Raw genomic sequence first — 57,071 nt, forward strand, 5'->3', positions numbered from 1 at the left:
CCTTCACGAAGACCCAGGGCAGCAGCAGGACGATTAGCCATAATCAATCTTCCCAAACACCCAAGCGTCTAGGTATTAACGACACGCGACACTAGGTGTACGGTGCATGAAACCGGAAACCTAGTCACGGAAGAGCAGTAGCGCTTCTCCCTGCCCGCCGCCCCCACAAAGCGCCACGGCGGCTTTGCCCGAGCCGCGACGGCCGAGTTCGTGGGCCGCCGACACCACAACCCGGGCCCCGGATGCCCCGATGGGGTGACCTAAAGCAATGGCGCCCCCATGGATGTTGACCTTATCCATGTCCAGCCCCAGTTCTTTTGCCGATTCAAGCGCCACAGAAGCGAACGCTTCATTGATTTCAACGAAATCCAGATCCGTGGTGGCCCACCCGGCGGTTTCCAATGCCTTGGTGATGGCCCTCGCGGGCTTGTCCGGAAGCGAAGTGTCAGGGCCAGCCACCTGCCCGGGGGATCCCACCACGGCAAGTACCTTCAAGTCATGGTCTTGGGCATAGGCGCGGGTGGTGAGGACCACTGCGGCCGCCCCGTCGTTGAGCGGGGAGGCGTTGCCGGCCGTGACAGTGCCGGTGAGAGAGAACGCCGTCCTAAGTTTGCCGAGCGCTTCAACAGTGGTGTCTGGGCGAACGCCCTCATCGGTCTGAACCAGTTCGGCTTCTCCGCGGCGCCGCGGCACTTTGAGCTGTACGATTTCAGCGTCGAACACACCCGTTGCCTGGGCAGTTGCAGCCCGGTGGTGTGAGGCGGCGGCAACTGCGTCCTGGTCCTGGCGGGCGATGCCCAGCCCATCATTGGCGTGGTCGGTTGCCAAGCCCATGGCCTGTTTATCGAAAGCGTCGGTCAGACCATCGTGAGCTGCGGAATCGATCAGTGGCGCATCGCCGTAAAGGTGCCCGGAACGTGAACCCTTCAAAAGATGGGGAGCGTTGCTCATGGACTCTTGCCCGCCCGCAACCGCCACGTCGACCTCCCCCAGGCGCAACATACGGCTGGCCTCGATGATGGCGCTGAGGCCGGAGAGACACACCTTATTCACGGTGCTCGCATGGGCACCCAAAGGAATTCCTGCAGCAACAGCGGCCTGCCGCGCCGGGTTTTGCCCGGCACCGGCTTGGAGCACGTGGCCCATGATGACCGCCTGGACTGCTTCCGCTGGTACTCCTGAGCCGCCCAAGGCTCCGGCGATGGCAGCACCACCCAGCTCAACTGCGGACAGGGGCGCCAGTTGTCCCATCAACCTGCCCTGTGGGGTGCGCGCGGCACCCACAATCACAACATCGGCGGCGTTCATGAGTTCTCCTTGGTAGGGCGACTTGCTCCGGGACCTACCCGGAGGTTTGGGTGGAAGCTGGTCCCGGCTTCCCTGTCCAGCAAGGGCGTCAGGCCGCCGGTATGGAAAGGGTAGTTGGCGCCGAGGATCATGCAGAGGTCGATTTCCTCAGGACCGGTCACTACGCCCTCGGTCAGCATGGCTGTTACCTCAGCTGCCAGCGCGGCCATGACCTGGTAGCGAACGCCGACGGCGTCGGTTGCCCGGGGTGCTGGCAGGAGGGCAGCAGCGTCAGGTGAGATGGTGCCGTCCTCCGCTAGGTAGCCGTGCAGCCCGGCGGCCACCAGTTCCTTCAGGCTGGAACTGAGAACGAAGCGCTCCGGGTAGGTTTCCTGCATCTTTTCGCAGATGTGCAGTTGGACGGCCGGGCCGATGAACTGCAGCAGCCGTAGGGGCGTCATGGGCAATCCCACAGAATCCAATGCGTGATCGACGGTCAGTGGATCCGCGCCTTGGTCGATAAGCCCCAGCACCTCGCTGAAGAGCCTGGTCAGGATCCGGTTGACGACGAATCCTGCGGTGTCGGTCACCAGGACGGCGATCTTGCGGAGTCGCTTGGCAAGTTCAAAAGCCGTGGCAAGTGTGGCTTCATTGGTGTGCGGCGTGCTGATGATTTCCACGAGCGGCAGGATCGATACCGGGTTGAAGAAGTGGAAACCCACCAAGCGCTCCCGGTGGGCAAGGCCGGACCCCATGGCCTCGATGGAGAGGGAGGATGTGTTGGTGAGCAGCAAGGCACCTGGCCGTACGAGTTGTTCCAGCTCCGTGAAGACCGCTTGTTTCGCCATCAATTCTTCAAAGACGGCCTCAATGACGATGTCGCAGCCGGCCAGATGCTTCTTATCGACGCTACCGGTAACTAGTGCTTGAATTTCCGATGATGTGGCTTCATCCATTTGCTCCCGCTGGACAAGCTTGGCCAGTTGCCCCTCGATCCATTGCAAGGCGCCAGTAACACGATCCTGTGACAGGTCAGTGATCCGCACGGGTACCCGCAGTTGGCGAGCGAATACCAGGGCGAGCTGACTCGCCATCAAGCCTGCGCCGACCACACCGACGGACCGGATCGCAGCGGGTTCCGCCACCGGACGTCCGGCTGGGGATTTACCCAGCGACTGCGTCACGCGGAACGCGTAGATGCTGGCGCGCGCCTCATCCGTAAGCAACAACTCGCCAAAGGCCCGGATTTGCACCTCCGGTGTCGCGGACCCTGCGGCGATGAGTTCCAAGGCCCGGTACGGGGCCGGGGCGGCGCCGTGAAACCGGCCGTCCAGTTGCTTCCTCACATGTGCCAAAGCGGCCGTGTCCGCCGGGAACTTCAGGGCATCCTGTGCCGCGGCATCCTTGGGTTGCGGAATACCGTCGGAAAGAATTGCCGCCGCGAAGTCCAGAGCGGCGGGGAGAAAGTCATCGCCAGGAAGCACGGAGTCCACGAGGCCGAGCTCGGCGGCTGCCGGTGCTGTGAGGCTTTTCCCGGCGAGCGAGTCGGTGACCACCAGTCGAGCTGTGACTCCAGGTCCTAACAGGGCCGCCGTCCGGGGAATTCCGCCCCACCCGGGAAGGAGGCCGAGCCGGACCTCGGGGAAACCGAGTGCTCGCACCGACCGCGAGGCTACGCGGTAGTCGGCGTGCAAGGCGAGCTCGAGGCCTCCCCCCAAGGCTGCACCGTTAATGAAGGCAAAAGAGGGCACCGGGAGCGCCTCGAAGAGCCGGAAGACGTCAAGGCCCCTGCGAGCCACAGCCTCGGCATCCTGGGAGCTCCGGGCAGCTGTCATCTGCTTCAGGTCGGCGCCGGCACAAAATACCTGCCCGGTCCCGGTTATTGCCACGGCATCTACTGCCGAGAGGTCCAGGGCCAGCAGCGCCGCTTCAAGGTTGTTTAGCGACGCCGGGCCAAGACTTGCTGGCCTTCCGGACGGGTTTTCCAGCGTCAGGACAGCGATGGTGTGATCGCCCCGCTGGGCGAAAGCGGTGCGGGTTTCAGTGATGGATTCCTGTGTTGCAGCTCTGGTTTCCCGGTTTTCTTCCCGGGTTGCGGACATTTCAGACACGACGCTCCCTTGCGCGATTTACGATTACGCAAGTTCTACGTGGTACTAAGTTTCAGGTCAAGTGAAACTGCATCTCATGAGATGATTGTCACTTTTTCGCTATTGAACCGCGAGAGTTCTACCGCCTTCTGGATTTTTCTGGCCAAAGCGTCGCCCGTGAGCCCTTGGGGGATGACTGCCACAACCAGCTCCTGGGACGTGTGGTCGCCCAGGACCCCGTGGAGCCGTCGAAGCTCGTCCAGAGCCCCGCGAAGTTCAATTTCGGTTGGTTGGGGCGAGTCCTTCATGAGCCGCCTCAGGAAGTAGTTGTTGGTAGCTACCACCGCAGAGGTGAAGCGGATGCCTTCCAAAGGGCTCATGCCTGGCACGGAACTCCGAAGGTATTGGTTGAAAAGCTGCTCGTAGCGGAAGACCGTGACGAGCTCCTTGTCCCGGAGCGCCGGTACCGCGTTGACCACTTGGTAACGCTGTCGGGCGAGGGATCCTTGGGCCGCATAATGCTCGAAGACCATTACGGCGGCTTCGCACACGGCCAGCCAAGGGTCCTCATCTGCGGCAGCGAGGAACTCTCCTGCCCTCTCCACCAAGTCATCGTGATCGGCAAAGACGACGTCCTCTTTGGACCGGAATTGCCGGAAGAAAGTGCTGCGCGAGATCCCGGAGGCCCGGGCGATGTCAGGCACGCTAGTGGCCTCAAACCCGCGGGCCAGGAACAACTGCACGGCTACTTCGGCGACCTTGGATTTTTCCACCGTCCCAAGGTACCCCGACGGACCACTGCACCAGCCCTTGGGCTGGCCCCCGTAGAATGCCTGCATGAGTAGCATGCAACAGATTGACCACGGCCAATCGCTGACAGTTCAGGTCACCAACATGCTGCGAGCAGCGATCACTTCGGGCGAAATGAATCCTCATGAGCACTTCTCCGCGATCGGTCTGGCCGAGAAACTCGGGGTCTCCCGGACGCCGGTCCGCGAAGCCCTTCAACTGCTCGAAAAAGAGGGCATTGTACGGATCGAGAAGAACCGCGGCGTTCGAGTGCTGCAGATGTCCCTCGACGAGATCGTGCAGATCTTCCAAATCCGCATCATCCTTGAACCGCCGGCAGCAGCCCGCGCCGCGGAAGTTGCCACCGATAACGACCTGGCCCACTTTCTCGTGCTCCACGAGCGGATCCTTGAAGCAGCCGCCCGCGATGACGGCCCGGGGACCCTCCAAGCAGACAAGGACTTCCACCTGTTCCTGATGGAGCTTGCGGGCAACCCCCGGCTGTCCGCGCTGGACAGCGAACTGCGAAACATGGTGTTGGCACACGGCTTGGTCACAATCCCTTCGGCCAGAAGCAGCCAGGATCTGGCCAATGATCGCAAGGACATCCTGGCCGCGTTGGAGGGTCGTGATCCACGGGCGGCTTCGGAAGCCGTCCGTGACCATGTCACGCGCACAGCACGGCTTCTGATCACGGGAGTATGCGCCCAAACTCCCGGCCTCTCGGCGGATGAGTACCTCGCCAAGCTGGAGCACCTCACCAGATTCTCCGGCTGATCGTCGTCCACACTATTTACACCTGATCCAAACTCACCTACAGTTGCATGCAACATACATTAGTAGCATGCAACATACAGACCGAAAGGATGCGACGTGGCATCCCCCAGACCTTCATGCAGCCAGCCATTGGCAGGAATCCGGGTAGCCGATTTCTCCCGGGTCCTGGCAGGCCCCTTGTGCACGATGATGCTGGCCGACTTTGGGGCCGAGGTCATTAAGATCGAAAGCCCGGCCGGTGACGACACCCGCGCTTGGGTACCTCCGGTGGACGGTTACGGCCAAGGTACATACTTCTCCAGCGCCAACCGCAACAAGAAATCTGTGGTCATTGATCTCAAGACCTCAGACGGCTTGGCCTACGCCCGGGAATTGGTTTCCGACTGCGACGTCGTGGTGGAAAACTTCAGACCGGGCATTATGGCCAGGTTCGGCCTCGACTACCAGACTCTGGCAGTCGAGAAGCCGGAGCTGGTGTATTGCTCCATTTCCGGCTTTGGACCAGGCGCAGGCGCTGAACTTCCCGGCTACGATCTCTTGGTCCAAGCGCTCGGCGGTCTGATGAGCATCACGGGGTCGCCCGAGGCCGAACCAAGCAAGGCCGGGGTCGCCTTGGTGGACGTTCTTACCGGACAGAACGCCTTGGCCGGCATCCTGATGGCACTGCGTGTTCGAGACACCACCGGCACCGGTCAGGAAGTCCAGGTGAACCTGCTTTCCTCGCTCCTGGCCGCCCTGGTCAACCAAGGAACAGCGACTCTCGCAACCGGCGACTCCCCCACCCGGATGGGCAATGCGCATCCAAGCATCGCCCCCTACGAAACATTCCGTACGGGCGGTGGACTGCTTGCCGTAGCCGTCGGCAACAACCGCCAGTTCGGTGCCCTCTGCGGCGTCCTGGGGCTGCCCGGACTGGACGAAGACCCGCGCTTCAGCACCAATGAATCCCGGGTGGCCTCACGCGCAGATTTGAAAGGCCTCCTCGAAAAGGCTTTGGAAGCCGACACCGCCGAAAACTGGCAGGAAAAGCTCCTCGGAGCCGGCGTGCCTGCCGGTAAGGTCAACAACGTGGGCGAGGCATTTGAGCTCGGCCACGCCCTGGGCCTGGAGCCTTCCGTCATTGTCGCGGACCCCACCACGGGCCGCATTTCCAGCCAGTTGGCCAATCCCATTCGCTTGTCAGCATCCCCGGCTGCGTACCGTATGGCTCCGCCCACCCTGGGTGAGCACCAAGGCAGCAACTTCACTTCCCATTCCCTAGACGCCGTGAAAGGTCTCCCATGTTCAGCATCAGCGATCTGATTGACTTCGATTCCCTGCTTACCCCGGACGAACAGCAGCTGCGAGATGCGGTCCGGTCCTTCGTGGACGCCGAGATCAAGCCCAACATCGCCAAATGGTACGAATCGGCCACCTTCCCCCTGGAAATCGTGCCGGAGCTTGGCCGGATGGGGCTTCTTGGGATGCACCTGAAAGGCTACGGCTGCGCCGGCGGTTCCGCAGTTGACTACGGTCTGGCCGGGGCCGAACTCGAGGCAGGCGACTCCGGCCTGCGGACCTTCGTTTCAGTGCAGGGATCACTGGCCATGAGCGCGATCTACAAGCACGGCTCCGAAGAACAGAAGCAGGAATGGCTGCCCGCCATGGCCAAGGGCGAGGCTATCGGCTGCTTTGGACTGACCGAACCCACCGCCGGATCGGATCCGGGCGCCATGAAGACGTTCGCCCGTAGAGACGGGAACGCTTGGATCCTCAACGGCTCCAAGCGTTGGATCGGTTTGGCATCGGTAGCCAAGGTCGCTGTCATCTGGGCCCAGACGGAAGAGGGCGTTCGGGGCTTTGTTGTTCCCACCTCCACCCCTGGCTTTACCGCAACGCCGATCGAACCGAAGCTTTCCATGCGCGCCTCCATTCAGTGCGACATTGACCTGGTCGACGTTCGCCTGCCGGAATCCGCAGTGCTGCCGGAAGCCGTGGGTTTGAAGGGTCCATTCACCTGCCTTAATGAAGCACGCTATGGCATCATCTGGGGTGCCATGGGTGCAGCGCGTGATGCCTTCGAAGCAGCACTGGCCTACTCCCAGGAGCGCATGCAGTTCGAAAAGCCCCTTGCCGGCTACCAGCTTACGCAGCAGAAGCTGGTAGACATGGCCCTTGAAATCAACAAGGGCTTCCTGCTCGCGCTGCACCTCGGCCGGAAGAAGGACGCCGGAACGCTGCAGATCGATCAGATTTCCGTGGGCAAACTCAACAACTGCCGCGAAGCCATCAAGATCGCCCGGGAGGCCCGAACCATCCTGGGCGGCAACGGCATTACCTTGGACTACTCGCCGCTCAGGCACGCCAACAACCTCGAGTCGGTCCGGACCTACGAGGGCACCGATGAGGTCCACACACTCATTCTCGGCAACAAGATCACCGGCATCCCCGCCTTCCGCTGACCAGGCGAGACAGGTTACCTCTCACGAGGGCGGTTGCGTGAATATTTGCGCAAGACGAGCAGCGGATAACCCGTTTCCTCTGAAGCTGTGCAAAGGCGTGGCCTGAGTCCCGCGCCTAGCATTGATGGAGCCAGCTTAACGGAATATCGGTTATCGGCGTTCCGAATTGGTCGGGGGAGCGGCCCGAAAATGGCGACTTTTCACCGTCGGACGGGGGTCTGCCGGCGGTTGGCCTGCGTCCGTAGACTGGTGGCCACAGCTACGACGAGGAACAAGGAACAAAAGGTACGCCCAGCGCCCGTAAGACGAAGTAGGCCAGGACGCCGCAAACCGCGTAGGCCAGGAAGAGAGAAGGCCCGGCGGCGGCGAGTCGCCCGCCGGCTCCCAGGAACAGCCCTGTTCCGATGGCACCAGCGATGCCGGTCATTTGGATCTGCCGCGGTTTCAGGCTGTGTTGGTAGCCGGATTGTTCCTGGTAGAAATCCTGTCTGGTGTCTGGTTCTGTTGTCAGTTCACTGCTCATGGTGGGGCTCCTGTTGGGGTTCCAGTGGGGCATCTTTGGCCGGTTTTGGGTGTGCGGATTGCCGGCTGCCGCTGGAGCGGCAGCCGTTCATGGGTGAGCGGTTCGTGGCGCGCTGCGGGGCTATGCCGATGCTGTCTGGGTGGTGAGGATGTTTCGGGCGCGGCGGAGGATGGCTTCGTCGACCATGTTGCCGGCGGTGTCGCGGTAGGCGCCGTGGTTTTCGGTGGCGGCGGCGAGGATGGTGGTGGCCCAGTGGATTTCGTCGGGGGTGGGTGTGTAGACCTCGTGGGTGATGGTTATTTGGGTGGGGTGGATGCAGTCGCGGCCGGTGTAGCCCATGCGTTTGAGGTGTTCGGTGGAGGCGCGGAAGGTGTTGTGGTTGGTGATTTCGGCGCTGACCGGGGCGGCCGGGGGCACGAGTCCGGCGTGCCTGCTGGCGATGACCAGGAGGGAACGGGCGTAGAGGAGTTCTGTTTCTTCGGGTCCTGGGCTGAGTCCGAGGTCGGCGGCGAGGTCCATTTCTCCGATGTGGAGTTGGAAAACCCCCGGGGCGGCGGCGATTTGGTGGATATTTACCAGGGCTGTGGCGGACTCGATCATGGGTGCCAGTGGTTTTGGGTGGTCCAGGTCTTGGAGGAGGTCGTGGGTGTCGGTGACGTCGGCGGGCGTGTCTGCCTTGGGCAGGAAGAATCCGGCCAGGTGGGGGTGGCCGGCCAGGGATCGTAGTTCTTGTTCCCTTCGTGGTCCGGTGTTCACCCGCACCCAGATGGGTGCGGGTGTTTCGGTGAGGGAATCGAGCCAGGAGGTGACGGTGTTCAGTGCCTGGTCTTTGTTGTCTTCGGTGACGGCGTCTTCGAGGTCGGCGATGATCGCTCCGGCGCCGCGGTTGAAGGCTTTGGTGAGGCGTTCGGGCCGGTCGCCGGGGACGTAGAGGTAGCTGGTGGGAGGGATCACAGGCGCTGCTCCCCCGCGGTTTTGCGGTGGGCGTCCAGGCGTAGGGCACGGTTCATTTCGTTGGTGACGATCATGAGGCCTTCGTCGAAGCCCATGCCGGGTTTGGCGAGCATTTGGGTTACGCCGGTGGCGATGCCGATGTGGGTGGTGGTGCGGGCGGAGCGGTCGGTTTCGGCGCAGGTTCCGCCGAGAACGGGGCCGATGCCGTGGGCGTGGCAGTCCAGGATCGCGTCTACGGTGTGGTGGATGGAGCCCAGGTCCGGGGTTTTGATCTGGATCAGATCGGTGGCTGCGGCGACGGCGAATTGGTGGATGTCTTCGGCGGTGTTGGCCCATTCGTCGGCGATGAGCTGGACCCGGGAACCGCGGTTCCGCAATTCAGCCTTGAGGGCTCCCATGAGTTGGATTTGTTCGTCACGGTTGGTGGCGTGGATGGAGTGTTCGATGCGCAGCTGGTGCGGGTCTGCGGCGCGTTCGAGCATCTGGAGGATGTCTGCGGTGCCGGTGATCGAGCCGCCTGCTTCCTGGCCGATCATGCCGTAGACGTCCAGGTGGATGACTGGGCGGTAACCGGGGTCGGTGCTGAGCCGCCGCACGCGGTTCTTGATCCAGGTCACGTACGCTTCGAGGGCGCGTCCTTCTGTTCCGAGGAGGTCGGGGGTGTTGATCAGGCCGTGGGGTATGACGGGGACGTGTTTGAGGATCATTTTGTCGACGTTGTCGTACCGGTCTTCGCCGGTTTGGCCGTAGACCGGTACCGATGCCAGGGCTCCGGGCAGGTCCCATTCGTCTTTGATGACGCGGGCCATGAGGTGGTGTCCGGCGGTGTGGGCGGCGGCGTCCAGGAGGGCCTGGGAGATGCCGTAGGCTGCGGCCCGGCCGAGGCCTTCGATGCTGTTGATTGCTGCTTCGGCCTTTTCGGCGGCGGTGCGGAACGAGGCGACTTCGAGCCCGTGCAGCAGGGGTGCGAGGCGGGTTTCGATGGCTTCGGCGAGGTCTGCGGCGTGGAAGCGGGGTTCGCGGCCGCCGACGCCGGAGTACTGGACGCTGGCGCAGTCGCCGGTGGCGATGTAGCCATCGTCGAGGACGAGTTGGATGGAGACGGACTCGGCCGGTTCGCGGACGGCGTTGTAGCCGGGGGTGAGGGTGGTTCCGTCGTAGGCGGCGCCGTCGCGGCGGGCGCCGGCTTTGATGGCTGCTTGGTCGTCGAAGAAGAAGCCGCCGAATCCTGGCGATGCGATGACGTCGACGATGGTGCGCGGGGTGTGTGGTGTGGTCATGGCCGTCGTGCCTCCGGGGTGAGGACCGCTGTGGCGGTCATGGTTTGTGTGCCGTTGCTGAAGGCTGCGAGTTCGGCGACGCCGGGCTCGGTGCTGCTGCGGTAGCGCAGCTGGAGCGGGGCGTTGTCGAAGGCCGGGGCGGTGGAGCGGAACGTGAAACTGGTGGGTCGGTGGTTGGGCAGCACCAGGGACAGGGCGTCTGCGAGCAGGACCGCTTGCAGGGGTCCGTGGACCACGAGGCCCGGGTAGCCTTCGGTGTTGACTGCGTAGTCGCGGTCGTAGTGGATGCGGTGGGCGTTGTAGGTAAGAGCCGAGAACCGGAACAACAAAGCCGGGTCGATGTCCACCGTCCGGCCCCATTCCCATCCGGTATCCGGATCGGTGACACCGGCACTGCGTGGCCCTGCCCCGCCGGTCCTGGACGGGGCGGGGACCGGGTTCTTGTAGACGATGTCGTTGCGGTCATCGAGTTCACCGGTAGGGCCGGTGATGGTGTGTTCGACGGTCACGAACATAAGCTCTCCTGACCGGCCGGACTTGTGCTGAACATCCGTCACGCTCGACTTGCGGGTCAGCGGATCACCGACCCGTGGCGGCTTCGTGACCGTGACGTGCCCGCCAGCGTACATCCGCTGCCTGCCACCAGTCGGCGGCAGGAACGCGCCCGTGACCGGATGACCATCCGGGCCAAGATCAGACTGACGGGCCTGAGGCAGGAAAGCCAACCAATGCCACAACAACGGCAACGGATCCCCCCGCCTCGGCGCACGCCCGCCAGTATCAAGCAAATCATGCAACGCAGTGGCCGCCGCGACCGACACCACATCCCGACGCTCAACAGCACTCGCCACCCACCCACCAGTCACGGGATCACCGCCGGTTCAGGGGCTTTGCCGAAAGCCCCGCACGCGCGGGCTGCTTCGATGGCTTCGGCGTCCAATCCAGCCAGCTCGGCGATGACGGTCTCTGTGTGCTCACCACGTTGCGGCGCCCGGGTCGGGTGCACGGTTTCGTTGCCGACCTTCACCGGGGAGGCGATGGTCTTGACCGTGCCGTAGACGGGATGTTCTGCCTCGACGATCATGCCGCGGGCTTTGATCTGTGGGTCGTTGAAGGCCTGGGCTACCGTGTTCACTTCCCCGGTCGGGACCGCGGCTGCGGTCAGGGCGCCGACCCAGTGGGCGACTGTCTTGGTGATGAAGATGCCTTCGAGGATTTCCAGGAGTTCGGCGGAGTTTTTCTGCCGGTCGGCCAGGCGCCGGTAACGGGGGTTTTCTGCCAGGTCGGGTCGTCCGATGACCTGGGTGATGCGCTGCCAGAACTTCTCTTTGGCTGCGGCAATCACAAACCACCCGTCGGAGGCTTCGAAGGCCTGGAAGGGCACCACGGACGGGTGGGCTGAGTGGCGGGTCCGGCGTGGTTCGAAGCCTGCGTTTAGGTGCCACACTCCTGGGTAGGTGAGCATGCCGATGGCGGTGTCGTAGAGGCTGACATCGCAGTCCATGCCGATGCCGTCCCGCTTGGCGGCGTGGAGACCGGCCATGAGGGCCAGCGCGGCGACGTAGCCGGTGGAGAAATCGACGATCGACAGGCCCGACTTCGTGGGTGGGCCTTCCGGTTCTCCGGTGATGTCCATCCAGCCGGTCAGGCCTTGGATGACATAGTCGTAGCCCGGCTCCGCCCGTCGCGGGCCGGTCATGCCGTAGCCGCTCAGTGAGCAGCAGACGATGGCTGGGTTCAGCTCTTTGAGATCGTCGTAGGTGATGCCGATTTTCGCTGGCACGTCACCGCGCATGTTGGAGTAAACAGCGTCTGAGACGGTGACGAGTTTATTGAAGATCTCCCGGCCGGCGGGAGAGTTCAAATCAAGGGAGATGGACTTCTTGCCCCGGTTGAACGTTTCGAAGAACAATGAGTCCTCGCCCTCGGCGTAGGGCGGGACGTAGCGTCCGACGTCGCCTCCGAAGCTGGGGTCTTCAATTTTGATGATTTCCGCGCCAAGGTCGGCAAGGTGTGAGGTTCCGAACGGGCCGGCCCCGAATTGTTCCAGGGAAAGGATGCGGATTCCTGCCAGGGGAAGAGTCACGGGTATTTCTCCTTTGATGTCGTGACGTTTAGGCGTGGGCGGTTTCGCTGACCAGGCGCAGTTGGGTGAAAGCGAGGATGCCTTCGAGGCCGCCTTCGTAGCCATAGCCGCTGTTGCCCAACCCGCCCAGGGGGACGTCCGGCAAGGACGGTGCCGTCTGGTTGACGCCGATGTTGGACGCGTTCAGTTTCGCGACCACGGTGTTGCGCACCGAGATGGTGTCCGTGAACAGGTACGCGGCAAACGAGTACGGTGCAGCGTTGGCCTGGGTGATGGCATCGTCCAGGTCAGAGAAGGGAACCACGGCGCACAGCGGACCGAACGGTTCTTCTGTCATGATGTCCGCTTCGGCAGGAACGTCGGAGAGCACGGTGGGCTGGAAATAGAAGCCTGGCCGGTCGAGGGTTTCGCCGCCGGCTTCGACGGTTGCTCCCTTGTCCCGGGCGTCCTGAACCAGGTGCGCCAGAGCGTCGATGCGTCCCTGGTGGGCCACGGCCCCCATGGTGGTGCCTTCTTCGTTGCCGTGTCCGAGTGTGTACGACTCGGCCTTCTTCACGAGCGCCTCGACGAAGTCCCGGTACAGGCTCTCGTGGACGAAGTAGCGGCTCGGTGCCACACACGACTGCCCGGCGGAGCCAAACTTCGCTGGTGCGGTCGTGGCGATCACGTGCTCAATGTCGGCATCTTCCCACACGATCACCGGGGCGTGCCCGCCCAGTTCCATGACCGGGCGGATCAGGTTCGGCGCAGCGAGTTCAGCGAGCCTCTTGCCGACAGCGGTGGAGCCGGTGAAGGTCAGGGCCTTGACTTCCGGGGCTGCCAGGATCTGTTCGGACACGGCCGCGGAATCCCCGAAGACCAGATTGACGACGCCCGCGGGAAGGCCTGCGTCGATGAGGACGTCCATGATGAGACGGGCGGTCGCGGGACAGAAATCGGATGCCTTCAGTACCACGGTGCAACCGGCGGCCAGGGCTGCGCCGAGCTTGCGGGTGATCAGCACCGCGGGGAAGTTCCATGCGGTGATCGCTGCCACGACACCCAATGGCGTCGGGGTGGAGCGGCGGGTGCTGCCCGGGGCGATTCCCGGGAAGATCGTTCCCTGGACGCGTCCGGCGTGCTCGCCGTTCCATGCCAGGGTCTGGATCGAGCGAAGGATTTCGCCCCGGGCGTCGGCCTGGGTCTTCCCGGTTTCCAAAAGGATGGTGGCCGCGGCCTCATCGAGCCGATGCTCAAGCAGACGGGCGGCCGTCTTCAGGATTTCTCCGCGGCTGCTGGCCAGCATGGTGCTCCAAGCGGGAAACGCTTTCGACGCGGCGGCGATGGCTGCCTGGACCTGGTCGAAATCGGCCATCGAAACAGCGCCAACGGTTGAGCCGTCACCGGGGTCGACATTGGGACGGTTGCCGGCGTTGCCGCGAACCCATGCGCCGTCGATGAACAGGTCAGCGTTCATGTTCGGTGTGACGGGATTAGCGGACATAGCTGGCTCCGTTAACGTCGATGGTGGTTCCGGTGGCGTGCTTGGCCAAGCCCGTGGCCAGGAAAGCGATGACGTTGGCGATGTCCTGCGGCTGGGCCACTTCACCCAGGCCGGTCTGCTCGGCTGCTGCCTGAACGCCGACGCTTTCAGCGAAGACCTTGTTAAGGGAGGTGTCAACGTAGCCGGGTGCGATAGCGAAGGCGGTAACGCCCTGGCGGCCGTTCTGGCGGGCGATGGTACGGGTCATCGCCACAACACCGGCCTTGGCGGCGGCGTAGTGCCAGTAGTCCGGGTCCTCGCCGCGGAACGCGGCCCGTGAGGCAAGGTTGATGATGATTCCGCCCTTTTCCTGGTCCGTGTAGGTCTTCACGGCTTCCTTGCAGAGGATGGCCGGCGCCTTCAGGTTCACGGCCAGGGACAGGTCCCACACGGAAATCCAGTCCTCAAGGTGCGCCTCGATCGGGGCCGGTGGATAGATACCAGCGTTGTTGACCAGAACATCGATCCGGCCGTGCACAGCCAGCGCGTCCGCCCATAGGCGTTCGGTTTCCTTGGCATCTGCCAGGTTGGCAGTGAGCGTTGTTGCGGCGTAGCCGAGTTCGGCGGCGAGAGCGGCTACTGCATCGGCGTTGACGTCGTGGAGGATGACCTCGCCGCCGCCCGCGACGACCGTCCGGGCAACAGCGGAGCCAATACCGCCGGCGGCTCCGGTAATAAGAACAATGCGACCGTCGAGCTGGGTCATGAATCCGACCTTTCTTGTTTGAGGATCAAAACCAAGGACTGTTGGAGGTTTTAATCGATATTACGAAGTTAAGTGTACGTGAATACTGTCATATGACAAGACTGGAGATGTATGAGCTTACATTTGATTCGGCGAGTGGTGTCTGGTTTCTAGGGCTGCTTGGGGGCGGTGGGTTCGCCCCACTCTTGCTGACGCGCCCGTTGCTATGCCTGCAGGAGGAGCTGGGTGAGAACGCTGGTTCCTTTTGATAGCGATTCGAGTGGGACTCTTTCGTTCTCGTTGTGGAACATTCCGGCAAAGTCGAAGGAAGGAGGCAGCTGCAGCGGGACGAAGCCGTATCCTGCTATGCCCAACTTGGCGAAGGCCTTGTTGTCGGTCCCGCCGGGCATGAGATAGGGGATCACGGTCGCGCCCGGGTCGTGGTCGAGGATCGCGCGGGACATTGTCTCCATCAACCGGCCCGTGTTCGGCGCCTCGATGCCGTCCAGTCGCTTGAGGACCTCCACGCGAATATTGGTCCCCACGATCGATTGAATGGCTTTGATAACCCGGTCTTCTCCTCCGGGCAACGTTCTGACGTCGACGAGCGCTTCGGCATAGGCGGGGATGACATTGTGCTTCGCGCCGCCACGGATCACAGTGGTGTTGGCCGTGGTCTTCAGCGAGCCATGAATGAAGCCGGATGCTCCACTGGCCAAGACGATGGATTCCGCATCCCCGGGTGAGGCCTGGGTTCCCAGGAGCGAAGCCAGGGCACTGACCAGGGCTTCGGTGGTCCGCGTAAGCTCGATCGGCCACTCGTGGTTTCCCAGCCGGGCGATCGCTTCAGCAAGCTGCAGCACGGCGGTGTCTTTGATCACCCGTGAACCATGGCCGGGTTCTCCCGTGGCGGTGAGTCGGAGCCAGATCAGGCTCTTTTCGGCTGTTTGGACGAGGTAGGCGCGGCGGCCACGGATGTCGATGGAGTATCCGCCGACTTCGCTGATTGCCTCCGTAGCACCGGCGAAGAGTCCAGGATGATTGTCCACGAGATGGTGGGCTCCGATCCGCCCGCCGTCTTCTTCGTCCGCAAGAAAGGCCAGAACCAGGTCCCGATCGGGCGTGCGTCCGGTGGAGAGCATGGCCTCGAGGGAAGCGAGGATCATTGCGTTCATGTTCTTCATGTCCACGGCCCCGCGGCCCCAAAGCACACCATCGTGTATTTCGCCGCCGAAGGGATCGACATGCCACCCATCCGTTTCGGCGGGAACGACATCCAGGTGCCCGTGCGCGAGCAAGGCCCCGCGTCCCGGGTTCCTGCCCCTGACCCTTGCGACCACGCTGGTCCGGCCGGGTTCGGGTTCATAGCACGTCGTTTCCACTCCCAGTCGCTGCAGGAAGGCCTCGACGTATCCGGCGGCCTGGTCCTCACCCCTGGAGCGTCCATCACCATAGTTGCTGGTATCGAAACGGATGAGGTCTCGTGCGATGGTTCCCGTGAGATCCAATGGGTCCTTCTCGGCTGCGGTCACTGCCATTGTGTCCTCGTTTTCTGCTGGGGCTGGTTGCCGGTTACTGGTCGATGTAGAGGTGCCCGCGCTTCACGGCAAGCCGGTAGACGATGACACTGAGCAGGGACAGGACGGCGACGTAAACCGGGAAGACCCAGAAAAGATCGTTTTGGCGGAGGAAAACGACAAGGTAGGAAGCCGTACCGCCAAAAATGGCTGCGGCCAGGGCGTAACCCAGGGCGACGCCAGTGGTGCGGGCACTCTTGGGCATCAGCGTCGTTGCGATGTAGTTGTACAAACCCATGTTCAGGCCAACAGCGAGACCCCCGACGATCATCACCATCGCGTACGTCCCCAACCCCGGTTCCGTGTACAACAGCACGGAGAAAACTGACGGAATCAGTAAGAGCCGGACGATGACGAAGACCCGAGGGGACCCAAAGCGATCCGAAAGCCGACCCACCAACGGGCCTGCAACAATCCACAGCAAGCCCATCGCGACGAGGACCCCGAAAACGCCTGTCGGGTTCTCTTTATAGACGGAGTTCGCAACAGCCGGAAGACCCGTGATCCAGGCATAATTGGCGACGGTGATCGCGCCAATAACCAGGACAACGGCCGCCAGCGCCAGCCGCACCTGCCACAGCGCCTTCCATACACCACCAGTGGTTGCCTTGATCTCGTGAAGCTGGTCCTGCTTGTGGTCAACAGCCGCGAAAAGGGTCTCGGGCAAGCTGCTGCGCAAGAACACGACGACCACACCCAGGACACCACCAATAAGGAACGGGATCCGCCATCCCCATTCGGCCATGGTTCCGGACGGAACCATGGCGCTGACAGCGAAAGCGACAACGCCGGAACCCACGATGCCAACCTGGAGGAAAGTCCCGTTGACCAAGCCCAGGTAGCGGCCCCTCGCGTTCTCTGGGGCCAATTCAATGGCCACTGCATTGGCCACGCCGGCTTCAGCGCCGGTGGCCATACCCTGGACCAGTCGAAGTATCAGGAGGACGACTCCGGCCGACACTCCCAGGGTCTCGAAGGTGGGCAGAATTCCGATAATCAGCGACGTCGCGGACATGGCACCGACGGCCAAAAGCATCACCCTTTTATGGCTGACGCGGTCGGCGACCGGTCCCAGAACCACGGCACCAAGTGGGCGGGCGATGAAGCCCGCACCAAAAACCGCCAAGGCCGAGAGCGTGGACGTAACCGGGTTCTCAGAAGGGAAAAAGTGAGGAGCAAGGAACGCGGCCATCAGGCCGTAGATGTTCCAGTCGTACCACTCCAGCGCCACACCACCACCCAGGCCTGCCGTAATGCGCTTCGAAGGAATGGCACGAGGTCCCACCACCACAACCGACGACTGTTGAGCACTACTCATCTATGTATCTCCTGCTGTTTGGGCGCGCCGGACTCCGGCGCGCGAGGATGTAAGTGAAGTCAGACCCATGTGATGGACGTCATGGGTGTAAAGTGAGGTTAATCATAGCCTTTCAAATGAAAGATGCAAGAAGCAGCACGCTTACACAGGATAGATTTGTATGCTTTCCGCTTTATTCCGTTGCCGATTCCAAGCGCCACGGCAATGCCAATGAGCTTGGGGTGGTCAAGGGAACGTACAGTGGAGACTGACCAGGCGGCGCCGCCGCTGACCCGAAAGGTGGAGCACCGTGGACCAGAGCACAATCAACCGCGAAGGCGCATCTCTCGCGGGCGTACGACGGGTGACCGCGCCTACCGTCACGCCAACACCCCTGGACGAGCTCGACCTGGCCCTGCTCAAGGAACTGGTCACAGACGCCAGGGCTTCCCAGCGAACGCTGGCCGCCACCCTTGGCGTTTCCGCACCCACGATCGGCGAACGCATGGCACGCCTCGAACGGACAGGCGTCATCAGGGGCTACTCCGCCCAAGTGAACTGGAGCGCAGTCGGGTTCACGGAAATAGTGTTTCTATCCGTCACAGCCTCAGAGGGCAGCGACGTCGCCGAAATCATGGCCCAGCTTTGGGAAATCCCCGAGGTGCAGGACGTAAACTTGGTCACCGGCAATCTGGACTTGCTGGTCCGGCTCCGCGTCCGGGATAACAACCACCTCAAGGCCCTGCTAATGGATAAAATCTGGCAGATCGCCGGCACCCAAGGGACATCGACAATGATGACCGTCGCTGAAATGCCCCCCAAAGCCTTCGCCCAAGACCTGATTACCCAGATGCAAAACCTTCAGCGGCCCTAACCGGAACTCTCCGCACGCCCATGAGACCATCCCGACGTGCGCGACAGTCCTCCACCGATCGATACACGTTGACAGGGTTCCCCAAACCACCTCGCATTCTCTGGCTTCTTCGTGGAATCCCGCCCACTTCTGATTGCGAGAGCACAATTTGTGTCTAATCACCGGCGCCCTGCCCATCGTTTCCTTCAGTCAACAGCGGTAAAGATCGTTGGCTGCAAAGAACAGCTATCTCTCCACCCGGTAAAGGCTCACAACCAAGCGTGCAGGGCTTCCACTCGCAACAAATGTCCCCTCGCCTTCAACGGATCTGAAAGCTAGAAGTACACCCCAACCTGACGTCGAAGCCGGTTGACGTGGGAGGACTTGGCGCGAGGGTGAGGGTCCAACAGTTCTTCGGCACCCCGCTGCAGTGACGATATGCGCCGACCCCGCTGGGGCGGCATCTCAGGGCGTGCAGTTTTTGGGGCCGTTTCGGCCGTTCGGGGTCTTCCTCGCCGGGTTTTTCTTGTCCTGGGACTGTCAGGTTGGGATCTAGGAGCGTTGGGATCCGCTGTCAGGGAAATGGAACTTTGCTCTATTCTGACACCAGCGCACGAGGGCCGCAGCGGCCCCCGGATCGTCAGGGCCCGAGGACCCAATGGCCGGAGCGTAGTCGTGAAGTGACTGCGAGCCTTCACGGGCCTACCTGCTTCGCTGTGCCGGGCATAACGAATCGACCTGCACGCCGCGGCCATCAACGAAGCCGAACGTCCCCATGAGGACATGTTCGGGGAGTCCGGGATCAGGATCGACAAGGAATCAGATTGGATGCGGGGCAACAGCAATACGGGAATCCATGGGCCGGGTTGATCGGAGCGCTCCGGGCTTCTGCGAACGGGCTCACCGGGAGGTAGTGAGCTTGGTCCTTCAACGTTCCGTTGATGACAAAGGTATCTCCTGAGTAATCACTGACCCGGGCGACCGGCGCCGCTGGACCCGGGGCCTGCCGCCGAGACGCTGCGGGAAAGCTGGACTCAAATGGCCGGTGCGTTTGCGGGTAAGCCTGTGGGCGTCCCCTGCTCTCGTTTGTAGTGTTGAGCGAATTTTGAGGCACCTTTCCAAACTCTTAAGGACTTCCTAACGGGTTTCGTGGTGGGATCTTGAGGGTGGTTTTCCAGACTGGGTTGCAGTTAGCCAATCGATCAGTGGAGAGCCGTCATGACCGTCGTTTCGGATCATCAGCACGAAACCCCGTACCTGTCCGTCCTGCGCCCAACTGCCCAGGAGCAGAACACCTCCCGGGCACCTATAGCGTGCGTCATTCCCGCCTATAACGAGGAAGAGACGATCGCGGAAGTCTTGACCTCGCTGCTGAACCAGACCCGGTTGCCGGATGTCATTCATGTGGTTATCAACAATTCCGATGACGAGACGTTCTTCATTGCCAGGGAGTTCGCCGGCCCACATGAGCGCACCTACCGGGACCTGACTCAGCTGACCGAGGTCTTCGTTCACGACATCGGCGTGAACAAGGACAAGAAAGTCGGGGCGCTGAACTACGGGTTCGCCCAGGTCTGCGACGACTTCGACTACTTCCTCGGAGTTGACGGTGACACGGTAGCTGACCCTTACGCCGTGGAGCATCTGGAGAAGGAGATCCTCAGTGACCCACGCATCGGCGGGATCTCAGCGATCTACACCGTCGCCGAGATGGAAAAGAAGCAGAGCCTCACCGCAGCGTTTCTCACCGCCGGCCAGCGCGCGCAATTCGCCGCCTTCAACATGGACAACCTGCTCCGCGGACGGAACATGGCGGTCCTGGGCGGGCAGTTCTCCCTCTTGTCCATGGAGGCCCTGAAAAACGTCATGGTCGAGAACCGGCAGGCCACACCCTGGGTCAAAGACTCGGAAGTGGAAGACTCTTTGTTGTCCTTGCAGATTAAGAATCTCGGGTACGCCACCAAAATCTCCGCCCGTGCCCGCGCCGCTGTCGGTGGCATGACCACCCTCCGCTCCTTGGATGGTCAGCAGGTGAAGTGGAACTACGGGGCCATCGACCTGATGTGGCCCGGACAGCGAAGCAACACCCCGGGCCAGCCCCTGCACCCGAACCTTCGGCTGAGGTGGAGCGAGAACATCTCCATGGTCGTCAACATCCTCACCCGCATCTCCTTCCTGATGCTCCTGGCCGCCTCGCTGAGCATCCACGCCTACGTGTTCTACCCGGTCTGGCTGATCCCGCCAGTCGTCGCGATCATCCTGAATCTTCGCATCGCGTTGTCCATTAAAGGCAAGACCGGCCACGACATTGCTTTCGCCCTGCTGGGCTTCCCCGCCGAGGCGTACCTGTGGCTGCGGATGGGTCACTTCGTCAGAGCCTGGTCCAAGTTCTTCGCCCGGAACGAAACGGACAACTGGGCCGCCCAGGCTCGCGCCGAACGAGGGGCCGGCTCAGCGCACCTCATGCCCGCCATCGTGCTGGCCGTCATCGCAGCGGGGCTCGTGTTCGCCTGGCTGAACATGCCCGTGAACGTCCAGTCAGCCATCCTCTCGGTGGGCTGGCCCGTCCTCTACATCACCACCATGGTCCAGACCGCCTTCATGCTCCGCAAAGCACTCCGCGGGCACCGCGGCTTCCACGCCTAACCCGGGCCAGTCACCCCGCCAGCTCTTCGAAGGAGAACCATGGACACCACCGGCAGCCCCCGGCACCGCACTCCCAAACACGCCACCCTTGCCTCCAAAGCGCTCATGGTCCTGTTCATAGGGATCGTCCTGACTGTATCTGGATGCTCCATCCCGGGCCTGCCCGGACCGACCGGCGCCCCGGCCGCCGAGCAAGTTGAACCGGCCGCAGCAGTCACACCCGCCCCCGAACCACAGCCCACCACACCCGCCACACCGACAATTACCGGTGAGATGGCCAGCGGCGCGCTCACCCACAAACTCGGCGCGGCCGGCAACCAACTCGTCATCGACTACTGGACGGACGAGAACCCACGCACCTGGACCGCTGAAAGGTCCCCGGTCATCCGGCTCAGCGCCACAGTCACAGGGTCAACAGAGAAGACCACCATCAAGGTCACCCGCTTCAACGCCCGCATCGACTCCACAAGCACGACCCTTGCCAACGACACCGGAGACTTCGCCGTCGACGCACCCCATTCCTACACATCCAGCATCGTCATACCCGGGGACGCCTCCGCGGTCAGCACGCGGGTCCTCTTCACCTTCGACCTGCTCACCGAAACATCCCCCCACAGCGGTACGTATACCCGCCAGACGGTGGTCGATACCCTCACCCTCCAATTCGCCGTACCGGTCTCCCCCACACCGGCACCCACCTCAGCGACGAACCAGGCATCCCCATGAACAATCCCTTCGCCGTCGTCATCGAGGACGACCCGGACCTCGGCCAACTGATCGGGACCGTGCTCGAAACCATGGGCTACACCGTTCACATCGCCACAACCGGTCCGGCCGGAGTCCAAGCCGTGACCGAGCACCGGCCCTCCATGATCACCACCGATCTGGGGCTACCCCATCTCGGTGGCGCAGCCGTCACCGCGGCAATCCGCGAAACCACCGACGCCCCGATCCTGGTTATCAGCGCCAGCAACGACCCCGGACAGGTCGAAGATGCCTTGACGGCAGGAGCAAGCGGTTACCTCCTCAAGCCATTCAACTTATGCACCCTCAGAACCCGCATCGATGCCCTTCACCATGGGGCGGCACCTGCCCCGCAACAATTGCGCTCGTGAGCGGTGCGCCTCTTATGTGCAGGTGGAAGCTGAAAAGGAATCCTTAGACAGGTTGTCCCGCGAAGCTGATAGCGGACACGAACGCGAAGAACCGGCACTGGTGAGGTCGGTTGAGGACGTGCTTAAAGCCGGCGGGTGCTTTTGGGAACAGGACCCATAAGGCTGCTACCGCCGTGGGGCGAGGCGGTAGCCGACGCCGCGGACAGTCTCGATCCACCGCGGCGTCGCGGCCGAGTCGCCAAGCTTACGGCGAAGGTTGGTCACGTGGACGTGGAGCGCGCGACCGTCGGAGTCACTCCAATACCCGGCATCAGCACCGGGCTGGTCATGGAGAATATCCGTGAGTTCCTCTTTGGTGAGAACATTTCCGGCAGCCTTCAACAAGGCATGCAGCAAATCAAACTCCGAACGAGTCAAACCCACCTCGTTACCGTCCAACGAGACACTATGGCCTTCAACATTCATCCGCACATTGTTATGTTCCAGGATCTCCGGGGGCGGCGTCGACGCCCCGTCGTCGGCAACGAGCCGCGGCTGGACGAAGGATGCGGCTATGCGGCTGCCGGCCCGTGCACGTGGACGTCGCAGCAGCGCCTCGACCCTGTACCGGAGCTCCCGCGGCCGGAAGGGCTTGGTGACATAATCATCAGCCCCTGCCTCAAGTCCAAGAAGCGTGTCCAGTTCCTGAGTCCGGGCGGTCAACATCACGATGTAGGCGTCGCTGAAAAGCCGCACCCTGCGGGCCACCTCAAAACCATCAATGTCAGCCAACCCCAGATCCAAGGTGACTACGTCAGGCTGTGCGGCGCGGACTCCTTCAACGCCTTCAACGCCAGAGTCGAAAGTATGCACCGAAAACCCGGCGGCGGTGAAAATCTCCGCCAAAGCAGCCCGGATATCCGCCTCATCCTCAATGATCACCGCTGTTCGGGACCAACGGCCAGGCTGCACAATTCCATCCACGGCAACTCCCCACAGAAACCAAGCATGCGTAACTCTTGGATCGCACACTAGCACCAGGACCAAATGGAAAGGACCGTTTATCGGAACCCTCCCGCCCATGACGACTTCATGCGCTCAACAATCAGCGGCCCTGCCCCCCTCACAGGTTCACGGAATCACGGTTATCGGCCTTTGACATTGGAGAGGAAGACCGGCAAATGGTTTACCGGCTGACAACGAGGTCCCGGAGACCTGGCTTGCGGGCCGTGACCTTTTGTTCTGGTCTAAAAGCTGCGTTGTTCTGAACTGATGAGGGTCCGTTGGTATGGGTCCCAGCCGGGTGGGAGGAGTTGGGACCGCTCGGTTGTGCTGCGGACTTCGGTGAAGATTCCGCTACGCGAGGACGTGATAAGCCAGGGATCCCGAAGCCCGGTGCGGTTGCCCTTCCTTAATGGCGCGTGCCATTTCCAGGACGCCTACGCCCCAGCCAGCTGCCTGTCCGGAGCTGATGATGGTTTCAACCTCCGCAGCTCCGGGGGGCATGAGCCGGACGTCCCCAAGAAGGCCCAGGATGTGTCGTCTGTCCTGCCATCCTGTCAGGCCTCTGCCCCCACGCTGTCAATACAGCTAGCGGTCCGCTTGATGTCCAAATCTTCACCGTTTTGCCGGGCTGCTTCTTTGCGTCCCCAGCCGCCTGGCAGCAGTGCAACGGAGGTGATGGAGATAGCCGAGACGATAAGGAGATAGATAACGATCGCATCGCTGGACTGAGTGGCGGCAAACAGGGCAGTTGCAATTGTGGGGGCGAACGCGGATCCGCAGATCTGGGAGATGGTGTAACCCACCGACGCTCCGGTGTAGCGAACCTCCCGGGAGAAGACCATGGAGAACAACGAGCCGGTTACACCTGAGGTGGGCGACATGGCGATGCCGAAGATCAGCACCACGGCAAGGATAAAGTTGGCAGCGACGCCGGTATTGATGAGCATGAATGCCGGTCCGATGAGGACCGTCATGGCTACCGCTCCCATGAGGTACATGGTTTTGCGACCGTAGGTGTCGGAGAGGGCGCCGAAGACCGGCAGAAGGATGACAGCCACTAGTCCGGCGACGAAGATTCCGAGCAAGACGGTGGTGTGGTCGATCTTGACGATGGAGGTCGCGTAGTTCACCAGATAGGACATGGTGATGTAAGCAAAAACGCCTTGGCTGAGGTAGGTGCCGGCGACGAGGAAGATTTCCTTGGGGTGCCGACGGAAGGCTTCCTTGATCGGGAGCTTCACCAGTTCCTTCTTCTCACGAGCTGCTGCGAATGCGGGACTTTCGGCGACGGTGAGGCGGATGACCAGGCCAACAACGACCAGGACCGCACTGACGAGGAACGGCAGCCGCCAGCCCCAGGCGAGGAACTGGTCGCCGGGCAGTTGGGTGGCACCGAGGAAGACGACAGTAGCAAGGCTTACGCCGGCAGGTGCGCCCATCTGGGGAAACGCTCCATAGAAGCCCTTCTTGCCCTTCGGCGCGTGTTCCACGGCCATAAGAGTGGCTCCTCCCCATTCACCGCCCACACAGAACCCTTGAAAGAGGCGCAGGACGGTCAGCAGGATGGGTGCGAAGATGCCGATCTCTGCATAGCCGGGCAGGAGGCCCATCAGGAACGTTGCGGCGCCCATGCCGATCAGGGAAATGATGAGCATCTTCTTCCGCCCCACCCGATCACCGAAGTGGCCGAACACGATGCCTCCGAGAGGGCGGGCAAGGAATCCTACGCCGAAGGTAGCAAAGGACAGCAACGTGCCCATCAGTGGGCCGGCTTCGGGGAAGAACAGTTTCGGGAACACCAGCGCTGCTGCTGTTCCATAGATGAAGAAGTCGTAGTACTCGACTGTCGTGCCGATGAAACTTGCCATCGCAACCTTCATTGGGCCGGTACGGACTCCGTTGGTCGGGGATGTCTTCGGTGACATGTGGTTCCTTCGGGCTGGGAAAGGACATGGAAGGAGTCCCGTAACTTGGGACGTCCCGCGTGCACTTGGGATCTCCTCGACCACGTCGGTGCAAGCGATAGGTGGGTCCAGCGTGCCGTGACGAGCCCCACTCAAAATACGCATGTTCATTCAACGAACAGTTTTCTTAGAGCCGTCGCGTGCTGTCTTCTTGCCCACCAGTTGGCGGCGGCCACAATCTTGTCCTTAAGGGAGGAGGCCGCAAGCATCCGGTGCAGCTTTTACTCGGGCCTTTCCCCGTATGCCGGACTTTGTTTGTTGGGGCTTGCTACTGGGTGCGCCGGGACATTGCAGCTCCAAGTCCGCGGGAGATCCCTCGGCCGGCAGCCACCACGGCCGGCACAACTGAGTTCAGGTTCACTGTTCCGGCTGCAACAACGACAGAGAGCGCAGCAACGCACTCTCCGGAGGCGCCAAGGATGGCCGTCGCAACGGATTGCGCGTCCGGACTCGTCTCCTGGTTCACCAGAGCAAATCCTTTCCGCCGGTATTCGCCCAAGTCAGTTCGAAGCTTCGCGGGGTCAGTGACTGTCGTTGGCGTGTATGCCTGTAAGCCCGCCGAGGTGACTTGTTGAAACAGGCTCTCACCGCCGTGCGCCAGAAGGACCTTACCTACACCTGAACTGTGCAGCGGCAGGCGACCTCCTACTTGGGAAACCAGCCCGAGCGCCTTGGATGCGGACATCCGCTCGACAACTACAGCTTCCAGGCCGTCGAGCACCGCCAGCTGGACATGTTGCCGCAATGCACCGTGAAGATCCTCCATGAACGGCAAGGCGACTGTGCGAAGGGGAAGACTTCGGGGGGCAAGTGTGCCCAGTTCCCAGACCCGGATCCCGATGACGTACTTACCGTCGTCGGTCTTCTCCAGCAGGCCTTCGGAGAGTAACTCCAGTGCCAGCCGCCGCACTGTGGGATGGGGCATGCCGGTGCGGCGGGTGAGGTCGGCAAGGGTCAGGCTTTCACCGCCGGACCTGAAGGAAAAAAGAACGGCGCTCAGGCGCGAGGCCACGCTGCGCCCGGGCTCGGTGTTGAGCGGCATTGGCCCTCCTGGGGACGGTGGCTTCACCGACAATTGTTTGTTCAGTGGACATTATCCTCCCACGAGCTCGAGGGGCATGGACTATGGATCCAACCCCACAGCACCGAGTGTTGGCGATGTGATACTCCCTCCGGAAGGCAATAACCATGAGTACTGAAACGAACAGGACAGCGGAGCCGGAAGGTCCCCGTATTGTCATTCTGGGTGGCGGGATCGGCGGGCTGGCAGCAGCAGGGTTCCTGCACCGTGCCGGTCTTACTGCGACAGTTTACGAACAGGCCCCGGAGTTGGGCGCTGTTGGAGCTGGCCTCGTTGTCTCCCCCAACGCTGTACGCCTGATACGCCGCCTCGGCCATATCGATGCGTTCCTGGAAACAGCCGTGCCCTTGGAGGTGGGATGGGAATTCCGCCGCTGGGAGGATGGCGCAGTCCTCTCGTCAGAGCAGCTCACGGGCAGGTGCGAGGAACTCTACGGCGAACGAACCTATGTGGCCCACCGCGCAGATTTGCTGGATGCTGTTAAGGCGGCGGTCCCGTCCGAGTGGCTGCGCCTGGGCAAACGCTGCGTGGAAGTTCACCCACATGACAACGGCGCGAGGCTAACATTTGATGATAGCAGCACCGCCGATGCAGACGTCCTCATCGGTGCCGACGGAGTCCACTCAGTGGTGAGAAACGCGATTGCTGGCTCCGGCGCCGCAGAATATTCTGGCCTGTGCGCGTACCGGGCGATCGTGCCCATGGAAGATGCACCTGAATTTGCACGTCGGGCAGCCCAGACCTTGTGGATCGGCCCGGACCACCATCTGGTGCACTATCCCATTTCTGGCGGCAGCGCAGTAAACATCGTGGCTTTCGGCCCCGCCGGCGATTTCACCGCGGAATCCTGGAGCACGAAATCGACTGTCGATGAACTGCTCGCCGAATTTGACGGCTGGGATCCCCGGCTCACGGAACTGATCCGGGCAGCTGGAACCCCGGGACGCTGGGCACTCCTGGACCGTGAACCGTTGACGCAATGGTCCTATGGCCGGCTCTCCCTCCTTGGTGACGCAGCGCATCCGATGTTCCCCTTCTTCGCCCAGGGGGCTGCCCAGGCCATCGAAGACGGAGCCGCCCTCGCTCAGTGCTTGGCCGACGACCCGGAGGACCCTGCCCGCGCCCTGCGAACCTATGAAAAGGTTCGTATCAGCCGGACCACGAAGATCCAGCAGCTCAGCCGCGCCCGAAAACACATAAACCACCTGCCTGACGGACCCGAGCAGCGAGAGCGCGACGACACCCTGGCCCAGGGCGACCCCCTGGTCAGCAACGGCTGGCTCTATGGCCACGACGCCGAACTCGCAGCCAAGGAGGCGTTGGTCTGATGCCTACGTTTGAACATGTAACCCTAGGGCAGCGTGTGCTGTTCGGCTACGGCAAGGCAGCTGACAACCTCGCCGCAGAGGTATCCCGGCTGGGATCCGAGCGCGTCATGGTGATTGCTTCTGAATACGAGGCGCAAATTGCCGCGGACGTAGCAACAGGCATCGACGTCGCGTCCTTCTACGACGACGTTGCACCCCATGTACCTATCGAGAAGGCAGAAAAAGCGCGCTCGACGGCTGCGGAGATGGGCATTGACTTGCTGGTCTGTGTCGGCGGCGGCTCAACCACGGGCTTGGCCAAAGCCATGGCAATGACCACGGGGCTGCCCATCATCGCCGTCCCCACCACCTATGCCGGGTCCGAAGCCACCAACGTCTGGGGGCTGACGGAAGCGTCCCGGAAAACCACCGGTGTGGACGACAAAGTACTGCCTGTCACCGTAATTTACGACGCAGCCCTCACGCTCTCTCTTCCCGTGGATCTGTCCGTCGCTTCAGGCCTGAACGCATTGGCCCACTGTGTCGATTCGATGTGGGCTCCGCGTGCTGACCCGATTAATCAGGCGCTGGCCGCGGAGGGAATCCGCGCGCTAAACCAGGGCCTTCCGCTGATCAAAGACGACCCGTCCAGCCTTCTGGGCCGGGAACAGGCCCTATACGGGGCGTACCTTTCCGCGGTCGCCTTTGCTTCCGCCGGCTCAGGGATGCACCACAAGATATGCCACGTCCTCGGCGGGGCCTACAACATGCCCCACGCCCAGACACATGCCACTGTCCTGCCCTATGTGCTGGCATTCAACGCACCTTACGCACCGGACGCCGAGGTCAGGATCGCCGCAGCCTTCGGAACCGATGACGCCCTCAAGGGACTCAACTCCCTGTGTGAAACCCTTAGTGCCCCCAAGGCCCTGAAAGACCACGGCCTGGCTGAGGAAAACATCGCCGAAGCGGTCAAGCTAATCCTGCCCGCAATCCCCGACTCCAATCCACGCCCAGTCAACGAGGAAAACCTTGAGGAACTGCTCCGCTCCGCCTACTCCGGTACGGCCCCCGGACTTTAAGGAAACCGACATGACCACCGAGCCATCAACACAGCAGATTTCCGCCGAGCAGGTTGCTGTCGAGCAACAACTCGTGGACACCGTCGTCGCATCCTTCGACAAAGCCGAGGACCCACGACTGAAGGAACTGATGCAGTCCCTGACCAGGCACCTGCACAACTTTCTCCGCGAAGTGCGCCTCACCGAGGATGAGTGGAACGCCGCCATCGAGTTTCTCACCGCTGCCGGCCATATCACCGACGACAAACGCCAGGAATTCGTTCTTCTCTCCGATGTGTTCGGCGCCTCCATGCAGACCATCGCCATGAACAACCAGGCATACAAGGGCGCGACCGAAGCTACGGTCTTTGGACCGTTCTTCATCGCCGACGCGCCCGAAATCCCGATCGGTGGGGACATTGCCGGAGGTGCCAATGGCCAGCCCTGCTGGGTTGAAGGCACCGTCACCGACACCGAAGGGCGTGCTGTTCCCGGCGCACGTATCGAGGTCTGGGAAGCGGACGAAGACGGCCTTTACGACGTCCAGTACAGCGACGAGCGCGTGGCCGGACGCGCCCATCTGAAAACCGATCAGGACGGGAAGTACGCGTTCTGGGGCCTCACCCCGACCCCCTACCCCATCCCACACGACGGGCCTGTCGGTAAAATGCTCGAGGCCGTGGGCCGGTCCCCCGTGCGCGCGTCCCACCTCCACTTCATGGTTACCGCTGACGGCCTGCGCCCCCTGGTAACACACATTTTCGTCGAGGGAGACCCTCAAATCGAAATTGGCGACTCCGTGTTCGGCGTCAAGGATTCACTGATCAAGAAATTCGAAACGCAGCCCCCCGGCACCCCCACGCCCGACGGTCGGAACGCGAACAACCAGTCCTGGGCCCGCACACGCTTTGACATCGTCCTTGCCCCAGTTCATACATGAGATGAGAACAACCAGCGCACCGCGCAATAGGGCGGGGTCGGACCCCGCGCCCGGCGCCGCCCTATCGCTGTTCTGTGCTGTGGCCCTAAGAAAGGCAGTAGAAGAGCAAATCCTCCCCGCATTCATAAGGGCAACCGGAACGCTCGTAGACGTCGTTTTCGAACCGACCGGCCTGCTCCTGCAGCGGATCGAAGCCGGCGCGCGGCCCGGGATCTTCGTAGGAATGACAGGGTCACTGGAAGCTTCTGCTTCCTCTGACGTCTTCGACCTTCCATCGGGCAAGCCGGTCGCGAAGTCCGGAATAGGGGTCGCCGTGCCTCCGGACGCCAGCAGCCCCGATATTGGTTCAGTTGACGGGCTCATCAGCACGCTGACAACCGCACGCTCCGTCGCGTATTCCCGGAATGGACCGAGCGGAGTCTACTTCTCCCGCCTGCTTCGTGAACTGGCCATAGCCGATCAGGTGAATTCCCGATCTACAATCGTTGACCAGGGCCCCACCGCCTATGCACTCCTTGACGGGCGGGCTGACATAGCCATCCATCAGTTGAGTGAACTGATGCTCGTCCCCGACGCGACAGTCGTCGGCCCCCTCCCGGACACCGTCCAGCACTACACCGAATTCTCCGCAACATTCTCGCGCAAGGCCCTCAACGACGCTTTTGCCTCTGCCCTTTTTCGTTTCCTGACCGGCCCACTGGCCAGGCGCGCCTACCGCCGCAGTGGCCTACAGTCCCCCTGATACCCGAGACATAGCTCCCCGTGGGGCCACCCGCAGCGCATGGTCCCCGTTCCACGAACCCCGGTCTCCCCACGCCGTGTTCCAACCGGGTACCCTTTCCCCGGACTCAACCAGCTGATCTGCCGGGTGCGGCCTGCTGCTCTCAACGCTGCAGTAAAGGGCAGCCATAACCCGTGCCGTCCCGATGCCCCCGCCGGCGCAGAAAATCATGCCCTTGACGGAACCATCCCGCCACCGGATCCAGCTTCAGCCTCGCCACCAGGGTCGTTCTTTTCTACGGGCACTCCCCCGGCAGGCAAGCTGCCTGACACCTGATCGCCGTAGGGTCCGGATGTTCTGATCAACGGATTGGCCTGCAGGCGGCGGGGCAGGCGCCGACGATACGGAGCCAGGGTCCGCCTTTGCCTGGACGCGGTGAGCTGGGGCCGAATGCTTAGCGAAGCGGCCGTCCGCAGCAGGTTCGGATGGCGGGGGTTGGTCCTGGCCCGCTCCTTGGTCCCGGAGGAAGCTAGAGCACACAGGAAAGCGGTCCCAGGCAACCAGGCCCTGGGACCGCTTTCTTTGCACCTGAATCCGGGTGTGGTGCCAGCAAACGGATGGCAGTCCCCGTAGGGGGCGTACATCGGGGGGCACCTGAGGCCGGTTAAGTGCGGCCGTTGACCCCTCTGCGGGCCACGATCACGGAGGCAGATACTGCTGCGAGCAGGGCTACTCCGTTGAAGACGTTCGCTACCCAGGTTTGGGCGCCCATTAGAGTCAGGCCGTTGCTGCCCACGGCAAGTAGAAATGCTCCGACGACTGTGCCCCATACGTTGAAGAAGCCCGGCCGTATGGTTGCTGCCCCCAGGAATGCTGCTGCGTAGGCCGGCAACAAAAACTCCGGCCCCAGGGTGGGCGGTGCGCTTCCGGACCGGGATGCCAGCAGGAATCCGGCAAAGGAGGCCAGCAGCGCTGCCAGCACGAAGGATGCGGTGAGATAGCGTTCTGTCCTTACGCCGCTGAGTCGGGCTGCCGGGCGACCCATGCCCGTGGCCCGGAGATAGCGGCCGAAAGGTGTGCGCTCCAGCAGATACCAGATGACAAGAACGAGAACGAGGGCGTACGCGATGACGACCTGGGTCCGGGAGCCGGGGACGGACGTGAGCCTCGCGAATTCTTGGGATTCAAGGGTCATCAATGATCCGCGGGTCAGCAACAAGTTTAAGCCGGCAAGGATGGTGGCCATTGCCAACGTTCCGATGAAGGCATTGATGCCGATTTTGACAATGAAGAAGGCGTTCACGGCTCCGACCAGCAGGCCGAAAATGAGAGTCCCTGCCAGTACCAGCGGCAGAGGCACCCCGGCGTTCGACAGGGCGATGGAGAGAATCGAGGAAAAGCCCAGAACCGCTGCAATGGAGAGGTCAAATTCACCGGCGGCCAGGGGAAGGATAGCAGCCAGGGCCAGGATAATGGGTATGGACTGGTCTGCGACGATTGCCGTGAGGTTCCCGGACGTCGGAAAGGTCCGGGGCATAAGCAGCGCAAAAATGGCGACGAGGAGAACCAGGAACACGATAACGCCGTAGCGGGTAAGAAATGCGCTCGGTCCTGGTCGGGTCCGTGCCTGGCCCGGCGTCGGCCGGGCTTTCGTCATGGTGGAAACCATTGCTGTGGTGATCCTTTTCGTGGAGGGTGATGGGCTGCCGGACGTCATTGGTCGGCGCCGGCGCAGAGGAGGGCAAGCTGTTTTTCGGTGATTTCGTCGGGGCCGGATGCGGAGGCGGCAATGGCTCCGCGGTCAAGGACGATGACGCGGTCGCACAGGCCAACGAACTCATCGAAGTCCGTTGATGCGACGATGACGGCTTTTCCGGTGGCTGCGAATCCGCGGATGATGTTCCAAATTTCCTGCTTGGCCAAGGCATCGACGCCCTGCGTTGGCTCGTCGAGCAGGAGCACCTCCGTTGCCCGGCTGGCTGCTCTGGCAATAACAACCTTCTGTTGGTTACCGCCAGAGAGGGTGCTGATCGGGGACCGGATGTCCCCGGTCTTGACCTGGTAGGTCGCGGCAAGACCTTGGGCCGAAAGGGATTCGGATTTCAGGCGCAGGAGTCCGCCCTTGAAGAAGGTGTCCAGGCTGCCCATGGTCAGGTTATCGGTGGTTGCCATGCCGAGAATGCATCCTTCGACCCTGCGGTCCTGTGGCACGGAAACGACGCCCCGCTTCACGGCAGTTCCCGGGTGTGTGGGTTGGTACGGCTGGCCGTTAAGCTGCATGGTTCCCTGGTGCGGGCGTTGCGCGCCGGAGAGCAGCCGGATCAGCTCACTCCGCCCACATCCGACGAGCCCTGCCACGCCAAGAATTTCACCTGCCCGGACTTGCAGGCTTACGTCCTGGAGCGTGGTTCCTCGGAGGTTATTGACTTCGAGCACGACGGGTGTCCCGCTGAGGTCGGTCCGGCGTGGTTCTTTGGCCGCGATGGTTTGTCCTACGACCCTGGAGACAATGTCCGGGATCTGCAATTCTGCTACCGCCTCCTCCACGACGAGTTCCCCGTCCCGAAGGACGATGAGGTTGTCCGCCAGCCGCCTGACTTCTTCTGTGCGGTGGCTGACGTAGACAACCGTGCCCCCGTGGTCGCGGAGTCGTTCAACGGTGGCCATGACTGCGTGGACTTCATCAGCGGGAAGTGATGCCGTAGGTTCATCCAAGACCAGAACGTTCCTGGCGAACACGTCCTCGTCTTCGCCATCATGCTGGAACGCCCGAGCCATCCCGACCATGGTCCGCAAGGTCGGGCTCAGGTCAGCGACTTTGGTCTGCGGGTGAACTGGCAGGTCGAAACGCTGCAGGACCTGGGTGACATATTCGTCCTGCTCCCGTTGGGCGATGGGACCCAGTGCGAAGGGGGCTCTGAAGCGCCCAACCATGGCGAAGTTGTCCGATATCGTCAGGGGCCCTACCAGTCCGACTTCCTGGTGGAGGAATCGCAGCCCCAAGGCATGGGCGCGCTTTGGGGTCAGGTGTCCGGTAATCGGGGAGCCCCCGATGGTGATCCGGGAGCCGGGGTCGGGTCGGTATATGCCGGCGAGGATCTTGATCAGCGTCGATTTGCCGGAACCGTTCATGCCCAGCAGGGCGGTGATCTTTCCGCGTTCGAAGCCGGTAGTCACCGACTTAAGTGCTTTCGTGGCACCGAAGGAGATACTCAGGCCTTCGCATGCAACGGCGTAGTTGGTCATCTTGGTGTCCTGGATCCGGGCCGGCTGCTACTTGGCCGACTTCCAGACGGTGAGGAACGCGTTTTTCCAGTCAGCGTCGCCATCCCAAGGCACCGTAGTGACATTCGAGGAAGTGATCAGCTTGTTCGGCACCGTCCGCTGCCGGTCGGCGTCAGCGAGGGGACCGCTGAACAAACGGTTCATTTGATCTACCGCGCTGTAGGCGATCCATTCGATGGAATACCCGACGGAGCCGAGGACCGGCTTGTTCCCTGCCTGAAGGTCTTTCAGGGAGGACGGGTCCCCGTTGTGGGACACGATCTTGATGTCGGGATTGGACGAGCGTTCGATGACGGGGTTGATCGCCGCGACGACAGGATCGTATGCTGCCCAGACCGCGTTAATATCGGGATTCGCAGTCAGGGTGGCCTGGAACTCCTGGGGAAGAGTGGTCTGCAGCCCGGACAACTGGAACTCCATTTCCTTGACGATTGTGCACGAGGGGCAGAATTCCTTCAGTCCTTCCGTGAAGCCTTTATGCCAACCGATGACGGCGGGGAACTGGGGATCATTGATAGTGACGACGCGGCCGTGGCCTCCTGTTTCAACGGTGAGCAGGGCGGCGTTCATGCGGCCGGCTTGGACGTTGTCCGTGCCTGTTTGGGCATCAGCGAACTCCTTGGAGTTGGGTTCCATGGCGTTGACGACCTTGATTCCGGCGGCCCGGGCGAGGGCAACGTCGTCCTTGACGAGAATTTCCGGGATTGCCCCGAGCACGATGCCGTCGGCTTTGAGCTGCATGGCTGTGCGGATGGCCTGACGCATCTTTTCAGGGTCCCCGGCAGGGTCGATCATGCGGGTGTCCCAGCCCAGCGTCTTGCCGGCCTCCTGCACGGAGTCGGCCACCCGCTTGCACCCATCTGCCGCGTAGGTGCAGGGAATGACGATGATGGACTTATTCTTGGCGATGGCGGGAGAGTTGGAAGCCAGTGTCACGTCTGTGACCTTTGCTTGGGACTTTTCGACGAAGTCTTTGGCTTGAGACAGCGCCTGCTGGCCGGCGTTGTCGAGGCCTTGGTCTGGCTGGCCTGCGGAGGAACCTGCGCAGGCGGCCAGGGAGAGGAGCAGTGCGGTGGTGGCCCCAAGCGTCATTGCTGAGGACCTGCTTCGATTTTTGGGCATGTTCTTCCTTCGACGGTGTGAAGCAGCGGATGGGTGTGCGGTCCCCAGCCGGGGACCGCACGGTAGAACACGGCAGGGGGTGAAGGGACGGGCTAAGAGGCCGAGCCAACTGGTTGTGCCGTGACGCCCTGCAGCGCGGCGCGGATTTCGTCGACTGTGGCTATTTGCCCCAGCAGCGAAAAGGTCTCAAGCGTCGCATCGTGTGCGGCATCCGTTGCCGCAGCGCAGGCGTCCGAGACGATGACGGCGTGGTATCCGAGATTCACGGCGTCCCGGGCAGTTCCTTCGACCGTGATGTTGGTGGCCACACCGGTGAAGAGCACCGTTTCAACTCCGAGGCGGCGCAGGATCGAATCCAAGGACGTGACCGGGAACGCGGAAGTACCGGGGTGGCTGACCACCGGTTCGGTATCCAGCGGAGTCAGTTCCTCAATGATCTGGGCACCGGGGCTTCCCTCCACGAGGGCGTTCAGGTCCTTGATGGCATGGCTGAGTCCGGTGTTCATGATGAGTTCGGGGTAGCCGGCCTGGAAGGCGGCGCGCGCCCAGATAACCGGGACACCGGCTTCCCTGGCGGCCTGGACTAGACTCCGGGTGCTGTCAATGACGCCGTGCCGCTGGACGGCCTCGGCGAAGAAGGGGGCGAACGCCCCTTCAGTGGTCACAATGTCCCGCTGCCAGTGCACGTTTACCAGTGCGGTGCGGGCGGGATCGAACTGCAGCTCGTTGGCCGTCATGGCGTTGTCCTACTTTTCGTTCGGGCTGATGATGTAGTTGCTGAAACCGCCGTGACGGTTCTCGATGCCGTTGATTGCGTCGTTGACCTTTGCCAGCGGGTAGACCACGTTTTCGAAGATGGACAGGTCGACCATGCCGTTGGCAGCCATGGCTGCCATGTCCTGGCCCTCCCCTGCGGTGAACCATACGGAGCCAATCAGCTGCTGCTGCTGGTCCATCATATGGTGGACGTCGATGGGGACATCCCCGGCGGTCGCGCCGATGTTGACGGCCTTTCCGCCGCGGCGCAGGGATTTCATCCCCTGGATGAAGGGATCGTGCGGTGTGCCGGGGCCAAGGGCGCTGATGTGGACGTCGACTCCGCCGCCCGTGACGCTGTGAACCCATTCATCGATCGGTCCGTCGAGGCTGGAGAACGTCTGGATCCGCTCGGGCGCCAGGGCACGGACTCTTTCCAGCAGGGTGCGGTCACGTCCCGTGCCCAGGATTTGTGTGGCTCCGAGGGCCAGTGCGTACAGGGCGGCGCCGAGGCCGAGCGTTCCGCTGATGCCGTTGATGAGCACGGTGGTGTCGGTCCCGACGTTGGCCTTACGCAGCGCGGAGTACGCGGTGCCAAGGTAGCCGAATCGGGCAGCGTGTTCGAAGCTGACCGAGTCCGGCAGTTTAACCAGCGCATACTGCGGGGCGATCATGTACTCGGCCAGTCCGCCGTAGGGGTAGCGGTCCAACATTTTGGTGGCCGTCGGCGTGAAGCCGAAGTAGCCGGAGAATGCGTAGCTGGTGCAGTTGATATGGTCTCCGCGGCGGCAGGCCAGGCACCCGCCGCAATAGCGACCCGGGTTGACGTAGACCCGGTCCCCCGGCGCGAACCCGTGGACGTCGGAGCCTACCGCTTCGACGACGCCCGCCGGGTCGAGGCCGAAGATTGCCGGAAGAGCGGGAAGGGGGTTCTGGGGAAACCAGGTCGTCCAGTTCGCGAGAATGTTCGCGAGGTTCGGCACGATGTTGCACGCCTGCACAGATACCCGCACGTCCGCCGGGCCGGGCTCGGGAAGGGGCACTTCCTCCAGCACCATCGGCGCTCCGATCTCGTGCATGCGGGCTGACATCATTGTCCTGGTCACTACTCACTCCTGTGTGATGTTTGAGGGCCGGCATCAATGCCGTTCACTTCAATATAAGAGCCTCTGATGTGACGGGTGACACGCATGCCCACTCAGTGGGAAACTAGTCTGCAAGAGTTGAATAAGAAGAGCCCCTGATATCGAAGGAGCGTCGTATGGCGGGCAACAGCTCAACACCCGGGCAGTCGGTGGCCGCGAAACTTTTTCTCGTGCTGGACGCCTTCGCCGGAGAGCGAACGGTGCTGTCGATGTCCGACATCGCACGTTTCACGGCCCTGCCGACCAGCACGGTCCATCGCCTTATCCAGGACATGGTCACCTGGGGCGGCCTTGAGCGAACATCCGGCGGTGGCTATGCCATCGGAGTCAGGCTCTGGGAGATCGCGGCAAGGTCCAACCGCAGCTACGGCCTGAGGGAGGCGGCCATGCCATTCCTCCAAAGCCTCTGGGAAACGACGAAGGCGCATGTGCTCATCGCCGTCATGGACGGCACTGATGCTCTCTTGATAGAGCGGATCGCCGGAACCCGCAGCGTGCCCGCGGCCGGCCGGGCCGGGGGCAGGCTGCCGCTTCACGCAAGCTCCTCCGGAAAGGTCTTGCTGGCATACGCCGAACCTGAGATCCGGGACGCCGTGCTGGCTTCGCCCTTGGCCCGTTACACAACAAATACACACACTGACCCGGAGGTCCTTCGTCTGGAACTGGACCGTATCAAGATCGATGGCGTGGCCACATCAGAAAACGAACTGACCCCGGGATCCGTGTCCTGCGCGGCCCCCGTGTTCGGTCCGCCGGAAGTGGGCATGGCCGCGGTGTCACTCCTGAGTTCACCAGGGATCCGGGACCTGAAAGAGATGAAACTCCTCGTGCAGATGGCCGCGCGCGGACTCTCCCACACCCTCGCCGGCAGCCACGCTGCCTCCACCATCAGCCCCCGTTTGCACCGGCAGGCAGGGAGCTAGACGGTATAGGGCAGGACGGCCGCCGCAACTCGTCTACCGCAGCGGTTCAGGCCCGTCGGCCAAAAGGTTCTGGACGCAGGCCTCCATGGTTTCGCGCAGGCGCCTGATCTGGGCGTCGGAGAGCCCGGCGAGCATCTGCTTCTCGATTCGGTCGGCTGCTTCCTCGCTGCGCGCAAGGACACCTTCGCCCGCAGCCGTAAGGAAGTTACGCAGAATCCGCTGATGCCCCACATCGGCACGCCGCTCGATGAACCCACTGCGCTCGAAAGCGGCGACCATTACCTGCATCGACTGAGCTGTGACGAAAGACCGGCGGGCCAGCTGAGCCGATGAAAGCCCCGGACTTCTCCGCAAAATACTCAAGGCGGCGTATTGCGGGGTGGTCAGACCCTGTTCCTGCATGATCGCGTCCAGGTCCCGTCGGACAGCCGACTCCAGGCGCTTCACCAGATAGGTCACACGGGCGTGCGGCTCGTCAGCAACGTGCTCACCGGGATGGCCGAGGTTGGAGAGTTCTGCAGACATGGTTGACAGCTTATCAGAATGCCTGATATCAATTGTATCAGAAACACTGATACTCATTCCGGAGCCTGATGCAGCCTAAGACGGCCGAACCCGGGACCACATCCACCCACCCATTCCGCAGAAGGATTGTCATGCCAGTTGAAAACACCACGCCCCAGGTGCCCTGGGGCAACACCGTTCTCGTCGATTTCGACGAAAATAGCATCGCCTGGGTCCGCTTCAACCGCCCGGAAAAGCGCAATGCAATGAATCCGACGCTGAACCGTGAAATGTACGCCACGCTGGAATATCTTGAAACGGATGACCGGTGCGCAGTCCTGGTCCTGACCGGAACCGAAGAGTCCTGGTCCGCGGGGATGGACCTTAAGGAGTATTTCCGCGAAACGGACGGCAAGCCCCGTTCGATACAGAACAAGGTCCGCACCGAGGGGACGAACTGGCAGTACCGCAAACTGCTCAGCTACCCCAAGCCGACCATCGCTATGGTCAGCGGCTGGTGTTTCGGGGGCGCATTCGTGCCCTTGGTCTCCTGCGACCTGGCCGTCGCCGCCGAAGATGCAACCTTCGGCCTTTCCGAAGTGAACTGGGGCGTCACTCCCGGTAACCTGGTCACCCGCGCCCTCGCCGAGACCATCCCGACCCGGGACGCGATGTACTACATCATGACCGGCGAACAATTCGATGGCCGTCGGGCCTCCCAAATGCGGCTGGTCAATGAGGCTGTCCCGGCCGATCAACTGCGCGAACGCACCATTGCGTTGGCCAGGCAGCTGACCAGCCTCAGCCAGTGGGTCGTGCGCGGTACCAAGATGGGCTTCCGGCACTCCCGGCTCATGTCTTGGGAAACTGCTGAAGACTTCCTGTACGCCAAGCACGACCAGGCCATTCTGTTCGACACCGACGCCAGGGAACAGGGCATGACGCAGTTCCTGGACGAAAAGACCTACCGGCCCGGCTTGGGCACCTACACCACCGCGACCGCAGAGTAAGGAGCCTGTGATGACCACAACAACAGACATTGTCAGAGTTCCCCTCAGGATCGCCGGCGAGGCCGCCGACCCCGCCAGCGGACGCTACTTCGATAAGATCCAGCGTCTGACCGGGGCGACAGTGGCTACCGTCGCGGCGGCTGGACGAGCCGATGCGGAACGTGCCGTCGACGCTGCAGCTGCCGCTGCTCCGGTATGGGCGGCCACCCCGCCAGCCCAGCGCCGAAAGATTCTGGAGGCAGCAGCAACGCTGCTGACCGAACGCAGCCATGACATCGCTGCCGTCATGGGCAAGGAAATGGGAGCCGCAGCCGCCTGGTGCCATTTCAACGCCATGCTCGCCGCCAACATGCTCCGTGAAGCCGCCGCCCAGGTCTACTCGATGGTTGGCCAGGTCATCCCCTCAGACGTGCCAGGACTCTCCGCGACGGCTGTGCGTGAACCCGCCGGCGTCGTTGTCGGTATCGCCCCCTGGAACGCGCCGCTGATCCTTGGAGTGCGCGCTGTGGCCATGCCGTTGGCTTTCGGGAACACCGTGGTTCTGAAAGCCTCTGAAGAGACTCCGGCGACGCACTCAGCGATCATCGAATGCCTGATCGACGCCGGTCTTCCTGCCGGCGTGGCCAACCTGATCACCAACGCACCCGAAGACGCCGCCGACGTCGTCGACGCCCTTGTCACCCATAAAGCGGTCCGGGTCATCAACTTCACCGGGTCCACGAAGGTCGGCCGGATCATCGCCGAAAAGGCCGGCAGGAACCTGAAGCGCTCCGTCATGGAGCTGGGCGGCAAAGCCCCGTTCATCGTACTCAAAGACGCAGACCTTGAGGCCGCCGCCGCAGCCGCCTCCTTCGGCGCGTTCATGAACCAGGGCCAAATCTGCATGTCCACCGAACGCATCATCGTGGACAAAGCCGTCGCAGCCGAGTTCGCCCAGTTGCTGGCCGAGCGGGCCGCCAAGCTGGTCGTCGGCGATCCCTCAGACCCGGCAACACAGCTCGGCCCGCTGGTCCACCAGGCATCCGTCGAACACGTCACCGCTCTGGTTCGCGACGCTGTCGAAAAGGGTGCAACAGTCCTCACCGGCGGCGGAGCCGATGGACTGTACTTCCCCGCAACAGTTCTCACAGGTGTCACCAAGGCCGCGAGGATCTACACCGAGGAATCCTTCGGCCCGCTGGCGCCGATCATCGAGGTCGACGGCGCCGACGAGGCCATTGAAGTTGCAAACGACTCGGAGTACGGTCTCGCCGCGGCCCTGTTCACCAGCGATGTCAGCCGTGGAATGGGGCTGGCGCGACGTATTCAGTCCGGCATTTGCCACATCAACGGAGCCACTGTCCACGATGAGGCACAGATGCCTTTCGGCGGGGTTAAATCCAGCGGCTTCGGCCGCTTCGGTTCCGCAGCTTCTCTGGAAGAATTCACCGAACTGCGGTGGATCACCGTTTCAACCGAAGAACGCCACTACCCTATCTAGTCAATGGAGACACTTGTGAGTATTGCCGGAGCTTCCGACAGTCCTGCCCTGCACGGGCTGGAAAGGGGCCAGTTCCCGGGGCTGAGATATGGGGAGCTGGTGGAGCGCCGGGCGCTCCGACAGCCCCTCCGCACCGCCATCATCCACGAAGGGGTGCGCATTACCTACGGGAAACTGCTCGAACGGATCCATGCGGCAGCCGCGTTCCTGACGTCCCAAGGCGTCCGGCCAGGCGACAGGGTGGTCTGCGTCAGCGAGAACCGCCCCGAAATACTCACGGCGCTCTATGCTTGTTCACGCATCGGCGCGGTCTTCACGCCGGTAGGAATTGCGGCTCCCGCCGTGGATGTGAAGTTCATCCTCCGCGATCTGTCCGCAACAACAATCCTGGTATCGGAACGGTCCGTTCCGACGGCTCTGGAAGCCGTCGGAACGGACACCGCCGTCAGCATGATCCAACTCGAAGCCCAATCCCGCCACGGGCTTCCATCCATCCCGGTCAAGACCGCTGCGGAAGTCGAAGAGGTCCGGCCGGAGGCTGACAGCCCTGCCATCATCATTTACACCTCAGGCACCGCCGGGCACCCCAAGGGCGTCGTCCTCACCCACAGCGCGCTGTTCTTTAACGGTGTCAACACCCTTTTGGGGTTGGATATCGTCTGCGACGACGTAACACTGGTGAACACCCCGCTCTCCCACATTGCCGCACTGAACACGATTGCCGTCGCGACCCTGCACAAGGGCGGCAGCGTAATCATTGACAGCAAGTTCGACGCATCCCGCTGCCTCGAACAGATCAGTGAGTACGGAATCACCACCATGTTCGCCGTTCCCTCAATGCTGACCCTGATGGCTCAAAGTCCTGGCTTCGCCCAAGCCGATACCTCAAGCCTCCGCTGGATCCTCGGAGGCGGGGCACCCATGCCACCGGAACTCGTCGCCCTCTGGTCTCAGCGGAACGTCCCCGTCCTGGCTTCCTACGGAATGACCGAGGCCGGGCCCTCCATCAGCTTCAGGCGCCGGACCGACGCCTCGGGCAAAGCAGAATCATCCGGGACGCCGGCCCTGCTGACGGATGTCCGCATTGTCTCCGCGGACGGAACCGACCTCCCGCCAGGGCAAATCGGCGAAATCCTGGTCCGCGGAGCACATACCGCATCGACTTACTGGCGGGACGCCAAAGCAACCGAGGCAGCCTTCGTCGATGGCTGGCTTATTACGGGTGACAGGGGCCTGATTGATGCCGACGGTGATCTCTGCATCACCGGCCGTTCGAAGGAAATCATCATTACCGGCGGAGAGAACGTTGACCCGGCAGAAATTGAACACCTGATTGCCGGCTACCCGGGCATTCTGGACGCCGCGGTGATTGGCCGACCCGACCCGTTGTGGGGTGAAGTCATCACCGCCGTGATCGTCTCCGAGTCCAACGTTGAACTCAAGGAGCTCCAGGAATACCTCCGCCCTCATCTGGCCAGATTCAAACTTCCGCGCCAGATTGAACGAAGGGAAGAACTGCCTCGCAGCCCTGTCGGAAAGCTACTCCGGCGTGAACTGCGCATCCTCCCGCCGGACACCCACTAACCTCAAGCCAACCCGGAATGCAGAAGGAAACACGATGACCGCAGCCACCCACGAAACCACGCAGTCCGAGAAAACAACTCTGCGGACCCGCCTTTACGGCGAGTGCGATCCCATGAACTATGAAGCGCTGCTCACCGATGTCGAGCAAGGGGAACTCCTCAAACTTCGTGAATTCCTCGAAACGGAAGCCAAGCCCCTGCTTGCCGACTACTGGGAGCGGGGCGAGTTCCCCGCCCAACTCATCAAGCCCATGGCGGCACTGGACCTCATCACCCCGGCGTCCCTCACCGTCGGCGGCGCAAAACCACGGTCGCTGTACGAAGGCTTCCGCAACTTTGAACTGGCCCGCACGGACGCCTCGCTGGCAACGTATTACAACGGACAGTCCGGGCTCTTCCGGACAACAGTGCTGCGTGGCGGCAGCGAGGACCAAGCCAAGACATGGCTGCCGCTCATCGATTCCTTCGAAATGACCGGCGTTTTCGCCCTCACGGAGCCAGAGCACGGCTCCGATATCGCCGGCGGACTAACAACATCCGCCCGCAGAAGCGGGAACACCTGGGTCATCAGCGGGGAAAAACGCTGGATCGGAAACGCTGTATTCGCTGACTACCTCGCAGTCCTTGCCCGGGATGTCGTCGACGGCCAGATTAAAGCTTTCCTCGTGAAAACGGACGCACCCGGCGTCACCATGAAAACCATCGGCGGAAAGATGTCGCTGCGCATGGTCCAGAACTCGGATATCTCGTTGGACAGCGTTGAAGTAACTGAAGAGTTCAGGCTGGCGCGCATCAATTCCTTTGCCGACGTTGCCGACCTGCTCCGCTCCATGCGCTCCGGCGTTGCATGGTTCGCCGCCGGTGTGCAGGCAGGAGCGTACGAAGCAGCACTGAAGTACGCAACGGACCGCGAACAGTTCGGAAGACCCATCTCCGGGTTCCAGATGGTCCAAGACAAACTCGTCAGTATGCTCGGCAACACCATCGCCTCACTGGGCATGGTCGTCCGGCTCTCCCAGCAGCAGGACGAGGGCGTCTACCGAGACCAGGACTCCGCGATGGCGAAGGCCTGGACGTGCTCTCGTATGCGCGAAACCGTGGCCTGGGCCAGAGAAATGGCCGGAGGAAACGGCATCCTCCTCTCAAACGATGTCGGACGGTTCTTCGCCGACGCCGAAGCGATCTACACATACGAGGGAACAAAAGAGATCAACACCCTGGTCGTGGGTAGAGCCATCACCGGCCGCAGCGCATTCACCAAATAGCTGGGCCCGCCCAGACCGTTTTTTAAACGCGGCGGCGCCTGGAGGCCAGCGTCAGGCAAACTTGCGGCCTTGGTCCGCCTTGATGATCGCTTTGCCGCAGACACACACAGAAAGGGGATCACGGTGACGAGATTCAGAGTTGACGATTGGTACCGCTTGCCCTCCGCCACCGTGGAGATCCGCCGATATGGGGTGTTCGTCCGAAACGGAACTATCGAATCAGCTACCCCTGATTCAACAATGCTCTGGTTAGCATCCGAGGGTGTCGACAGCCGCGTATTGCTGGACAAACAGGACGGCTACGAAGTTTGGATCCAACCACACCAGCTACAACTGGCAAAGGGCTGAGGCGTCAGCTGTCACGAGCTGCCCAAACCTCGTCCACGGTAACTCTGCAAAATGGCGCTCCTACGCACCAGCCCACCGCCAAGTTCGCGGCCACAACGGAGATCCGGGACGTGCCCTCGGTAAAGCCCTCTGATGCTCGTTCAACGAACATATCCGGTCGGGAAGCGCAGCGACCTCGGATCATGGAACCAACACCAACCAAGGGAGTTCTAGCCGAGGTTTCACTCCCTCGATGGAAGGCAACGAAGTGTCTGCTGAGACGATGAGTAGCACCAGGAACGACGAAGTATTATCGATACTCGCGCGGGATTTCGAGTTAACTGTTTCGCCTTGGCTTGGGCTTCACTACAAATACGAAGAGGAACCAATCAGTACCCGAACCTCCCACTAACACTGCGAAAGCTGCCCACCGCTAAACGGCGTCACCCGCGTATACTTCGACAAAGCCGCGTTCCTCACAGGGCCTCAGGGCGTAACCGTCCGCGAAACCTTCGGCTGGACCCTGGAAGAACTCCAAGAAATCGTGCCCGTCACGCTCATGGCAGCAGCCTGCTGACGGTAAAGTTCCTGGAACGGCTGGAACCGAGTGAGTTAGTCCAGGACGCTCGTCGAGATAGGGCACACCCCAACCTGACGTCAGGCACTAGTCGAAAACCACGTCAGGTTAGAGTCCGATCGCGTCTTTTTGGACAGGCTTCCGGGCGAGTCATAGATCCCAACCGGACACTTCTGGAGATGCACACGGGCAGACTTCTCCATGTATAGAGTGCGGCCGGACGGTGAATCGTGTCGCCGAAAAGAAAGTTTCTCTGAAGAAACGCGAGGGCAGGTAGGGGGCAAAGCCGTTCCGAACCCAGTGAACGATGAGCGTCCTTCGGACTGTAACGTATAGGGCTCCTTCACCGGGCAATAATTCGGGCGGGGTATACGGGAAATCGCAAAAGGGCTAGAACACGCGGAAGTTCAGAAAGCCGAAGGGCGGTGCCGGCGCGACCGGTGAAGGACCGGCTTACGGGCGGAGGCCGACAATTGGGAGAGTGCAGAAAGGAGGACCTGTATGGTTTCAAGCATGCTGACCTTCGACAACGTTAAGGCCGCTCCAGCAACGAAGCATGATGCACTAGGGGCGAGAACCCGCATGGGATTCTTCCTGACATGGATGATCCTCAAGGGCTTGGCCAGTGATAGGCACGCCGCAGCGCACGCTCGTCTCTCGTCTCGGAAGATTAGCCCGCTTGCCTCCTGGCCGCCTAGAAAAACCAAACTGACGAGCGATGATTTCGTCTATAAGGGCAATCAACTTGCGTTGAACATCTACCGACCATCGAGGTACCAAGCTCGGCAATCCGGCGACGATGGACATTATGTGGATATCTTCGACAGTGTCTTCCCCGTCAAAGACAAGGAAGAGATCGAGGCGGCTGATACCTGGGAGACCTACGACAAGATCCGCGAGAAGCTGGATGCTCTGTTCACAACGTCTACCAGGAGATACCTGCAGGGCTTCCAAAGTGCCGCCCTCGGGAAAGTGGACCAATCCGTGGCGCAGCTCCTTCCCAGCTTCCTGCCCGAAACCACACCTGAACACGAACAGGGCGTTATCACGGATCTTTCCAAGGTAGGCGTGGAGGTCACCAGCCTGATGGAACTACGAACCTCGCCGATACCGTACCCAGAGGCCATCCCCATCCTGATCGATTGGATAGAAAACCTTGAGGACCGGACCAACCCGGACCACCAACGCCAGCTCCGCATGGAACTGCAAGCCGATCTGCAGAAAACGGAAGCCCACGGCGTTGCGTTCCACCCCCTCATCCGCCTCGCACGCCGAGACGATCTCGATATCATCGACCGCGCCAGTTTCGGTTTGACGGCGAGCTTAATCGCCACGAAGGAACAATTCGATGACATCGTGGCACTCTTCGAGTGGCCCAACCCCGACCTGTACCTCGTCAGCTTCCTCTCCCGTCAGATACAACGGTCCACCACGCCGGAGGCCAAGGAGATCCTTCTGAAGTCGTTGACCTCAACGAACTTATCCGGATACGCGGCACCCATCGTTTCCAAGAAGGCATGGGTAGAGGCCATCCCCACAATCCGCGGATTACTGAGGAATCCCGATAATCCCGTCTTTGTCACAGAGGAGCTTGAGAAAGCCCTGTATGAACTCGAATTCATCCAGTTCCAGCAACAGAACAGCAACGTACTGGACGACCTGGTAGGCCGTGCGCTGGCCACGACAGACTCCAAGGAGTTGGCATACTCCGCCCGGATATTGGCCCAGGCCAACCGTCCAGAAATCATCCCCGCACTAGAGCGCGGCCGTCGCTCAGGCACGCCCCTTGAGCGGCGTGACATAGCAAAGGCCTTGAAGACACTGCAGACCGCCCAGGCAAACTAAGCCCAAAGATCAAGCGACGAAGCCATTATTTGGCCCGGACCGGAAGACTGCTCTTTGGCGTCCGGTGGAGGATCCTTTACCGGGCGCCGTCTCGTTTGGTTGATGAAGGCGCGAACGCCTTAGCCTGTGGTCATGTCTTATGACCTGACGATTTACTGTCCGGGATCCCCTACGGCCGCTGAGGTGCGGTTGCTTGTGGGTAATACCCGAGGGCTGCAGGCCGATCCGGACAACGCCGGTGACACCGGCGTAGTCGTCCTGCGCGGTATGAAGCGGGGGTACAGCTTCACCGTTGACGGGCCGTTCTCCGTCGAAGCTGAGGACGTCCCGGAGGAGATCAGCGCGGTCCTGCCTGAGGCCACGACAATGTTCCAGGTCCTTGTCGAAGGGACCCAGGAGGCTGAGATCCCGCACGGTATCCGCTTCGCCCGGAAACTGGCCAAAGCCTGCCATGGCGTAGTCCTCGACGAGCAAACCTCGGAAGTGTGGCCCGAACCCCGAACAGTAAAAGCACCAGCAAGAACGGAGCCGAAGCCGGAGCGAAGAGACGTTTGGATCAAATGGCTGATCCTCGAAGAGGACCTCCCGACAGACTTCCTGCAGGGCTATCTCCGGATAGCTAGGGAGGTACTTCCCGAAGCGGTGCCGGTGCGTTTCGGCAAGTACGAACCCCTTCAGTTCCGGTTCGATTCCAGCGGTGAAGAAGGTTTCATCGATGAGTTTTATAACGACGATTCCAATGGCTGGGACATCTACTACGTGAACCCGCCACCGGTCAGCTACGGCAAAATCCAAGCCCAGGAACTTGGCCGGGGTATCCCGTTCACCCAAATCACCGTGGTCGTGGACGGGCATGCTCTCGCCGATAGCACGCTCAGGAGCGCACTTCGCCGGTTCTTCCTTGCCGTGGCAACCGAGCTCGGCGCGGTTTATGCTTCGGCCGAAGTTGAACGCTACCAAGACATGGGCCGCGTGCCCATCTTCAACATGCGCCCCCCAAAGTGGGTGGGTTTCCAGCCCTACCCGCTCTGGTGGGTATGGGCCGGGCCCCGGCTCGCACCCGACATTGGTCGTTTTCTTGGTCCAAGCGCAGAAGAGCACAGCGGGGGGCTGTTCCGTGCCTTCAGCGACGAGCCACTGGACCGCGACGCCCTCACGGACGTTCTCGGTCCCGAAAACCTACCGTGGATTCCGGCCGAATACTCGGCAACCTACACCGAGGGCCAAATGGCACCCCTCGCTGTCGCGGCTGTCATCCCTGAAATACTCCGCAACCGCGAACCCCTCGATCTCCCGCCGGGTATTTACAACCCACCGAGGAGAGCCTAAGTTCGCAGGGGTCCTACCAACCATGCAGTGATTTCATAGCCCCAACATCCCATTTCTTGAAGTGGGCGCACCAGGCCGGGACACTTCTCCGCGCCGGGATCCGCACAACGTCGGAAATTGCCCTTTGTAGCGGCCGGATGACCAACTAGAGCCGAGGTAAGCCAGGAGAAAGCCTCTTAAGTGCGCGCCCGTAAGCCGGTCCTTCACCGGCCACTGTGCGGTCCCAAATCGCGCTCATCAAAAATCGCGTCGTTCCGCGGCGCACTGTGACTTTCAGCGGTAAATGGCGGTGTTTTCGCTGCGCTGTTTGGCGCATGGCTTAGTTCGCAAGGGGACTTCACTGGCTTACAGGCGTGGGCTTGAGCATCCATCTTCCTGGTTATCTATCAGTTGACGACCTCGGTGGTCGTGCCGACCTAAGTCCCAAACCCGTGGGGTCTGTTTCGCAGGTGGACAGGGAAGCGTGGTTTGCTTTGGGCATGGGTTTGTTCAAGTGGAAGAGGACAGAGGTTAGTGGCGATGAACATGAGCAGCCGGTCTTTTCGGAGCTGACGCCAGAGTACGAACAGTTTCTCGCCGCGTATGTAGACATTGCTGAAGGCTCTGGTGTGAATCTTGAGGATCCGGAGAGCGTCGCCGATTTCTACGAGGCTGCCCTCGCGACATGGCAGGCGTCGGAGGGTCAGATGGATGCAGAGCTGTACGGAAACGCTGCTGGTGTTGCACTCGGAGAACTCCTTGTCCGTATCTCTCCTCTCCGATGGGTTGTCGCCGAGGATTCGAAGGGACGGGAACTGGCCGTTCATTCTGAACGCAACAACTTCCTCGTGTATCCCCTCGATGCTGTCGAGAAACGGTGGGCCAGGAGCGAGGATGGGGTGTTTATTAGGGCTTTCGCTAGCAGAGTCATTGACCACTTCAAGGTCAACTAAGCACGGAGCAGCTGCAGGTGGGTGCGCCAGCGATGTGAAGCACACTCCACCTGCGGCATGCACGTTGAAGGATCTTTTATCGGACGCCGCATAATTGCACCTTCAGCTGTTTTTGCGCCAGCTCGAGAACGTCGAAGCCCGGGTAGAGTGCGATTCATCACATTGGGGGATGCCGCACCGAACGTAGGCCGCCGACCGTGGGCGTTTGCTGCGGTGTGCGTGATGGTCGCCGCGCTTGCGCTGCTGGTGGTTGGACTGTCCAAGGTGCCGACGGACCAGCTGCTGCCTTGGTATGTGGCTGCTTATCTCCTGATAGGGGCGTGTATCTTCGTCCCGGCTGGGATGCTCCCTTCGTTGCGACAGGCCGGAGCGTTCCTGCTGCCCGGCGTCCTGCTCGTCGTCCTGGCGCTGCTGAACCTAGGCTTCTGGGCCGGCGGCTGGCTGCTCGGTCTTCCGGCCTGGGGCCTCCTGCTGAGTCGATGGACGCCGGAGAGCCAGCTTCCCGTTCTGAAGGTCCTGAAGTTCTTCGGCCTGCTGGTGTTGGGCCTGGTTATCTTGATGTTTAACGGCATCTTCCCGATCTTCAGCCTGGGTCTGTTCCTGCTGCCGATCATCCCCTTGGTTCGGCTGGCCTACCCCGACTACCGCGCCCGTCCGTTGCAAGCCGGCGTGGAGACTCTGCTGGGGCTTGCGGTGGTCGTGGTCGCTTTCATGATCCCACTCCGGAAGGTGCCTGGTCGTCGCCCTGGGTTCACGCTGGAGGGGCCGCATTAGCCGGGCTCGTGATCGCATTCTGGGCCCGCGGGCTGCCGCGCCGCTTCAAGCGCCTACAGCTCAACGATGGAGCCATCGTCTAACCACTGCCACTGGAGAACTCACCCGGCGTCCGGTAAAGGATCCTTTACCGGACCCAGCTGCGCCCGCCGAGCCACTGAGCATTGGAACGAGGGGCAGGACCCCGCAGGACGCCGTAGGCGACAAGTCCGCCCAATTAGTTGCAGCGCCGGTTAGTCTGCGGGTATGAAACCCCGCGGAATTCTCATAGCTGCTCTCGTACTGGTGGTTATCGTGATTGCTGTAATTCTGGCTTGGGCAAGTTTCGGTGGCGGCCCAGCCACCATGAGCTCCACTGCGCTCACGAGTGTCCGGTAAAGGATCCTCTTCCGCACGCAAAGCCGGAAGACAGTACAGTCGGCGTCCGCATGAAGACAGCCAAAGGGCAATACAGTTTCACTCATGGCAATTTGGGACCTGGCTGACGAGCTGAATCATCCGCGGGACTTTCTCTTGATCCAGAACGGCTTCATCAGTCTTTTCCATCAGCAAGCGATCCTCGACGAAACTACGTCGTGGCTGCGAAACCACCACTACAAGGTCGTTGAGGTTGACGCCGCTGATTGGCAATCTCAGGCTGACCTCCACCAAGACGTTGCCTTGGCTCTGGATTTCCCTGATTACTACGGCTCCAACCTGGATGCTCTCAACGATTGCCTCGGCGACGTAGCCGTTAGGGCTTATGGGTGGACGGCAGCGGATGCCGGGCTGGTTCTCGTGATTGACGAGTTTGAGGCCTTCGAAGGCAAGGACGCGTCAACAGCCCATCACCTCTTAGACATCTTCGCGAGGCAGGCAACTTATGCCGCGCTTTTTGGCCATCGCATGATGTGTCTAGTTAGAACCGGGGACCCCCGTCTGGAGCTCCCTCCTGTTGGTGGCCTTCCTGTTGCTTGGAATCACCGTGAATCCCTCAGCGCCCAGTGAAGGATCCCCTAGCCGACACCGACTCTGCTGAGGCAGGAACTGGCCGAGCCAGGAGGAGCAGGACTGGTTCGGTTATGGTGAAGCATGACCAGGGGGATAAGTCATGTACTTAGTGCTCTGATACTTGTCGGCTCTCTGATGAGCGGCTGTGGGGCTGCATCGTGCGACTCCGCAATGCGCTTCAGCACTCTGGAACTAGACCTTTCAGCCCTCCCGAATGCCAGCGAACTTGAGTTTGAAGTAACTTGTTTGGACCGAACTGACCAGGACGCCTGTACGGAATACCCCGCTGGACACCGTTATAGCGTGGCAAAGGACAATGCCGTATTCATGTGGATCGGAGTCCGTGCCGTGCGGTTGTTTGTATATAAGAAAGCATCCCAAGAGGTAGTGGTTGAAAAGGTCCTGGACCCGATCCCATGGGATCCCCCACCAGTAAAAGGCCCCTGCGGCCCGCCGCAATCTCAAGCCACGTGGAAGTTATGAGCAAAAGCTAGGAGCGCCGCGGCGATCATCAGTACGGTGAAGGAAGGATCCTTCAGCGTACAGCTGGCTCCGATCCTCGTAGGGGGCTGGTATGGCAGCATGTGGTTATGAGCGCGCAGCTGGAAGTTCCAAGGCTTGAAGACCTGAGCGATGTCGGGGTTGTGGTCGAGACGTCTGATCAGCCTGGGGTGGTCTCCCTGGTCGCCTGGGCGAACGACGGCAACACCGTAACGCTTGCCTGGGACGAGATCGCTGGGTCAGCGAGGATCCGCTGGCTCAACGGTGACGACGAGCGCCTTGTTCTTGAACGAGAGACCCCGGTGAAGATCAGTGTCCGAGACAAGCGCGGCGTCATTGAGTTCCACGTCTGGTCCCGCTGGGAAGGAATGGCCGGCGAATTGATCGTGCGGGTTGGAGAGCACGTGGCGGTGCGCGACACGCTTCTGCGTTCGTAGCGCTGCGGGCTCGGAACATGACCTGCACTCATTTCTGAATGATCTTTAGCTGACTCGGATGAGGGAGCTGATCTGGACGCTCATCCGTCCACCACCCGAATTCCAGTGCACTTAGACGGCCTGCGTTCACCCAGACGAGCAACTCCCCTATGGATGAGCCTGAGACGTCGAGGACCTCAACTGAAACGGGAATTGGGCCACTGGTGAAAGCAGACGCAGCGTGTTCCGGGTTTGGGCGCAGGTCGAGCATAGTGATTGGACCACCTGCAACGACCACAGTGGAAGCCTGCTCGATCAGTTGGTCGCTTCCGAGGAAATTCGCTTGGCGGAGAATACTGCAAACAAGTGTGCGAACGTGCTCGGATAGTTCGTCCTCATCGCTCATTCGTGTCATGGACTATTCATACAGGCATTTACGCCACCGACTAAGAACCCAGCCTCCCTCGGCATGAGTGGTGCCCGTAAGCCGATCCCTAACCGGGCACTACGAGCTCACATCATGGCCCGGCACGATTGGTGTCATGCTGGTGGGGCTCAAAATCTGCAGCCCGCCGAAGTTTTCTTGATGAAGCAAGGACATCGATGACCGACCATCCAACGAGATTCACAACTCAGGAATTGCGCGACGTGTTCGATGTCCTGATGCGGCACGTCGAGGAACGCCATGGCTCGACCATAGAGATGGATGCGGACTATTTCTGGTCTATCCCTCCTGATGCGATCTACGACGTCTATGAACAGCCGAGCGAACTCACCATTGGTCAGCTCACTGAATCCCTGGACAACATTAGAAGCGTCACGGCAGATCCCGAGCACGCCATTTCTTACGCTCTCGTGTGGTTAGGGGACATTCTGCGGGCCACCGGTCACAAGTTCGTGGGCTAAAGAAGCGGTGGCGTCCGGTTGAGGATCCCCATGCGGGACACTGCCGTGGCCGTGCAGACGACTTCGGATAATGGCAACTGGCAACGGCCGGCAACCAGTCTTGAATTGGCGAAGCCCCGGTCAAATAGCGGTTGACCGAAGCTTCGTATTGATTTTGCCCAGATCACCTGAGGGTTTGCTGGAAGCGGGATTAGGCGTCTGCTCGGCCGCCGTCTCAGCACAGCGGTGAGACTCAATCGTTCAGGCGGCTCATCCTGATTCTGAGACCGACAGATAAAGGCGTCAGGCTGATTTCTTGGCTGTTGCACTTTGGTGTGCGGTTTTGCCGGTGAGGGTGAGGGAACCGCTGTCGTTGGTGAAGGAGAGGAGTCCGTCGGGGCGGAGTTGGGTGAGGGCCTGCTTGGTTTGGCCGCGGTCCCATCCCATGACGGTGCGGATCTCCGTCCAGGTGGGTCCGTGGCCGCGACGTTCCCAGGAAACGCGGATCAGTGTGGTGAGCTGGTCGACGATGGCCAGGGTGAGGTTCACGGGTGCTATAGGTGTGTTGCGGCGCAGGTAGGCGTTTTTACGGGATTCGTACCGGGCGGCAACGTTCTTCATGGTGGGGACTTCGTTGTTCTTGACCATCGCGTCGGCGATGATCTGGAACTTGGACCCGGGCCGGTATCTGTCGACGAAGTCTGCCAGCTGGTTCACGCGGGCGTCGGTGATCCGTTCGGGTGGGACGAGACGTTCGAGCCACGCGCGGGCGTCCAGCTGCCGTCTGGCGAAGCTTTTCCGCTTCCAGGAGCCTTTGTTCTTCGGCATGGTTGTCTGCGCAGTAGCTTCCCCGGCGGCCATGTCCCCAGAGTACCGTTGCTCGTCCCCGGATCCCGGTAACCCTTTTCAGCGACAGCGCGAGGGGTGGAGTCTGGATGCCGGGGACCGCGGTGCTTGCTTTCAACTCGGGCAGGTTCCCGGAAGTTTGCTCGCGCACTAGCCGCCCGCCAAATGGTTGCGCTGCCTTCTGGCCAAAGCTTGATTGAATCGCTAATTGACGCAGCCCCGTGAGGACAAGGGAGAGAGCAGGTCCTCGGGCTATGGCGGGCACCCATATGCTCAGGAGGTCTTCCACGGGTACCATGTCGGTGCTCGCGAACCAAAAGACGGCAAACCTCCGCCCCGCAGAACGCTAGGGATATTGGTCCGGAAGTGAAAACGGTTGCTGGGGTCTCAGGCGGCCGGGGCACGCTGCCCTGAAAGGCTCCGAATCCATCAGCTGGGTACCCGAAGGCATAGACTCACAAGGAGTCACAAGACTCACAAGACTCACAAGGACTCACAAGGATCTCGATGATGAACCCTTTCCGGCCGACAGCCGGTGCTACTCCCCCGGAGCTCATTGGCCGCGAAGGGACTCTCGATGAGTTTGAATATGGTTTGCAGATCGGCTCGGGAGCGCCCGGATTGCTGACCATCATCACAGGTGCCCGTGGCATCGGCAAGACGGCCCTGCTCAGCGCGGCCCAGGACAAGGCCGTCCAGCAAGGGTGGATCGTTGTTTCCGAGACGGCCACGCCCGGGTTCATTGGACGGATTGGTGAAACCATGCGGTTGCACTTGGAGGAACTGGGCAAAGGACCTGCGGGTCGTAGGATCACGGCCGTGGGAGTGGCGGGTTTCACTGTAACCACCCAGCTGCCGCCGGAGCGTCAGGTTGACTGGCGGCGCCTGGGAAACCAGTTGTTGAGCCTTCTCGCGGAGAAAAAGACCGGATTGCTTTTCACCGTTGATGAAATCCACTCTGCGGACCGGACGGAACTGTCCCAGCTCGCCGCCGATGTCCAGCACTTTATCCGCGACGGGCTACCGATCGGACTGGTCTTCGCCGGCTTGCCGGCCGCGGTCTCGGACCTGCTCAACGAGGGCGTAGCCACGTTCTTGCGCCGTGCAGAGCGCATCGACCTCCACGCAGCAATCATCAGCGATGTCGAACGCTCGTATGCCAGTACCTTCCGTGAAGCCGGCATCAGCATCAGCGATGACCTGATCCAGCACGCGGCGAAAGCGACGGGAGGATACCCGTTCCTGATCCAGCTCATCGGCTACCAGCTATGGCGACAAGCCGAAATCAACAACATGGCACTGAAGGAAAAGAACGTCCTCCAGGCCATCGATGCCGCCACCCGCCGCCACGAGACAACAGTCATCGAAGCAGCACTGTCCACGGCATCGGACAAAGACAAGGACTTCCTCCGTGCCATGGCCGAAGACGACGGGCCTGTTACCGCCGGTGACATAGGAAAACGACTCAACGCAAGGAGCAACGTCGTGGCCAACTACCGCGCACGACTTATCGCGGCCGGACTCATCGAAGCGCCCGCTTACGGCAAGGTCGACTTCACAATTCCCGGCCTGCGGGAGTACCTCCGCAAAACAAACCCCCGAGAACGACACTGATGGTCTCGCCGACGGCGACGGTGCAGTGGAGACGACTGTGAACCTTTCCACTGCGGTCCAGGCGGGGAACAATCGTCCAAAGCTCTCTGGACAATTGCTGCGCAGTGTTTCGTTGATCAGTTCCTGCCGACCAGTCGTTTCTCGTGAGGCGGCGGCAGGGCATTGGCATCATCGTCGATGGTGTAAACGACGGCCGACTCAACGGTGAGCAGGTCAATGTCCTCAACGGTGATGTTCAGCGCCGCTGAGCGGTTCCGCAGGTGCTGGAGGAGTTCCTTTTCGGGCCAGAAGATATCATCCATGACATCGGAGAAGTATTTCCCGCTGGCCTTGGCGTAGTCGGTGATGGCCTTCGGGCCATAAGAGCGCCACCCATAGGTGAGTTCGACATCGACATCGCCGAGGGGATCGACGTCGGGTTGGAGGTAGCTGCCGAAGATCCGTAGCTTGTCGATGAACAGTGGCTTGCCAGGATCGGCGTTGTACGCCCGCGCCCGGTCCACCAGCCCGGTGACGAGACGATCTGCGGTTTTCCTGCTGATCGGCTTCCCGAAGCTGGCCATGGCCAGCGCGTTTCCCGAGGTCGTGGCTTCCCACCAGATTTGACCGTCGTTTTCGTCGATTCTCTCGAGATAGCCGGCCACCTCCATTGCACTGAAGACCGGATCGAGGTCGTCGACGCCGTTGTCGTGGAGCAATCTGTCGGCCAACCGTCGCCCTGCTGGGCGGCCGCGGAACAATCGAACGAGGCTGCGGGCCACCGGTGCCGGTAGGCCGGCGATGATGTCAGTCTTGGCCACCCTCATGGTCCAAGCCTAGACTCACGTAGCCTTGCGCCTGCCGCCAAGTGGGTCCTCCTAACGGGCAACGCAGAAGATCACGTTCTCCTCCCATTAGTGCCACAGCCTGTGGCACTAATGGAAGCTTGACCTCACGTGGTGTTTCCGGGGGTTGGATAGTGCTTCCATTCGAGTTGTTACCAGCCCATCCGGCGGTTGATGGTTATGGCCTTATGGGCGCACCAAGTGGAGTGAAAGTTAATCCCGATCAGGCTCAGAGAACCAGCGAGCAAGCACAGGTCGGCCACGAGATCAACGATGACAAACGTGGCCAAGGACAGCAGGACGAAAGCCATGAGAATCAGAAACGTTGACGCGCTGAGCCACTGACGCATTGACCACCCGTGGACCCGTGTGCCTGCTCCATCGTGCAACCACAGCCGCACTCGGTTGGTCAATGACAGCTTCTCTGTAAGAGGATTACGTTCCATTGCTCCAGCCTTCCACCAGCCACTGACATTCCAGGGTCTTCCCGTCATGGTGCCCATCCGTTGGGGACGGCTTCGGTGACCAGCCGTGGTGTGTAGGTTTCCTGGCGGTTGAAGAAGCGGTGTCCTTCCCGGCAGAGCTCGAAGGGGCCGGTGGGTGAGAAGAGTGTTTTTGAGTGGGCGTCCCAGTGGTAGACGAACCAGCCGGAGAGCGTGTTTTCGTCTTCTGCGCGGACGTATTCCTCGTACAAGGCGCGGAGCCTGGTGACGGCTTCGGGGTGGTTCCACCATTGCGGGCACCAGTACCGGGTGTTTTCATCGTCCGTGACGGCCTCGATGTCGTGGATGAAAGCCTCGACCCAGTCCACGAAGTTATCGATCAGGTCCTGTTCGCTCAGCTCCGGGGTTTCCCCGGCTGTTTCGCTCATGCTGCGACCTGCTGTTCCGGTACAGGATCGGTGGCTGGTTGCGGTTCGCCTTTGGCGATGGCGGTCGCGGCCGCCATGCCGGCTTCAATGGTCTTGCTCAGTTCCGTGTTCTGATGCCACGGTGTGAGTCGGAGCAGCGTGGCGGGCGCGGCGTTGCTGCTGAGGATCCCGGAGAACTTCGCCAGTTCAGCGAAGTCCTGCACACTGACCTTGGGCAGGCGCTCTTTCCGGTCGGAGCCCTGTTCTTTGCGCTGGTAGGTGCCGATCGCCTTTGAGAGCCCTTCGGTCCAGTCGGTTTCTTCGTTGCTGCCAACGAACCGGGCGCCGGACATTTGCCAGAGTGTCTGCATGCCTTTGGTGCCCCATTCGCCGCAGCCTTGGGACCAGCCCTGCAGGTAGAGGGTGAAGCAGAGGCCGCGGGAGCCGTAGTGGCTGAAATCCTGCGGCAGCGTCGGCCACGGGACGATGTTGGCTACTTCGTCCAGCTCGCCGACCAGGGGAACGGTCAACCGTGCTTCGCCGGGGGTTTTGCGGATCGCGGCGTTGCAGATGGCTTTGATCATCGCCGTGAGCACGGCACCGGCCCCGCCCGGGCCTCGTTCGGACAAGAGGATCATGGTCTGCCTGCCTTCCATGAACGTGGCCGGGTCGAAGTTCCTGATACCGGGGGTGGGGGTGGTCCAGGCGAGGATGGCGTCGTGTACCAGGTCGCGGCACATGCGTTGTGTGGTGGCCACCAAGGATCCGCGGGTGCGGTCGGGCCATTTGTCGAAGCCCCTCATTTCCGCAGCGGGGCGAGGGTATTGGTCGGCGAGGATGTTGCTGACCTTCTCGAACGATCCTTTGGAGATCCATTCGTGGACATCTCCCAGGTCCTTCCCGACCAGGGCCGCTGCCAGCAGCGTCCAGGCCAGGCATGACTCACCGGAGGGGCCGAACTGGGCGTCCTCTGCCGCTTCGCTGTCGGTGCGTGGGTTGTTCTTCAACGACGCGGTGATGATCCACGACGCCAGCCGCATGGCGTCCTCGGTGCCTTTCACTTCCCACAGGGGACTGAAAATGAAGTCCGGTTTGTGGGACTGCCGGTAGATCTTTCCGGTATCCCACACCCACACCGTTCCGAGCTGGTGGCGTGCAGCGATGACTTGGGCCACGCCGTCGACCTTGTTGGAGGTCATCAGCGCCGCGCCGGGGGCCGCAGCCAGTCGTGGGACGACCAGGCAGGAGGTCTTACCGGACCCGGGGCCCATGACGCACACGCCCAGGTCCCGCCAGCCCTGATAGAGA

General features: G+C 61.6%; 50 protein-coding genes and 2 pseudogenes (1 of these 52 running past the window's edge). 25 read left to right on the top strand and 27 right to left on the bottom strand.

Annotation, left to right across the window (positions count from 1 at the left end; translation table 11 throughout):
• Window positions 1–120 precede the first annotated feature (120 nt).
• From ACIQTZ_RS11560 to ACIQTZ_RS11570, 3 genes are all read right to left on the bottom strand, one after another.
• Complete coding sequence (locus ACIQTZ_RS11560) at window positions 121–1,308, bottom strand: acetyl-CoA C-acetyltransferase (protein WP_402980576.1); 1,188 nt, start codon at window positions 1,306–1,308, stop codon at window positions 121–123.
• On the bottom strand, window positions 1,305–3,389 hold the full coding sequence (locus ACIQTZ_RS11565) for a 3-hydroxyacyl-CoA dehydrogenase NAD-binding domain-containing protein (RefSeq protein WP_402981112.1): 2,085 nt from the start codon (window positions 3,387–3,389) through the stop codon (window positions 1,305–1,307). Before ACIQTZ_RS11565 ends, ACIQTZ_RS11560 begins: the two co-directional genes overlap by 4 nt.
• An 83-nt stretch (window positions 3,390–3,472) precedes the next feature.
• The gene (locus ACIQTZ_RS11570; protein ID WP_402980579.1) at window positions 3,473–4,216 is read right to left on the bottom strand and encodes a TetR family transcriptional regulator; all 744 of its coding nucleotides are present in this window, start codon (window positions 4,214–4,216) and stop codon (window positions 3,473–3,475) included.
• On the opposite strand from ACIQTZ_RS11570, the gene ACIQTZ_RS11575 reads away from it, so the two are divergent.
• From ACIQTZ_RS11575 to ACIQTZ_RS11585, 3 genes are all read left to right on the top strand, one after another.
• Window positions 4,215–4,943: a GntR family transcriptional regulator gene (locus ACIQTZ_RS11575; RefSeq protein ID WP_402980582.1), complete on the top strand. Its 729-nt coding sequence runs from the start codon at window positions 4,215–4,217 to the stop codon at window positions 4,941–4,943. The genes ACIQTZ_RS11570 and ACIQTZ_RS11575 overlap by 2 nt on opposite strands.
• A gap of 186 nt (window positions 4,944–5,129) precedes the next feature.
• A complete protein-coding gene (locus ACIQTZ_RS11580; protein WP_402981115.1) occupies window positions 5,130–6,245 on the top strand; it encodes a CaiB/BaiF CoA transferase family protein in 1,116 nt (371 codons plus the stop codon).
• Window positions 6,224–7,384, top strand: a complete 1,161-nt coding sequence (locus ACIQTZ_RS11585) for an acyl-CoA dehydrogenase family protein (RefSeq protein WP_402980585.1) — start codon at window positions 6,224–6,226, stop codon at window positions 7,382–7,384. The genes ACIQTZ_RS11580 and ACIQTZ_RS11585 overlap by 22 nt, the downstream gene beginning before the upstream one ends.
• A 289-nt stretch (window positions 7,385–7,673) precedes the next feature.
• Here the strand turns inward: ACIQTZ_RS11585 and ACIQTZ_RS11590 are convergent.
• The 9 genes and pseudogenes from ACIQTZ_RS11590 to ACIQTZ_RS11630 form a co-directional block, all read right to left on the bottom strand.
• A pseudogene (locus ACIQTZ_RS11590) lies at window positions 7,674–7,907 on the bottom strand (L-asparagine permease); the annotation flags it as partial.
• A 120-nt stretch (window positions 7,908–8,027) separates the two neighbouring features.
• A complete protein-coding gene (locus ACIQTZ_RS11595) occupies window positions 8,028–8,861 on the bottom strand; it encodes an HpcH/HpaI aldolase/citrate lyase family protein (protein ID WP_402980588.1) in 834 nt (277 codons plus the stop codon).
• Window positions 8,858–10,141 carry a methylaspartate ammonia-lyase gene (locus tag ACIQTZ_RS11600; protein WP_402980591.1) on the bottom strand — a complete coding sequence of 428 codons (1,284 nt, stop codon included), beginning with the start codon at window positions 10,139–10,141 and terminating at the stop codon, window positions 8,858–8,860. Before ACIQTZ_RS11600 ends, ACIQTZ_RS11595 begins: the two co-directional genes overlap by 4 nt.
• Entirely contained in the window at window positions 10,138–11,007 is an 870-nt protein-coding gene (locus ACIQTZ_RS11605) for a MaoC family dehydratase N-terminal domain-containing protein (RefSeq protein ID WP_402980594.1), read from the bottom strand. The genes ACIQTZ_RS11600 and ACIQTZ_RS11605 overlap by 4 nt, the downstream gene beginning before the upstream one ends.
• A complete protein-coding gene (locus ACIQTZ_RS11610; protein ID WP_402980597.1) occupies window positions 11,004–12,227 on the bottom strand; it encodes a CaiB/BaiF CoA transferase family protein in 1,224 nt (407 codons plus the stop codon). The genes ACIQTZ_RS11605 and ACIQTZ_RS11610 overlap by 4 nt, the downstream gene beginning before the upstream one ends.
• A gap of 28 nt (window positions 12,228–12,255) precedes the next feature.
• Window positions 12,256–13,710, bottom strand: coding sequence for an aldehyde dehydrogenase family protein (locus ACIQTZ_RS11615; protein ID WP_402980600.1), 1,455 nt, complete (start codon window positions 13,708–13,710; stop codon window positions 12,256–12,258).
• Window positions 13,700–14,455, bottom strand: coding sequence for an SDR family NAD(P)-dependent oxidoreductase (locus ACIQTZ_RS11620; protein WP_402980603.1), 756 nt, complete (start codon window positions 14,453–14,455; stop codon window positions 13,700–13,702). Before ACIQTZ_RS11620 ends, ACIQTZ_RS11615 begins: the two co-directional genes overlap by 11 nt.
• 203 nt (window positions 14,456–14,658) lie before the next feature.
• Window positions 14,659–15,972: a M20/M25/M40 family metallo-hydrolase gene (locus ACIQTZ_RS11625; RefSeq protein WP_402980606.1), complete on the bottom strand. Its 1,314-nt coding sequence runs from the start codon at window positions 15,970–15,972 to the stop codon at window positions 14,659–14,661.
• 34 nt (window positions 15,973–16,006) lie between these two features.
• Window positions 16,007–17,329 carry an MFS transporter gene (locus ACIQTZ_RS11630; protein ID WP_402980609.1) on the bottom strand — a complete coding sequence of 441 codons (1,323 nt, stop codon included), beginning with the start codon at window positions 17,327–17,329 and terminating at the stop codon, window positions 16,007–16,009.
• 289 nt (window positions 17,330–17,618) lie between these two features.
• Between ACIQTZ_RS11630 and ACIQTZ_RS11635 the strand changes: the two genes are divergently transcribed.
• The 4 genes from ACIQTZ_RS11635 to ACIQTZ_RS11650 all read left to right on the top strand — a co-directional run bounded on the left by ACIQTZ_RS11635 (window position 17,619) and on the right by ACIQTZ_RS11650 (window position 21,922).
• Window positions 17,619–18,182, top strand: coding sequence for an Lrp/AsnC family transcriptional regulator (locus tag ACIQTZ_RS11635; RefSeq protein WP_402980612.1), 564 nt, complete (start codon window positions 17,619–17,621; stop codon window positions 18,180–18,182).
• A 1,197-nt stretch (window positions 18,183–19,379) separates the two neighbouring features.
• Window positions 19,380–20,807, top strand: a complete 1,428-nt coding sequence (locus tag ACIQTZ_RS11640; RefSeq protein WP_402980615.1) for a glycosyltransferase — start codon at window positions 19,380–19,382, stop codon at window positions 20,805–20,807.
• A 39-nt stretch (window positions 20,808–20,846) separates the two neighbouring features.
• The gene (locus ACIQTZ_RS11645) at window positions 20,847–21,533 is read left to right on the top strand and encodes a hypothetical protein (protein ID WP_402980618.1); all 687 of its coding nucleotides are present in this window, start codon (window positions 20,847–20,849) and stop codon (window positions 21,531–21,533) included.
• Complete coding sequence (locus ACIQTZ_RS11650; protein WP_402980621.1) at window positions 21,530–21,922, top strand: response regulator transcription factor; 393 nt, start codon at window positions 21,530–21,532, stop codon at window positions 21,920–21,922. Before ACIQTZ_RS11645 ends, ACIQTZ_RS11650 begins: the two co-directional genes overlap by 4 nt.
• 165 nt (window positions 21,923–22,087) lie before the next feature.
• Here the strand turns inward: ACIQTZ_RS11650 and ACIQTZ_RS11655 are convergent, their stop codons facing one another.
• The 4 genes from ACIQTZ_RS11655 to ACIQTZ_RS11670 form a co-directional block, all read right to left on the bottom strand.
• Window positions 22,088–22,885 (bottom strand): response regulator transcription factor, encoded by a 798-nt coding sequence (locus ACIQTZ_RS11655; RefSeq protein WP_402980623.1) that lies wholly within the window; start codon window positions 22,883–22,885, stop codon window positions 22,088–22,090.
• A gap of 372 nt (window positions 22,886–23,257) precedes the next feature.
• Complete coding sequence (locus ACIQTZ_RS11660) at window positions 23,258–23,407, bottom strand: hypothetical protein (RefSeq protein ID WP_402980626.1); 150 nt, start codon at window positions 23,405–23,407, stop codon at window positions 23,258–23,260.
• Window positions 23,408–23,460: 53 nt separating this feature from the next.
• Window positions 23,461–24,831: an MFS transporter gene (locus ACIQTZ_RS11665; protein ID WP_402980628.1), complete on the bottom strand. Its 1,371-nt coding sequence runs from the start codon at window positions 24,829–24,831 to the stop codon at window positions 23,461–23,463.
• 307 nt (window positions 24,832–25,138) lie between these two features.
• Complete coding sequence (locus ACIQTZ_RS11670) at window positions 25,139–25,912, bottom strand: IclR family transcriptional regulator (RefSeq protein ID WP_402980631.1); 774 nt, start codon at window positions 25,910–25,912, stop codon at window positions 25,139–25,141.
• A gap of 146 nt (window positions 25,913–26,058) precedes the next feature.
• On the opposite strand from ACIQTZ_RS11670, the gene ACIQTZ_RS11675 reads away from it, so the two are divergent.
• Genes ACIQTZ_RS11675 through ACIQTZ_RS11690 form a run of 4 tightly spaced genes read left to right on the top strand, consistent with a single transcriptional unit; the run spans window position 26,059 to window position 30,001 of the window.
• Window positions 26,059–27,279: an FAD-dependent monooxygenase gene (locus ACIQTZ_RS11675; RefSeq protein ID WP_402980633.1), complete on the top strand. Its 1,221-nt coding sequence runs from the start codon at window positions 26,059–26,061 to the stop codon at window positions 27,277–27,279.
• A complete protein-coding gene (locus tag ACIQTZ_RS11680) occupies window positions 27,279–28,340 on the top strand; it encodes a maleylacetate reductase (RefSeq protein ID WP_402980636.1) in 1,062 nt (353 codons plus the stop codon). The genes ACIQTZ_RS11675 and ACIQTZ_RS11680 overlap by 1 nt, the downstream gene beginning before the upstream one ends.
• A 10-nt stretch (window positions 28,341–28,350) precedes the next feature.
• Window positions 28,351–29,259 (top strand): dioxygenase, encoded by a 909-nt coding sequence (locus tag ACIQTZ_RS11685; protein WP_402980639.1) that lies wholly within the window; start codon window positions 28,351–28,353, stop codon window positions 29,257–29,259.
• A gap of 1 nt (window position 29,260) precedes the next feature.
• Window positions 29,261–30,001, top strand: coding sequence for a molybdate ABC transporter substrate-binding protein (locus tag ACIQTZ_RS11690; RefSeq protein WP_402980642.1), 741 nt, complete (start codon window positions 29,261–29,263; stop codon window positions 29,999–30,001).
• 643 nt (window positions 30,002–30,644) lie between these two features.
• On the opposite strand, the gene ACIQTZ_RS11695 is transcribed toward ACIQTZ_RS11690, so the two are convergent.
• From ACIQTZ_RS11695 to ACIQTZ_RS11715, 5 genes are all read right to left on the bottom strand, one after another.
• Window positions 30,645–31,649, bottom strand: coding sequence for an ABC transporter permease (locus ACIQTZ_RS11695; protein WP_402980645.1), 1,005 nt, complete (start codon window positions 31,647–31,649; stop codon window positions 30,645–30,647).
• Window positions 31,650–31,693: 44 nt separating this feature from the next.
• On the bottom strand, window positions 31,694–33,226 hold the full coding sequence (locus ACIQTZ_RS11700; protein WP_402980648.1) for a sugar ABC transporter ATP-binding protein: 1,533 nt from the start codon (window positions 33,224–33,226) through the stop codon (window positions 31,694–31,696).
• 27 nt (window positions 33,227–33,253) lie between these two features.
• Window positions 33,254–34,387 (bottom strand): sugar ABC transporter substrate-binding protein, encoded by a 1,134-nt coding sequence (locus tag ACIQTZ_RS11705; RefSeq protein WP_402980651.1) that lies wholly within the window; start codon window positions 34,385–34,387, stop codon window positions 33,254–33,256.
• Between the two features lie 92 nt (window positions 34,388–34,479).
• Window positions 34,480–35,124 (bottom strand): cysteine hydrolase family protein, encoded by a 645-nt coding sequence (locus tag ACIQTZ_RS11710; RefSeq protein ID WP_402980654.1) that lies wholly within the window; start codon window positions 35,122–35,124, stop codon window positions 34,480–34,482.
• A 9-nt stretch (window positions 35,125–35,133) separates the two neighbouring features.
• On the bottom strand, window positions 35,134–36,249 hold the full coding sequence (locus tag ACIQTZ_RS11715) for an alcohol dehydrogenase catalytic domain-containing protein (protein ID WP_402980657.1): 1,116 nt from the start codon (window positions 36,247–36,249) through the stop codon (window positions 35,134–35,136).
• A 155-nt stretch (window positions 36,250–36,404) separates the two neighbouring features.
• Here ACIQTZ_RS11715 and ACIQTZ_RS11720 point away from each other — a divergent pair, with 155 nt between their 5' ends.
• Window positions 36,405–37,211, top strand: a complete 807-nt coding sequence (locus tag ACIQTZ_RS11720; protein ID WP_402980660.1) for an IclR family transcriptional regulator — start codon at window positions 36,405–36,407, stop codon at window positions 37,209–37,211.
• A gap of 33 nt (window positions 37,212–37,244) precedes the next feature.
• Here the strand turns inward: ACIQTZ_RS11720 and ACIQTZ_RS11725 are convergent, their stop codons facing one another.
• Window positions 37,245–37,736, bottom strand: a complete 492-nt coding sequence (locus ACIQTZ_RS11725; RefSeq protein ID WP_402980663.1) for a MarR family winged helix-turn-helix transcriptional regulator — start codon at window positions 37,734–37,736, stop codon at window positions 37,245–37,247.
• A gap of 131 nt (window positions 37,737–37,867) precedes the next feature.
• Here ACIQTZ_RS11725 and ACIQTZ_RS11730 point away from each other — a divergent pair, with 131 nt between their 5' ends.
• The 11 genes and pseudogenes from ACIQTZ_RS11730 (at window position 37,868) to ACIQTZ_RS11780 (ending at window position 50,765) form a co-directional block, all read left to right on the top strand.
• A complete protein-coding gene (locus ACIQTZ_RS11730; protein ID WP_402980666.1) occupies window positions 37,868–38,725 on the top strand; it encodes a p-hydroxycinnamoyl CoA hydratase/lyase in 858 nt (285 codons plus the stop codon).
• A gap of 10 nt (window positions 38,726–38,735) precedes the next feature.
• The gene (locus ACIQTZ_RS11735) at window positions 38,736–40,205 is read left to right on the top strand and encodes an aldehyde dehydrogenase (RefSeq protein ID WP_402980669.1); all 1,470 of its coding nucleotides are present in this window, start codon (window positions 38,736–38,738) and stop codon (window positions 40,203–40,205) included.
• 15 nt (window positions 40,206–40,220) lie between these two features.
• Window positions 40,221–41,789: a class I adenylate-forming enzyme family protein gene (locus tag ACIQTZ_RS11740; protein WP_402980672.1), complete on the top strand. Its 1,569-nt coding sequence runs from the start codon at window positions 40,221–40,223 to the stop codon at window positions 41,787–41,789.
• Window positions 41,790–41,823: 34 nt separating this feature from the next.
• Window positions 41,824–43,053 (top strand): acyl-CoA dehydrogenase family protein, encoded by a 1,230-nt coding sequence (locus tag ACIQTZ_RS11745; RefSeq protein WP_402980675.1) that lies wholly within the window; start codon window positions 41,824–41,826, stop codon window positions 43,051–43,053.
• Between the two features lie 745 nt (window positions 43,054–43,798).
• A pseudogene (locus ACIQTZ_RS11750) lies at window positions 43,799–43,957 on the top strand (3-oxoadipate CoA-transferase); the annotation flags it as partial.
• 501 nt (window positions 43,958–44,458) lie between these two features.
• Window positions 44,459–45,802 carry a hypothetical protein gene (locus ACIQTZ_RS11755; protein ID WP_402980678.1) on the top strand — a complete coding sequence of 448 codons (1,344 nt, stop codon included), beginning with the start codon at window positions 44,459–44,461 and terminating at the stop codon, window positions 45,800–45,802.
• Between the two features lie 195 nt (window positions 45,803–45,997).
• Window positions 45,998–47,131, top strand: coding sequence for a hypothetical protein (locus tag ACIQTZ_RS11760; RefSeq protein WP_402980681.1), 1,134 nt, complete (start codon window positions 45,998–46,000; stop codon window positions 47,129–47,131).
• Window positions 47,132–47,490: 359 nt separating this feature from the next.
• Window positions 47,491–48,063: a DUF3806 domain-containing protein gene (locus ACIQTZ_RS11765; protein WP_402980684.1), complete on the top strand. Its 573-nt coding sequence runs from the start codon at window positions 47,491–47,493 to the stop codon at window positions 48,061–48,063.
• Between the two features lie 162 nt (window positions 48,064–48,225).
• A complete protein-coding gene (locus ACIQTZ_RS11770) occupies window positions 48,226–48,837 on the top strand; it encodes a hypothetical protein (RefSeq protein WP_402980686.1) in 612 nt (203 codons plus the stop codon).
• Window positions 48,838–49,299: 462 nt separating this feature from the next.
• Window positions 49,300–49,824, top strand: a complete 525-nt coding sequence (locus ACIQTZ_RS11775) for a barstar family protein (protein ID WP_402980689.1) — start codon at window positions 49,300–49,302, stop codon at window positions 49,822–49,824.
• A 593-nt stretch (window positions 49,825–50,417) separates the two neighbouring features.
• Entirely contained in the window at window positions 50,418–50,765 is a 348-nt protein-coding gene (locus tag ACIQTZ_RS11780; protein WP_402980692.1) for a hypothetical protein, read from the top strand.
• Between the two features lie 28 nt (window positions 50,766–50,793).
• Here the strand turns inward: ACIQTZ_RS11780 and ACIQTZ_RS11785 are convergent, their stop codons facing one another.
• Complete coding sequence (locus ACIQTZ_RS11785; protein ID WP_402980695.1) at window positions 50,794–51,159, bottom strand: hypothetical protein; 366 nt, start codon at window positions 51,157–51,159, stop codon at window positions 50,794–50,796.
• Window positions 51,160–51,347: 188 nt separating this feature from the next.
• Between ACIQTZ_RS11785 and ACIQTZ_RS11790 the strand changes: the two genes are divergently transcribed.
• Window positions 51,348–51,650: a hypothetical protein gene (locus ACIQTZ_RS11790; RefSeq protein ID WP_402980698.1), complete on the top strand. Its 303-nt coding sequence runs from the start codon at window positions 51,348–51,350 to the stop codon at window positions 51,648–51,650.
• Window positions 51,651–51,932: 282 nt separating this feature from the next.
• Here the strand turns inward: ACIQTZ_RS11790 and ACIQTZ_RS11795 are convergent, their stop codons facing one another.
• The gene (locus ACIQTZ_RS11795; RefSeq protein WP_402980701.1) at window positions 51,933–52,490 is read right to left on the bottom strand and encodes a hypothetical protein; all 558 of its coding nucleotides are present in this window, start codon (window positions 52,488–52,490) and stop codon (window positions 51,933–51,935) included.
• Window positions 52,491–52,982: 492 nt separating this feature from the next.
• Between ACIQTZ_RS11795 and ACIQTZ_RS11800 the strand changes: the two genes are divergently transcribed.
• A complete protein-coding gene (locus tag ACIQTZ_RS11800; protein WP_402980704.1) occupies window positions 52,983–54,089 on the top strand; it encodes an ATP-binding protein in 1,107 nt (368 codons plus the stop codon).
• Between the two features lie 116 nt (window positions 54,090–54,205).
• On the opposite strand, the gene ACIQTZ_RS11805 is transcribed toward ACIQTZ_RS11800, so the two are convergent.
• The 3 genes from ACIQTZ_RS11805 to ACIQTZ_RS11815 all read right to left on the bottom strand — a co-directional run.
• Window positions 54,206–54,895 carry a hypothetical protein gene (locus ACIQTZ_RS11805; RefSeq protein ID WP_402980707.1) on the bottom strand — a complete coding sequence of 230 codons (690 nt, stop codon included), beginning with the start codon at window positions 54,893–54,895 and terminating at the stop codon, window positions 54,206–54,208.
• A 508-nt stretch (window positions 54,896–55,403) separates the two neighbouring features.
• The gene (locus ACIQTZ_RS11810; protein ID WP_402980710.1) at window positions 55,404–55,784 is read right to left on the bottom strand and encodes a DUF4913 domain-containing protein; all 381 of its coding nucleotides are present in this window, start codon (window positions 55,782–55,784) and stop codon (window positions 55,404–55,406) included.
• Window positions 55,781–57,071, bottom strand: partial view of a type IV secretory system conjugative DNA transfer family protein gene (locus tag ACIQTZ_RS11815; RefSeq protein ID WP_402980713.1) — the 3' portion only. It continues 434 nt past the right edge of the window; 1,291 of the gene's 1,725 nt are visible here — the last part of the coding sequence; the start codon falls outside the window, past its right edge; it ends in the stop codon at window positions 55,781–55,783. The genes ACIQTZ_RS11810 and ACIQTZ_RS11815 overlap by 4 nt, the downstream gene beginning before the upstream one ends.

Source organism: Paenarthrobacter sp. NPDC090520 (assembly GCF_044769205.1).
Taxonomy (GTDB): Bacteria; Actinomycetota; Actinomycetes; order Actinomycetales; family Micrococcaceae; genus Arthrobacter.

Excerpts from the sequence above, each read along its gene's own strand:
- ACIQTZ_RS11560 (WP_402980576.1), bottom strand. The coding sequence starts at position 1,308 with ATGAACGCCGCCGATGTTGTGATTGTGGGTGCCGCGCGCACCCCACAG.
- ACIQTZ_RS11565 (WP_402981112.1), bottom strand. The coding sequence starts at position 3,389 with ATGTCCGCAACCCGGGAAGAAAACCGGGAAACCAGAGCTGCAACACAG.
- ACIQTZ_RS11575 (WP_402980582.1), top strand. The coding sequence starts at position 4,215 with ATGAGTAGCATGCAACAGATTGACCACGGCCAATCGCTGACAGTTCAG.
- ACIQTZ_RS11570 (WP_402980579.1), bottom strand. The coding sequence starts at position 4,216 with ATGCAGGCATTCTACGGGGGCCAGCCCAAGGGCTGGTGCAGTGGTCCG.
- ACIQTZ_RS11580 (WP_402981115.1), top strand. The coding sequence starts at position 5,130 with ATGATGCTGGCCGACTTTGGGGCCGAGGTCATTAAGATCGAAAGCCCG.
- ACIQTZ_RS11585 (WP_402980585.1), top strand. The coding sequence starts at position 6,224 with ATGTTCAGCATCAGCGATCTGATTGACTTCGATTCCCTGCTTACCCCG.
- ACIQTZ_RS11600 (WP_402980591.1), bottom strand. The coding sequence starts at position 10,141 with ATGACCACACCACACACCCCGCGCACCATCGTCGACGTCATCGCATCG.
- ACIQTZ_RS11615 (WP_402980600.1), bottom strand. The coding sequence starts at position 13,710 with ATGTCCGCTAATCCCGTCACACCGAACATGAACGCTGACCTGTTCATC.
- ACIQTZ_RS11620 (WP_402980603.1), bottom strand. The coding sequence starts at position 14,455 with ATGACCCAGCTCGACGGTCGCATTGTTCTTATTACCGGAGCCGCCGGC.
- ACIQTZ_RS11625 (WP_402980606.1), bottom strand. The coding sequence starts at position 15,972 with ATGGCAGTGACCGCAGCCGAGAAGGACCCATTGGATCTCACGGGAACC.
- ACIQTZ_RS11630 (WP_402980609.1), bottom strand. The coding sequence starts at position 17,329 with ATGAGTAGTGCTCAACAGTCGTCGGTTGTGGTGGTGGGACCTCGTGCC.
- ACIQTZ_RS11640 (WP_402980615.1), top strand. The coding sequence starts at position 19,380 with ATGACCGTCGTTTCGGATCATCAGCACGAAACCCCGTACCTGTCCGTC.
- ACIQTZ_RS11645 (WP_402980618.1), top strand. The coding sequence starts at position 20,847 with ATGGACACCACCGGCAGCCCCCGGCACCGCACTCCCAAACACGCCACC.
- ACIQTZ_RS11650 (WP_402980621.1), top strand. The coding sequence starts at position 21,530 with ATGAACAATCCCTTCGCCGTCGTCATCGAGGACGACCCGGACCTCGGC.
- ACIQTZ_RS11660 (WP_402980626.1), bottom strand. The coding sequence starts at position 23,407 with ATGCCCCCCGGAGCTGCGGAGGTTGAAACCATCATCAGCTCCGGACAG.
- ACIQTZ_RS11665 (WP_402980628.1), bottom strand. The coding sequence starts at position 24,831 with ATGTCACCGAAGACATCCCCGACCAACGGAGTCCGTACCGGCCCAATG.
- ACIQTZ_RS11670 (WP_402980631.1), bottom strand. The coding sequence starts at position 25,912 with ATGCCGCTCAACACCGAGCCCGGGCGCAGCGTGGCCTCGCGCCTGAGC.
- ACIQTZ_RS11675 (WP_402980633.1), top strand. The coding sequence starts at position 26,059 with ATGAGTACTGAAACGAACAGGACAGCGGAGCCGGAAGGTCCCCGTATT.
- ACIQTZ_RS11680 (WP_402980636.1), top strand. The coding sequence starts at position 27,279 with ATGCCTACGTTTGAACATGTAACCCTAGGGCAGCGTGTGCTGTTCGGC.
- ACIQTZ_RS11685 (WP_402980639.1), top strand. The coding sequence starts at position 28,351 with ATGACCACCGAGCCATCAACACAGCAGATTTCCGCCGAGCAGGTTGCT.
- ACIQTZ_RS11690 (WP_402980642.1), top strand. The coding sequence starts at position 29,261 with ATGAGAACAACCAGCGCACCGCGCAATAGGGCGGGGTCGGACCCCGCG.
- ACIQTZ_RS11695 (WP_402980645.1), bottom strand. The coding sequence starts at position 31,649 with ATGGTTTCCACCATGACGAAAGCCCGGCCGACGCCGGGCCAGGCACGG.
- ACIQTZ_RS11700 (WP_402980648.1), bottom strand. The coding sequence starts at position 33,226 with ATGACCAACTACGCCGTTGCATGCGAAGGCCTGAGTATCTCCTTCGGT.
- ACIQTZ_RS11705 (WP_402980651.1), bottom strand. The coding sequence starts at position 34,387 with ATGCCCAAAAATCGAAGCAGGTCCTCAGCAATGACGCTTGGGGCCACC.
- ACIQTZ_RS11710 (WP_402980654.1), bottom strand. The coding sequence starts at position 35,124 with ATGACGGCCAACGAGCTGCAGTTCGATCCCGCCCGCACCGCACTGGTA.
- ACIQTZ_RS11720 (WP_402980660.1), top strand. The coding sequence starts at position 36,405 with ATGGCGGGCAACAGCTCAACACCCGGGCAGTCGGTGGCCGCGAAACTT.
- ACIQTZ_RS11725 (WP_402980663.1), bottom strand. The coding sequence starts at position 37,736 with ATGTCTGCAGAACTCTCCAACCTCGGCCATCCCGGTGAGCACGTTGCT.
- ACIQTZ_RS11730 (WP_402980666.1), top strand. The coding sequence starts at position 37,868 with ATGCCAGTTGAAAACACCACGCCCCAGGTGCCCTGGGGCAACACCGTT.
- ACIQTZ_RS11735 (WP_402980669.1), top strand. The coding sequence starts at position 38,736 with ATGACCACAACAACAGACATTGTCAGAGTTCCCCTCAGGATCGCCGGC.
- ACIQTZ_RS11745 (WP_402980675.1), top strand. The coding sequence starts at position 41,824 with ATGACCGCAGCCACCCACGAAACCACGCAGTCCGAGAAAACAACTCTG.
- ACIQTZ_RS11755 (WP_402980678.1), top strand. The coding sequence starts at position 44,459 with ATGGTTTCAAGCATGCTGACCTTCGACAACGTTAAGGCCGCTCCAGCA.
- ACIQTZ_RS11775 (WP_402980689.1), top strand. The coding sequence starts at position 49,300 with ATGGCAATTTGGGACCTGGCTGACGAGCTGAATCATCCGCGGGACTTT.
- ACIQTZ_RS11780 (WP_402980692.1), top strand. The coding sequence starts at position 50,418 with ATGAGCGCGCAGCTGGAAGTTCCAAGGCTTGAAGACCTGAGCGATGTC.
- ACIQTZ_RS11785 (WP_402980695.1), bottom strand. The coding sequence starts at position 51,159 with ATGACACGAATGAGCGATGAGGACGAACTATCCGAGCACGTTCGCACA.
- ACIQTZ_RS11790 (WP_402980698.1), top strand. The coding sequence starts at position 51,348 with ATGACCGACCATCCAACGAGATTCACAACTCAGGAATTGCGCGACGTG.
- ACIQTZ_RS11795 (WP_402980701.1), bottom strand. The coding sequence starts at position 52,490 with ATGGCCGCCGGGGAAGCTACTGCGCAGACAACCATGCCGAAGAACAAA.
- ACIQTZ_RS11800 (WP_402980704.1), top strand. The coding sequence starts at position 52,983 with ATGATGAACCCTTTCCGGCCGACAGCCGGTGCTACTCCCCCGGAGCTC.
- ACIQTZ_RS11805 (WP_402980707.1), bottom strand. The coding sequence starts at position 54,895 with ATGAGGGTGGCCAAGACTGACATCATCGCCGGCCTACCGGCACCGGTG.
- ACIQTZ_RS11810 (WP_402980710.1), bottom strand. The coding sequence starts at position 55,784 with ATGAGCGAAACAGCCGGGGAAACCCCGGAGCTGAGCGAACAGGACCTG.